The organism is Microbacterium sp. VKM Ac-2923, assembly GCF_022815605.1.
Classification (GTDB): domain Bacteria; phylum Actinomycetota; class Actinomycetes; order Actinomycetales; family Microbacteriaceae; genus Microbacterium.
In genome coordinates this window covers 1-57671 of record NZ_JALGRP010000012.1, presented here as the reverse complement: position 1 = coordinate 57671, position 57671 = coordinate 1, and the positions used below count along the sequence as shown (strand labels likewise).

Genomic DNA, 57671 nt, shown 5'->3' with positions numbered 1-57671 from the left:
ATCTTCTCGATTAAGATCCCCGCTGTCCGCGGAGCCGTGGTGATCGCCACGATCTTCTCGATCATCGGCAGCTTCCAGCTCTTCAACGAGCCCAACATCCTCAAGCCCCTGGCGCCCAACACCATCTCGACGTTCTTCACGCCGAACATGTACGCCTACAACCTCTCGTTCGCGGGCCAGCAGTACAACTACGCCGCGACGATCGCCATCATCATGGGCCTGATCACCGCGATCATCGCCTACGTCGTGCAGCTGCGCGGCTCACGTCAGGAGACGCGATGACCACCGCGACCGCACCCCGCACCGACACCGTCGCCGTGACCACCGACCGCCCGCGCGGGCGCCGCTCGTTCGCCCGTACGTCGCCCACGCACTCGCGCCGCTCGGTCGTTCTGACCATCGTCATGAGCCTGTACCTCGTGTACACGCTCCTGCCGCTGGCGTGGCTCGTCATCAACGCCACGAAGACCCAGCCCGACCTGTTCTCGTCGTTCGGACTCTGGTTCGGTGACAGCTTCGCCCTCGGCGACAACATCGTTCAGACCTTCACCTACCGCGACGGGATCTTCCTGCGCTGGCTCGGCAACACGCTGCTCTACGTGGTGGTGGGCGCCGGCGGCGCCACCTTCCTGGCCACCCTGGCTGGTTACGGTCTGGCGAAGTACAACTTCCGCGGACGCAAGGCGGTCTTCGCCGTCGTCCTCGGCGCCATCGCCGTTCCGGGAACGGCCCTCGCGGTGCCGACCTTCCTGCTGTTCAGCCAGCTGGGCCTGACGAACACCCCCTGGGCGATCATCATCCCCTCGCTCATCAGCCCGTTCGGCCTGTACCTGGTCTGGGTGTACGCGACCGACGCCATCCCCACCGAGCTGCTCGAAGCCGCGCGCATGGACGGAGCGGGCGAGTTCCGCACGTTCTTCACGATCTCGATCCGCTTGCTCACCCCCGGCATCGTCACCGTGCTGCTGTTCGCCGTGGTGGCGACGTGGAACAACTACTTCCTGCCGCTCATCATGCTGAGCAACCCCGAGTGGTACCCGCTCACCGTCGGCCTCAACCAGTGGAACGCCCAGGCCGTCGGCGTGGGCGCCCAGCCCATCTACAACCTCGTCATCACCGGCTCGCTGCTGTCGATCATCCCGATCGTCGCCGCGTTCCTCGTGCTGCAGCGCTTCTGGCAGTCCGGCCTGAGCGCGGGCAGCGTCAAGCAGTGACCACCCGAACTTCCCCCTGATCGGGGCGCCAGCCCCACACCGCAACACCCGGAGCGTCCTGCCCCGGTCTCACAACCCACCCGCACCGGAGCGTCCTGCCCCGGCATCCACAACAATGAAGTAGAGGAACCCGATGACACTCATGCGCAAGGGCACCGCCGTCCGGCGGACCGTCTTCGCCGTCGCCGCCGCCGCCCTGTCGGTCGGCGCGTTGACCGCATGCTCCGGCGGCAACACCGGCGGCACCACGGGCGCAGGCTCGGCCGCCGACATCGACGCGGCCCTCGAGGCCGGCGGCGAGCTCACGTACTGGTCCTGGACCCCCTCGGCGGAGGCCCAGGTCGCCGCGTTCCAGGAGAAGTACCCCAACGTCAAGGTCAACCTGGTCAACGCCGGTACCAACACCGAGGAGTACACCAAGCTCCAGAACGCGATCAAGGCCGGTTCGGGCGCCCCCGACGTCGTGCAGATCGAGTACTACGCGTTCCCGCAGTTCGCTCTGTCGGACTCGCTGCTCGACCTCGCGCCCTACGGCTTCGGAGACCTCGAGAGCGCCTACGCGAGCGGCCCGTGGGGCTCGGTCGACTTCGACGGCAAGATCTACGGCCTGCCGCAGGACTCCGGCCCCATGGCCCTGTTCTACAACAAGAGCGTGTTCGACCAGTACGGCATCGCCGTGCCCACCACCTGGGACGAGTACTACGCCGCGGCGCAGAAGCTGCACGCCGCCGACCCGACCAAATACATCACGGCCGACACCGGTGACTCCGGTTTCACCACCAGCATGATCTGGCAGGCCGGCGGTACCCCGTTCTCGGCTGAAGGCACCGACGTCACCATCGACCTGCAGGACGAGGGCTCGAAGAAGTTCGCCGAGAACTGGAACCGTCTGATCGAGGGCGACCTGCTCTCGACGACGCCCAGCTGGAGCGACGAGTGGTTCAAGGGCCTCGGCGACGGCTCCATCGCCTCGCTCGTCATCGGCGCCTGGATGCCCGGCGTGCTCGAGAGCTCGGTCGAAGACGGTGCCGGCAAGTGGGCCGTGGCCCCGATCCCGACCTACGACGGACAGCCCGCGACCGCGGAGAACGGCGGCGGCGGCCAGGCCGTGACCAAGCAGAGCCAGAACCCCGCCCTCGCGGCCGGCTTCCTGAAGTGGCTGAACAACGACGAGGAGAGCCTGCAGATCTTCGCCGAGTCGGGTGGCTTCCCCTCCACGACCGCGCAGCTCAGCGACCCCGCCTTCGTCGACAAGGAGTCGGAGTACTTCGGCGGCCAGCAGATCAACCAGGTGCTGACCGAGGCGTCGAGCGACGTCATCGAGGGCTTCAGCTACCTGCCGTTCCAGGTCTACGCCAACAGCATCTACGGTGACACCGTGGGTCAGGCCTACGCCAACAAGAGCGACCTCAACGCGGGCCTGACCGCGTGGCAGGACCAGCTCGTGCAGTACGGCAACGACCAGGGCTTCTCGGTCAACAAGTAATCCGGCATCACCGGGGCGGGCCGCAGCGTACGCATGCGGCCCGCCCCTCCCTTTCCCCCGCGAGGAGAGCCATGAGCACCCCCACCCGCATCACCGTCGACCGCACCGCGGCCGGCGCAGAGGTCCCGCGCCGCCTGTTCGGCTCGTTCGTCGAGCACATGGGCCGCTGCGTGTACGACGGCATCCATTCGCCGGGGCACCCGAGCGCCGACGCCGCCGGCTTCCGCGCCGACGTGCTCGATCTCGTCCGGGAGCTCGGTGCCACCGTCGTGCGCTACCCGGGAGGCAACTTCGTCTCGGGGTACCGCTGGGAAGACGGGGTCGGTCCGCGCGAGGAGCGCCCGGTGCGACTGGATGCCGCGTGGCACAGCACGGAGACCAACCAGGTGGGCCTGCACGAGTTCGCCGACTGGGCGGAGGCCGCCGGCTTCGAGGTGATGGAGGCGGTGAACCTCGGCACGCGCGGCGTCGCCGACGCCGCCGACCTGCTCGAGTACGCCAATCACCCTGGCGGTACGGCCCTGAGCGACCGCCGCCGCGAGAACGGCCGCGCGGAGCCCTTCGGCATCCGACTCTGGTGCCTGGGCAACGAGATGGACGGCCCCTGGCAGATCGGTCACAAGACCGCCGACGAGTACGGCCGCCTCGCCGCCGAGACGGCGCGCATGATGCGCTTCATCGATCCGGCCGTCGAGCTCGTGGCCGCCGGCAGCTCCAACCACGAGATGCCGACGTTCGGCGACTGGGAACGCACCGTGCTGCGTCACACCGCCGGTCTCATCGACCACATCTCGGTGCACGCCTATTACGAGGAGGACCCGTCCGACCCGGCGAGCTTCCTCGCCAGCGGCGCCGCCCTCGACCGCTACATCTCGGACGTCGTCGACATCATCGACGAGGTCGGCGCCACCACCCCCGACGGCCGGGCGATCGGCATCAGCGTCGACGAATGGAACGTCTGGAACCAGACCCGGTGGAACGAGGTCGACAAGCCGCGCGTGTTCTCCGGCGACTGGCCCGTCGCCCCGCGCCTGATCGAGGACGACTACACCGTCACCGACGCCGTCGTCGTCGGATCCCTCCTCATCACCCTGATCCGCCGCTCCGAGCACGTGTCGATGGCGAACCTCGCGCAGCTCGTGAACGTCATCGCCCCCATCCGCACCGAACCCGGCGGCGGGGCGGCCTGGCGTCAGAGCACGTTCCACCCCTTCGCCCTCACCGCGAAGGCGGCATCCGGCCGGGTGGTCCTCCCCCGGGTCGACGGCGCCTCCATCGACACCGCACGCCACGGGTCGGTCGACGCCGTCGACGCCGTCGCAACCGTCGAGGGCGCGGACGTCGCGGTCTTCCTCGCGCACCGCGACCTCGACGCCGCCACCGAGGTTGAACTCGACCTGGGCGCGGTCGAAGACGTCGAGGCCGTCGTCGTGACCGTCCCCGAGGGGGGCAGCCGCCACACCACCAACTCCGCCGACGGCGAGCCCGTGACTCCCGTGCCGCTGGTCATCGACACCGGCGCCGACGGCATCCTGCGCTTCACCCTCCCCGCCCTCTCCTGGGTGCGTATGACCGCGCGCCTCACCGACTGACCCCCCGAAAGACACCGTGACGACCTTCTCCATCGGCGAGACCGATTTCCTGCTCGACGGACGACCGCACCAGGTCATCTCGGGCACGCTCCATTACTTCCGCATCCACCCCGAGCACTGGACGGACCGGATCCGCACGGCGAAGGCGATGGGCCTGAACACCATCGAGACCTACGTCGCGTGGAACGCCCACGAACCCGTGCGGGGAGAATGGGATGCCACGGGCTGGAACGACCTCGGCCGCTTCCTCGATCTCGTCGCCGCCGAAGGCCTGCACGCGATCGTCCGCCCCGGCCCGTACATCTGCGCGGAGTGGCACAACGGCGGCCTGCCCGTGTGGCTCACCTCGACGCCGGGGATCGGCATCCGTCGCTCCGAGCCGCAGTTCGTCGAGGCGGTGTCGGAGTACCTGCACCGCGTGTACGAGATCGTCGCGCCCCGTCAGATCGACCGCGGCGGCAGCGTCGTGCTCGTGCAGATCGAGAACGAGTACGGCGCCTACGGCTCCGACAAGGAGTACCTGCACGAGCTCGTGCGGGTCACGAAGGACGCCGGCATCACCGTGCCGCTGACCACCGTCGACCAGCCCATGCCGTGGATGCTCGAGGCGGGGAGCCTGCCCGAGCTGCTCCTGACCGGTTCGTTCGGTTCCCGGTCCGAGGAGCGTCTGGCGACCCTGCGCGAGCACCAGCCCACGGGCCCTCTCATGTGCAGCGAGTTCTGGGACGGCTGGTTCGACTGGTGGGGCAGCATCCACCACACCACCGACCCCGCGGCATCCGCCCACGACCTCGACGTGCTGCTCGCCGCGGGCGCCTCGGTGAACATCTACATGGTGCACGGCGGCACCAATTTCGGCACCACCAACGGCGCGAACGACAAGGGTCGGTTCGATCCCATCGTCACCTCGTACGACTACGACGCCCCCATCGACGAGTCCGGCCACCCGACGGCGAAGTTCCACGCCTTCCGCGATGTGATCGCCAAGTATGCGCCGGTGCCCGATCTCGTGCCCCCGTCTCGACCCGCGGCCCCGTCCTTCGAGGTGGCGCTCTCGGGCGAGGGCGACTGGATGCCGGAAGCCACCGCCGCAGACGGCACCGATGCGCCCTCGACGTTCGAGGACCTCGGGCATCTCGGCGCCCTCGTGCGCTACGACGTCGACCTGCCGGCCTTCAGCGGCCAAGCCGCTCTGGTCTTCGGCGAGGTGCGCGACCTGGCGTGGATCCACATCGACGGCACGCCGGTCGGCCGCTTGTCGCGTTCGCTGCACGAACGCGCGATCACGATCCCCGCGGGCTCGCGACTCACCGTCCTGGTCGAGGATCAGGGGCGCGTGAACTACGCCGACCGCCTCGGTGAGGCGAAGGGTCTGATCGGCGCGGTGACTCTGAACGGTTCGCCGCTGACCGGGTGGACGGCGACGCCCGTCGATCCGACCTCCGCCGCCGGCACGGGCGCGGGCACTGTGGGGCGCGCGCTGCTGCGCGGCACGTTCACTCTCGAGGGCGCCGCCGACCTGTTCCTCGACACGACCGGCTTCGGCAAGGGCTATGCCTTCGTGAACGGCTTCTTCCTCGGCCGCTACTGGAACAACGTGCCGCAGAACACGCTCTACGTGCCCGGGCCGACCACCCGCACGGGAGCGAACGAGATCGTGATGCTCGAGCTCGAGCACGCGATCGAGCCGGTCGTGCGCTTCGTCGCCGAGCCGTCGCTGGGGCAGCTCGAGGAGTAGGCGTCACGAGAACAGTCGTTGCACCGAGAACAGGCCGATCCCGCGCGGATCGGCCTGTTCTCGTCACGGGCACCGGCTCCGCGGCATCCGGACCCGCCTGACTCCGGGCGGGGCGCCTCACTCGCCGACCGGCACCGGCTCCGCGGCATCCGGGGTCTTCGCCCGGAGGGACGGGCTGGTGAAACGGGCCCGGGCGATGACCACCGCGGCCGCCGCCATGAGCACGGCTCCCAGCAGGTACGGCGCCGCGTGGGCGACATGGGCGTACAGCAGCCCCGCGACCAGCGGGGCGACGGTGCCGACCGCGGCGTTCAGCGACTGCGTCGCACCGGCGATCCAGCCCTGCTCGTCATCGCCCACGGCATTGGAGAGCAGGCCGTCCATCGTTGCCTGGGCCGCCCCCTGCCCCGCGGCGAGGATCAACGCGCCGACCACGAACAGCCACGGCTGAGCGAGCAGCGAGGCGACACCGGCGAGCGCGACGAGGCCCACCGCCTGCGCGACGATGCCGCTGACCACCACGCCCCGCTCACCGATCCGCGGGAGCAGGAATCCGAGCAGCACGCCCTGGATCGCGATGTCGACGATGCCGACGCACGCCGTGAGCAGACCGATCGCGGTGGGGTTCCAGTCGATGGCGTCGAGGGCCAGCACGCTGAAGTTGTTGACGAAGAAGCCGAACGGCAGGCCCACCAGCACCAGGCCCACCATGAGACCGCGCAGCTCCGGGCGGCGGAACACCCCGCGGAACACCGCGAACGGATGCACCGCGCCGAGGTCGAGTCGGGCGATGCGCCTATCGGGCGCGAGGCTCTCGGGCAGCAGGAAGATGCTGACGATCGCGACGGTGAGGGCGAGACCGGCGGTGACGAAGACGGGCAGGTCGACGTCGATCGCAGCGAGCGAGCCACCGAGGGCGGGTCCGATCATGGTGCCGATGCCGGCCGTCGCGCCCAACACGCCGAAGCGGCGGGCGCGCCTGTCGGCCGGGGTGATGTCGGCGAGGTAGGCGAACAGCGCGGGCAGGTCGCCCGCGGTGACACCCTGCACGATGCGGCCGAGCAACAGCACCCACAGCGCGCCGCCGATGCCGAAGAGCAGGAACCCCAGGGCGGCACCGAAGCCGGCGACGATGATCACCGGTCGGCGGCCGAATCGGTCGGAGATGCGCCCGAGGAACGGTGCGACGAGGAACGCGCACAGGGCGTTGACGGTTTCGAGGATGCCGACCCACACGGCCAGGTCGGACGGGCTCGAGACGTAGCGGAGCACGACGAAGGGGAGGACGGGGAGGACCACGGTCATGCCCGCGGTCGTCAGGGTCGTGATCACGACGAGCATGATCCAGGCGCGTCGGCCATCGCGAAGCGGGGAGGAAGATTCTGAAGTCACGCCGTAACTGTACTGGTACCAGTTTTTGTGTCAATACGCTTATTGAGCGGATCCGCTAAAGTCGTCCGCATGAGCGAGACGATCGGGCGCCGCGAGCGCAAGAAGGCCGCCACTCGGAAGGCGATCTCGGACGCCGCGACCGTGCTGTTCGTCGAGCGCGGATTCGACCAGGTGAGCATTCGCGAGGTCGCCGACGCGGCCGACGTCTCGCCCACGACGGTGTTCGCGCACTTCCCGCAGAAAGAGGCTCTCGTCTTCGACGAGGACGACGAACAGCGCGAGATGCTCGTGGGCGCCGTGCGCGACCGCGCCCCGGGTACCTCGGTTTCGGATGCCCTGCGCGATCTATACCGCCGTGAGCTCATCGGCCTGGCATTCGATCCCACGGGCGATCAACGGCGCGCGTTCATGAAGCTCATCGATGACACGCCCGCGCTCCGCGAATACTCGGCGCGCATGTGGCTGCGCCATGAGGGCGCGCTGGCTGAGGCCATCGCCGCGTCCATCGGACGCGCGACTCCCGACGCCGAGATCCGCGTCTACGCGCGCATGGTGCTCCAGCTGCAGCTGCTCGCCTTCGAGCATGACGACGCGGCCTCGACGATCGAGGCCGGCTTCCGCATCCTCGACCGCGGGTGGCACGAGCCGAGCTGAGGGATGTGGGCCGCCGGCGTGACCCGAGACGCATCTGGCGGTTCGGGGCCAGTTCGGCGGTCTATGGCGCATCTGGCGGTTCGGGGCGGGTTCGGCGATCTGCGGCGCATCTGGCGGTTCGGGGCCAGTTCGGCGGTCTATGGCGCATCTGGCGGTTCGGGGCGGGTTCGGCGGTTTGGGGCGGGCCCTTTGCGCCCCGACCGGCGGAATGCGCCCCCAAATCGACGAACGCGGAGGGCACTCGCGCCGCAGCTCAGCGAGGCGAGACGCTCCCGCGCGCAGCAGCCGCCGTGGCCCGTCGGGCCGCCTCCGTGAGCGCGTCGCGCAGGGCCGCGGGCCGGGCGTCGGCGATGGGCCGGTCGAAGCGCAAGCACTCCGCGGCGAGCGCGCCCCACGACCACGATCCGAGGCTCACCCTCGTGCCTCCCGCCTCGGCCTCGCCGAGTGTGCCGTCGACGACGTACGGCTCGAGCTCGCTTCGCGATGCCTCGACGACGACCTCGCCGCGGCAGGGCCAATCGCCCGACTCCTCGCCACCGCGGAACCGCCCCTCGAGAAAGCGCACCGGGTCGCCGCCGGGCACCTCCCGACGCGCGAAGGTGCGCCCTCGGTGCGACTTCACCCGCATGCGATCGACGCGGTAGACGCGCCACTCATCATGCTCGAGGGTGAACGCGAGAAGATACCAACGGCCGCTGCGCCACAGGAGGTGGTGCGGCTCGGTCACCCGCACCGGCCCCTCCGATCCGCCGTAGTCGAAACGAATCTCCTCGCCGACGGCGATCGCGGCCTCGACCGCGCTGAGGATGCCCGGCTCGACCCCCACCGCTCCGGCGGGTGCGACCGCCTCGCCGGCGAATCGCTGCGCACGCCGACCGAGGGGTGCCGGCAACAACCGTGAGATCACGCTCAGCGCGTCCTCTGCCGCCTCGGCGAGTGCGCCACCCGATGACGCGGCGAGGCGCAGGGCGACAGCCACCGCCACGGCCTGGTCGTCGGCGAATGCCACGGGCGGGAGGTTCGCCCCGGCGCGCAGGCGGTAGCCCCCGGCTGGTCCGCGCATCGCGTCGATGTCGTAGCCGAGATCGCGGAGGCGGTCGACGTCGCGTCGGATCGTGCGCTCGCTCACGTCGAGGCGGCCGGCGAGGGCGGAGGCCGACCAGTCCCGTCGCGATTGCAGCACGGTGAGCAATGACAGCAGGCGTCGCGACGTCGACGGGGAGGAGCTCTCAGGCACGGCATCCATTGTGTCCGTAATTGCGGACGTTCCCTGTCCGCATCTCGCGAGAGAGTCATGGCATCCGGAACCTCTCGGCTTACGACAGGACAGACATGACCCTCACCACCACCCTCCACGTCAACTTCGACGGCCAGGCCGCGGCCGCCCTCGCGTTCTACGCCGAGGTGTTCGGCGGAACCGTCACCGCGGTCCCCTACGGCGACACGGCCGAGGTGCCCGAACAGCGCGAGCAGATCGTCTGGGGCGAGATGGTCGCGCCGAGCGGGGTGCACGTGATGGCCTACGACATCCAGAACTCGCTCGCCTTCGACCGTGGCACGAACCCGTTCTACCTCGCGCTGCGCGGTCGAGACGCCGACGAAGTGCGTGCCGCCTGGGAAGGATTGAGCCAGGATGCCGAGATCCTCGCGCCCTTCGGACCGTCGGCGTTCTCACCTCTCTACGGCAAGCTCATCGACCGCTTCGGCGTCGTGTGGATCATCGACGTGATCGCCCCCTGGAACGGCTGAAACGCAGCGTGGCTGCGGCGGGCGGGGGCGGGTTCGCGGTCGCGTTTGGGGCGGATTCTGCGCACTGGGGCGAACGAAACCCGCCCCAGTGCGCCAATCACGCCCCGAACCCGGGGAAGCACCCCGCGCGGGCGCCGGTCGGGCAGGGCGCGCACCCTTTCGAGCGGGCGCGGGCGCCGGCGCGTTTTGGGGCGGATTCTGCGCATCGGGGCGATGCGAAACCCGCCCCACTGCGCCAATCATGCCCCGAACCCGGGGAAGCACCCCGCACGGCCGCGGGACTTAGGCTCGCCCAGCACCTCGACACGTGCCGCGGCCCGCGGGGTACCCCGACGCGCGCCGCAGTCCCGAACCGCGCGCTCAGACCCGGGTGCTACTCGCGCGCACCATCAACGACGTCGGAACCGACTCGGCCACCGGTTCGCCGCCCTCGATCGCCGCGATCAGAGCGGCGACAGCGCGCGCGCCGAGGGCATCGAAGTCCTGGCGCACCGTGGTCAGCGGGGGGCGGTACTCCGCGGCATCCACGATGTCGTCGAACCCCACCACCGCCACGTCGCGCGGCACGTCGAACCCGGCGTCGGCGAGGGCGCGGAGCGCGCCGAGCGCCATCTGGTCGTTGGCGACGAACACCGCGGTGGCACCGACCAGGTGCGAGACGGCGGCATGGCCGGATGCCGAGGTCCAATCGCCCCGGGCGGGCTCGGGCGCGACGAGGCCGGCGTCAGAGAGTGCCTCACGCCAGCCGCGCTCGCGCTCGCGCGCGGCGTAGGAGGGGGCGGGACCGGCGAGGTGGTGAACGACGGCGTGTCCCTGCGCCAGCAGGTGGACGGTGGCCGCATGCGCACCCCCGGCGTGATCCGTCTGCACGATGGAGAAGCGCGAGTCGGGCGGGGAATCGACGACGACGACGTGCAGGTCGGCCGGAGGGTCCACGTCGCGGGCGAGTTCGGTCGCCTCGTTGAGCACGACGGCGCCGTCGACTCCCTGCGATCGCAGGCGGGCGAAAGCGTCGCGGATGCCGCGCTCCCCCACCGTCACGACCGCCAGGGCGTACTCGCGCGCGGCGGCGGCTTCGGAGATGGCCTGGAGCATTCGCGAGTTGCCGACGGAGGCGAGGGTCGACACGACCAGACCGATCGTGGAGGTCTGACCGGTGCGCAGCGCGCGCGCGGCACGGTGCATGCGATAACCGAGGTCGGCCATGGCCTTCTCGACGCGAGCTCGGGTGGCGGGATCGACGCGCGGGCTGCCATTGGCCACGCGCGACACCGTCTGCGCCGACACCCCGGCACGTTCGGCCACGTGGGCCATGGATACACGCATCACAACCTCCATGTTGACGATATCACGCCCGCGTTGTAACGTGTTATCGTGAACACGGACAGCCTCTCCGCAGAGCCCCTCGGCGCCGGCGTGGTCAAGCGCCCGACCCGCCTCGCCGACGGCCGAGAACTCATCTACTTCGACGATCCCGATACGACGCTCGGTGCCGAGCGCGCCGTCGACGCCCGCACGCTGGACCCCCGCCCGGTGACGGCGACCATGCGGCAGGACGTGCTGACCGGCGACTGGATCACGGTGGCATCCAATCGTCAGAACCGCGCGTTCCTTCCTCCCGCGCACCTCGACCCCCTGTCACCGCAGACACCCACCAACCCGTCGGAGATTCCGTCGCTGTACGACGTGGCGGTGTTCGAGAACAAGTCGCCGTCATTCGGCCCCGCGCTCGACGTCGCGACCGGCGACGCCCCCGCCGCCGTGGATCCGCCGCGCGGCGACGACGACCTCGAGCACCTCGGTCTCGGTCGCACCCGCACATCGGTGGGCCGCTGCGAGGTCGTGTGCTTCAGCCCCGCGCACGAGGGCTCCTTCGGCTCGCTCTCGCGCACCCGCGCGCGCACCGTCATCGAGGCGTGGGCCGACCGTACGGCGGCGTTGTCGGCTCTGCCCGGCATCCGCCAGGTCTTCCCCTTCGAGAACCGCGGTCAGGATATCGGCGTCACGCTCCCCCACCCCCACGGTCAGATCTACGCCTACCCGTACGTCACCCCGCGCACGCACCGCCTGCTCGACACCATCTCGCGCAGTTCCGAAGACCTGTTCGCGCGTCTGCTGGCGTTCGAATCCGCCGGCGAGCGCGTCGTGCTGCGCGGCGAGCACTGGACCGCGTTCGTCCCCTTCGCCGCGCGCTGGCCGATCGAGGTGCACGTCCTGCCGCACCGCCACGTCGCCGACCTCGCCGAGACCTCCGAGGCCGAGCGCGACGAGCTCGCCCCCTTCTACCTGCGACTACTGCGCGGCATCGATGCGCTCTACGACACTCCCACCCCGTACATCGCCGCCTGGCACCAGGCGCCGGTCGGTCGCGGACGGGATGCCGTGCGCCTCAACCTGCAGATCACCTCGCCCCGTCGCGCCGCCGACAAACTGAAGTACCTCGCCGGATCCGAGGCCGCCATGGGCGCCTGGATCGGTGACGTGACCCCCGAATCGCAGGCCGAGCGCCTGCGCGCCGCCCTCGACACCGTTCCGGAGGTGACGGCATGACCGCCGTCGACGACGCCCGTACCCTGTTGTCCAGCCTGACCGACGCCCCGGCCGTGGGCGTGTGGTCGGCACCCGGCCGAGCCAACCTCATCGGCGAGCACACCGATTACAACGAGGGCTTCGTCTTCCCGTTCGCGATCGCGCAGCGCACCGCCGCCGCCGTCGCGATCCGCTCTGACGACGTCATCCGCGTGACCTCCACCTTCTCGAGCGATTCCGTGGAGGTCTCACTTTCAGAGCTCGACGCCCGGATCGCCGCCGGCGGTCTCGACTGGGCCGGATATCCGCTCGGCGTGGCGTGGGCGCTCCTTCGCGAGGCCCCGGATGCCGACCCCCGCGGCGTCGACATCGCTTTGGCGTCCGACGTTCCCGTGGGGGCAGGGCTCTCGTCGTCGGCCGCGATCGAGGGAGCCGTGGCATCCGCCCTCAACGACGTATGGAACGCAGGCCTCGACAAGGTCGCACTCGCCCGGGTCGGGCGCATCGCCGAGAACGACGCCGTGGGCGCCCCCACGGGGATCATGGACCAGATGGCGTCGATGCTCGGCGTCGCCGACGCGGCGACCTTCCTGGACTGCCGCACGCTCGAGACACGCTCCGTCGCCCTCGGTTTCGCCGAGGCGGGCCTGTCGATTCTCGTGGTCGACACACTCGTCGAGCACGCGCATTCCACGGGCGGCTACCGGGAGCGCCGCGAGGCGTGCGAACGCGGGGCTGCGGCCTTCGGCGTCCCGTCGCTGCGCGACCTCACCGTCGACGACCTGCCGCGCGCCGAAGAGATCCTCGACGAGGTCACCTTCCGCCGCGTGCGTCACATCATCACCGAGAACCAGCGTGTGCTCGACACCGTGGCCGCCCTCGACGCCGACGGCCCCTCGGCCATCGGCGACCTGCTCGTCGCCTCGCACGTGTCGATGCGCGACGACTTCGAGATCTCGGTCCCCGAGCTCGACCTCGCCGTCGAGACGGCACTCGCCTCCGGCGCCCTGGGTGCCCGCATGACCGGCGGCGGCTTCGGCGGTGCGGCGATCGCGTTGATCTCCACCGATCTCGTGCCGGCGGCGACCGAGGCCGTTCTCTCGGCGTTCGCGGCATCCGGATTCCGCCGTCCGAACATCTTCACGGTGACGCCGTCCGAGGGGGCGCGCCGCGACGTCTGAGCCCGCGCGCCCCGCGGGTGGGACACAACGCAGGAGTTCCTCTAGGGGAACACGCCTCCTCGTCGTCGCAACGGCGGGGTACCCGCGTCGATCTCCTGCACTGTTGTCGAGCGACCGCAGGGACGGTCTGGCGCGGGCGTCTCGACCGCGGACACGGAACAGTGGGAGCGGCGCCGTCGCCCGCCGTCCCACGGCGACACATCGCAGGAAGATCGGCTCGGTCCGGGCGCCCGCCCGCGCGGCCTCGCGGGGGCCGCGGCGGATCTCCTGCGTTGTGTTCTCCGGCGGCGCCGCACCGGGTCACCGGGGGCCGCGACGGATCTCCTGCGTCGTGTTCTCCGGCAGCGCCGCACCGGGTCACCGGGGGCCGCGACGGATCTCCTGAGTCATGTTCTCGGGCGGCGCCGCACCGGGTCACCGGGGGCCGCGGCGAATCTCCTGCGTCGTGTTCTCCGGCAGCGCCGCGCCGGAACGACGACTCTGTCGCCGTGGGCCGCGCGGGCGTAGCCTGCCCGCATGAACGACGACGAGGTGCTCGCGTGGCTGCGCGACAGCGACCCGGCTCTGCGCTGGAAGGTCGAGCGCGACCTGCTCGACGCCCCGGAGGAGCAGTGGCAGACCACCCGCGCGCGCGTCTCGCACGAGGGCTTCGGGGCACAGCTCCTCGCCGCGCAGGGGGAGGACGGCCTCTGGGGCGGCGGTGCGCACTTCCCCGCCGACTTCGACGGAACCGATCCGCAACCCTGGACGGCCACGTCATGGTCGCTGATGAGCTTGCGCGAATGGGGAGTGGATGCCGATGCCCTCCGCCCCGACACCGCCGGTCTCCTGGACCGGAACGCCCGGTGGGAGTACGAAGACCTCCCCTTCTGGGGCGGCGAGGTCGACGCGTGCATCAACGCCTTCACCCTCGCCAGCGGTGCGTGGCTGGGAGCGGACGTCAGCGGCATCCGGGACTGGTTCGTCACCCACCGGCTGCCCGACGGCGGCTGGAACTGCGAGTGGGTGGAGGGGTCGACGGCGTCGTCGTTTCACTCGACGATCAACTCGGTGATCGGGATCCTCGACGACGAATGGCGCACCGGAGGCACGCCGGAGCTGCACGCCGCACGCAAGGGCGCCGAGGAGTACCTGCTCGAACGGCGGCTGCTCTACCGCCTGTCGACCGGCGAGCATCACCCGTGGGCGCACCACCTGGGCTACCCCTTCCGCTTCCGCTACAGCGCCCTGCGCGCTCTCGACCACTTCCGCGCCGCCGCACTGCACGACGGCGACGAGCCCGACCCGCGTCTCGCCGAGGCGGTCGAGGGGGTCAGGGCCTCGCGCGACGCCGACGGCACGTGGCATCAGGAGTACCGGCTCGACGGGCGCGAGTGGTTCGCCGTCGACGTGCCCGCGGGCGAGCCGTCGCGCTGGTTGACCTTTTTCGCGCTGCGGGTGCTGCGGTGGTGGGATAGCGCGCCCCGGGCCCGCGCGTAGCTCGCGTGAGGGGATGCCGGCAGGCAGCGGCGGCGCGGGTTCGGCGCGCGCGGGTCGGCGCCGCGGGGCAGCGGGGCGGAGGCGGCAGGGTCGGCGCCGCAGGGTCGCGGGGCCGGGGCCGCAGGGCAGGGCCGTACAGTCGAAGGGTCGCGGGGCCGGTGCCGCGGAGCGGGGCCGCAGGGCAGGGCCGCAGAGTCGAAGGGTCGCGGGGCCGGCGCCGCAGAGCGGTGCGGCGGGGCCGAAGGGTCGCGGGGCCGGGGCGTGGAATGTGCACCGGGGCGGCCGCAGGACGCCCCACTGCACATATCGCGCCCCGTTACACGTGCGGCGGGCGCCGCGCACGGTCAGACCGCGAACGGACCCAGGCGCTTGTGCATGACCGCGACGGCGTCGGCGTTGTCGTCGATCAGGACGCTGTGCCGGCCCAACGGGGCGGCGACGGCGCCGAGCGTGCCGCTGCCGGCGAACATGTCGAGCACGCGGTCGCCGGGGCGGCTCGAGGCCTGCACCATCCGGCGCAGCACCCCCTCGGGCTTCTGCGTCGGGTACCCGGTCTTCTCGCGCCCCGTCGTGGGCACGATCGTGTGCCACCAGACGTCGGTGGGGAGCTTGCCGCGGGCCGCCTTCTCGGCGGTCACGAGACCGGGGGCCATGTACGGCTCGCGATCGACGGCATCCGAATCGAAGAAGTACGTCGCCGGATTCTTCACGTACACGAGGATCGTCTCGTGCTTCGTGGGCCAGCGGCGCTTGGTCTTGGCGCCGTAGTCGTACGCCCAGATGAGTTCGTTGAGGAACTTGTCGCGACCGAACAGCGCGTCGCACATCACCTTGGCGTAGTGCACCTCGCGGTAGTCGAGGTGCAGGTAGAGCGTGCCGTCGTCGGCGAGCAGACGCCACGCCTCGATCAGCCGCGGCTCGAGGAACCCCCAGTAATCGTCGAAGCGGTCGTCGTAGGTGCGGAGGTCCCCGCGGAGGCGCGCGTACTCGCGTCCGTGGAAGCCGCGCTGCACCACGGGAGGCGGTGGCGGCTCCTCTTCGGGGAACGTGAGCATGTTCGGGTCTTCGGATGCCGCGGCCGAGGGCCCAGCGGCATCCGGGGTTGCGGCATCCTGGGGCTCTTCGACCGGCGGCGTCCACGTCGCCGACTCGACGGCCTTCGATCGCGTACGGCCGGTGTTGAAGGGCGGGTCGAGGTAGACGAGCGCGAACGAGCCGTCGGCGTACGCCGGGGTGACGGCGAGATTGTCGGCGTGGTGGATCTCGACGGCACCCGGTTCGAGGGCGTCGCCGGTGGTGACGGCGCTCACGGGACGCGCTGCAGCCACGCGTCGGTGGCGAACTTCGACTCCACGAGCGCCTCGGCCTCGGCGTACTCGTCGTCGGTGATGTGCCCCTCGGTCGCGCCGTACAGCGTGGTGAAGGTCTGGATGAAGCGATCGATCACCTGGTCGCGCGGCAGACCGGTCTGGCTGCGCAGCGGGTCGACGCGCTTGGCGGCCGAGACGGTGCCCTTGTCGCTGAGCTTCTCGCGGCCGATGCGCAGCACCTCGGTGAGTACCTGACCGTCCATGTCGTAGCTGAGGGTCGCGTGGTGCAGCACACCGCCGTTGGCGAGACGCTTCTGGGCAGCGCCGCCGATCTTGCCGTGGGGGCCGGCGATGTCGTTGAGCGGCTGGTACACCGCGTCGATGCCGAGCGAGCGCAGGGCCTGCAGCACCCAGTCATCGAGGAACGCGTACGAATCGGCGAACGTCATGCCGGCGACGAGGGATGCCGGAACGTACAGCGAATACGTCACGATGGAGTTCGCGGCCATCAGCATCGCGCCGCCGCCCGAGATGCGTCGCACCACGTCGAAGCCGTGCGCGTCGGCGCCCGCCGGATCGACCTCGTTGCGCAGCGACTGGAACGAGCCGATCACGACCGCGTTCTCGTTCCACTCCCAGAGGCGCAGCGTGGGCTTTCGCAGTCCTGCACCGACGCGGGTGGTCAGGACCTCGTCGAGGGCCAGGTTCATGCGCGGTGAGACGGGACGGTCGTGCACGACCTCCCACTCGAAATCGGCCCACCCGGGAGCGGTGACGAGCGCGCGGCGGATGGCCGTGGCCACCGACTCGGGCGTGAAGCCGAGCAGTTGCGCCCCCTCGGGGAGGGCCGCGCGGATCGCCGCCGCGATGGTGGGGACGTCGGATTCGACAGGGAGGCCGTTGACGGCCTGGTCGATGTCGTCGAGGGCGTCATCGGGCTCGAGGAAGAAGTCACCCGCGAGGTGGAACCCGTGGATACGGCCCTCGCGCTCCTCGAGGTCGACGACGACCAGCTTCCCGCCGGGGACCTTGTACTCGCCGTGCATGGGTCCAGCCTACGGCGGCGGGGCCTCCGGCCGGGTGCCGGGGCGGGGGACCGGGGTCAGCTCCCGCCGCGAGACGGCGTCTCGCTGACGAGGCTGTCACAGGCTGCAACCGAGATGTCAGCCAGATGCGGTCTCGCGGCGCCGCGAGGGCGCGAGCGACCCCGTGGAGAGCCCGCGGCGGTGGCGGCGCTCGATCGCCTGACCCGCGTAGGAGGCGGCGATGATGAGCGCGGCCCCGGCGAGCCCTGTGAGCCCCACGGCCTCGCCGCCGATCGCCACGCCGACGGCGAGCGCCCGGACCGGCTCGGTGCCCATGAGGATGCTCGCGCGCGTCGCCGACGTGCGCCGCACCGCCCACAGCTGTACCGCGAAGGCGAAGACCGAGCACAGCAACCCCAGGAACAGCACGTTCGCCCACCCGGATGCCGTCAGACGGCCGACCGCCACCGGGAGGTCGGCGCCCGCCACGGCCGATGACGTCGCGGCACACACGACGAGCTGCACGAGCACCACGGCGAGAGTGCTGTCGTGACGGCCGCGGGTCAGACGCGCACTAGCCGTGACGTGGAGGGCGCGCACGACCGCGGCGGCGATGACGAGCGCGTCACCGACGGCGGGTGCGCGCAACCCGCCGCCCGACACCAGGAGCGCGACCCCGACGACCGCGGCGACGGCGGCGACGAAGTACGACCGCGGGAGCCAGGAGCGGGAGGCGATGCTCTCGAGCACCGGGGTGAACACGAGTGCGAGGCTGATCAACAGACCCGCGTTGGTCGCCGAGGTCAGGTGCACACCGGCGGTCTCGAGCCCGATCACCGCCGCCTGCGAGCACCCGAGAAGGGCTGCGATCGCGAGGCCCCGGCCGCGCGGCATCCGTTCCCGTCGGATCAGGCAGACGACCCCGAGCGCCACGGCGGCGACGACGAATCGCAGGGCTACGGCGGGGGCGACACCCACCTCGCCGGTCAGTTCCTTCGCGGAGAGGAAACTCGCGCCCCACACCGCCGCCACGGCGATGAGCAGCAGGTCGACGACGATCTCGGGTGGGCGGCGGGTCATCTGTCCACCGTCGCTCGATCGAACCGGAAGATCAACGAGCTCTTTCTTCAACATCGCGTAAGTTCAAACTTATGGATGCCGCACACCTGCGCCTGCTCCGCGAGCTCGGCGACCGGGGGAGAGTCGCGGCCGTCGCCGCGGCCCTGCACATCTCGGCATCCGCCGTCTCCCAGCAGCTTGCGACCCTGCAGGCGCGCGTACCCGTGCCGCTCACGATGCGGCGCGGGCGCGTCCTGGCTCTGACCCCGGCGGGCGAGGCGCTGGCCGCGGCGGGGACCCGCGTCGACGAAGCGCTCGTCGCCGCGCGGGAGGCGGTGGGGGCCTTCCTCGAGAGCGACCATCGGCCCGTGAGGGTGTCGGCGTTCCACAGCGCGGGGCTGACGCTCTTCGGTCCCCTGCTGCGCGAGCTCGACGGCATCCCCCCGCTGCACCTGAGCGACGCCGATGTGGCCCACCGCGACTTCCCGGGGCTCACCGCCGACCACGATCTGGTCATCGCCCACCGCCTGGCGCACGACGCGCCCTGGCCGCGCGACCGCGTCGTGGCGACCCCGTTGCTCGAGGAACCGCTCGACATCGCCCTCCCCGCGGGGCATCCCCTCGCGCACCGTGAGGCGGTGCAGGCCGCCGACCTGGTCGATGAGCAGTGGGTGTCGGTGCACGAGGGGTTCCCTCTCGCGGGCGTGCTCGATCATCTCGCCGCGCACCTCGGAAGGCCCCTGCACATCGCGCATCGCATCAACGAGTTCTCGGTGACGGCCGAAGTCGTGCGCGCCGGAGCCGCGATCGCCGTCATGCCGAGGACGACCACGATCCCCCTCGCGGTCGACGGCGTCGTCCTGCGCCCGCTCGCCGACCTCGAACTCGTGCGCCACGTCGACGCCCTCGCCCGCCCCGACACCCTCGCGTACGCCGCGGTGCGGCGCGTGCTGCAGGCTCTGCGCACAGTGGCGGCGGGCGCCGCGGCGAGGTAGCTTTCGGCGCGGCGGCGGGTGGGCAGCCGCACCGCCCGGCATCGCAGACCGGCGGCAGCCGCCGGCTCGGCGCCGCGCGCATCAGGAATCGGATGGCCCAGCGTCGCGCCGGACACGCGCGTGCCCCGCCGAGGTCAGCGGCAGGCGACCTGATACCCGTCACTGTCGAAGATCCCGGTGTATGCGACACCCGGGAACAGCCTCTGCCCGACGGCGATGACGTCGCCCCATTCCCCAGGCGTGCCTCCGGCGACCGTGTCGATGACGAGGCAGTCGGGGGCGGGATTGTCGTTGCCGATCCAGAAAACGTCGTGGTCGCTCACCAGGTAGTTCATCAGCCCGATGTCGCTCACGACGCTCGCACCGTCGGGGACGGCGGTGATCGCCGCCTGGGCGCTCGCCGCACGCGGCGACGGGTCCCAGCTCGCGGCCTCGACGAGCGAGAAGAGCGGCAGGCCCGGCAACAGGACGACCGCCGCCGTCACCGCGATCGCGGGAGCCTGACGGATATAGGCCCGCATCCACGCCCAGCGCGAGGAACGCCCGCGCTCGATGGCATCCAGGAGCGCGACGAGAACGATCGGGATCAGCACCGCACTGTAGTGCCACGTGGGCGCCCAGTAGCCACTGTTGGTCGAGAGGAAGCGCCAGGCCAACGTGGGCAGCAGCAACAGCGCCACCGGCGAGCGAAGGACCAGCCCCGCGGAGCAGACCAGGATGAGCGCGAGGGTCTCTCCCTTGGCTGGTGCGAACAGGATCGCGGTGTCGGTGAGGACGCTGAGCGGATCGGCCTTGTCGGCGTAGGCCCACTCGCCTCCGGGGTTGAGCGCCGGCAGCACGATCATCGTCGCGACGACGAACCAGATCACGCCCCACACCGCCAGGCCCGCGCCCAGACCCATGCCGGACAGGAGGAACCGGCTGGGAGCCGCGCCGGAGCGCGCTTCGGTCGCAGGGGTCGTGGGGACGCCGCCCTCCCGCCAGGCGAGGAGGATGACGATCAGCCCGAGCATGACCACGGTGAGGCCGAGGTCTTCTTTCACGAAGACCAGCGGGGCACCCCAGAGGCATGCCGCGAGCCACCGACGATCCAGGACGGCGACGAGGCTGAGGGTCAACAGCGGAACAGCCAATGCGATCTCGTGGAACTGCGCGTCGGCGGCGTACTGCAGGCCCCACGCGAAACCGAACGCCAGGCCGAGCGCCACCGACGTCGCCGCTCCCAGACGTGCCCGGGCGGCCCGCGTGAAGACGGCGGCGGCGAGCGCGAAGCAGGCGGCCTGGACCACGAGAAGGGTGAACGCCGACGGGAAGACCGCGTAGACCGGCGCCAGGACTGCGAGCAGCGGGTGGAAGTGATCACCGAGCAGGTTGTAGCCGTCGCCCTTGATGGTGACGATGGGCGGCTGAAGCGCCGCGTAGCGCGAGAGAAGCTGAGTGAAGATGCCGAGATCCCACGAGCGGGCGGTGAACTGCGCCCACTGCTGTGCGGCGAAGAGCACGTAGCCCGCGAAGACGAGGGCGAAGACGGCGACGGGGGCAGCCCACGCGCGTCGACGCTCCCACACACGCGCGACCCACCTCGTTGCACGGTCCGGAACCGAGGGCCGCTCGCCCGTCGGGACCGCCGCCGCAGCAGCCGACCCCCGCGGGGCACCGGCGGGGTCACCCGGGGTGGCGGGCGCGGACGTCTGGGTCATGCGCCCCATCATCGCGCACCGCCGCGTGGTCGGTCGAAGACTCGAGGCTCGGACGGCCCGTCAGATCGCTGGGGAGGAGTCGTCCCCGGCATGGGCGGGAGCGGATGCCGTTGCCGGCGCGGGATCAATGGGGATGACCATCGCGCTCGGCGCGGGCTCGCCCGACTCAGCCGCATCCGAAGCCCCCACCACCGCCCCGTGCGCCGACACGGCGTCGGGCTCGGCGAGAAGGGCCTCCCGGATGATGCGACGCGGGTCGTACTGACGGGGGTCGAGACGCTGCCAGTCGACGTCGGCGACCTCGGGGCCGAGCTCCTCGCGCACCCGCTCCTGCGCGGTGCGAGCCATGCGCCGCACCTGCTGGACCGTGCGGCGCAACGATTCCGCGGCGGCGGGAAGACGCTCGGGGCCGATGATCATGACCGCGATGAGGCCGATCAGCAGCAGCTTCTCGATCGTCAGACCGAAGGTCACGGGACCAGCCTCCGCCTCGCCGCGGAGCCGTGGGGAGGCATCGTCGTGTCAGCGCGCCGACGGCGGATCGGCGGTGAACCCGTCGACACGTGCATCGGCGACGCCCGTGGCAGGGGTCGGCGTGCCGGCGGCATCCTCTTCCTTCATCGCCTTGATCTCGCCCCGGAAGACGCGGGCCGATTTCCCCACGCTCTGCGCGAGGGCCGGGAGTCTCGCCGCGCCGAACAGCAGCAGGATCACCGCCAGCACGATCAACAGATGCCATCCGGTCAGTCCATGGAGCATGGGGCCTCCTCGGCCGTGCCGGCGTCTCTGCCGGCGGTGAATGTCGGCGCGGGGGACGCACCGTCGGCGATGCTAGCCCGCGACGAACTCAATTCACAAGCTCCGCGTCGTGCGTACTTTTGTTGGTTGCTGATTACGCACCTTTTGATTGACCTATGGAAAAACATGGGTCAGGATGACCACGAGCAACGACGCCGACCATGCGAACGACTCACCCCCGGAGATCGCCCGAGAACCGCCCCGCAGAGGCGGTATCCGGTGACCCATCCGAACTCGAAGAAGAGCGGAGGAGCGTAGCCGCGTGTGGCCGACAGCCACCGCACGATGAGCCCGGGCCGCCACGAAACAGTCGTTGAGACCGACCGTGTGGCGACCCGGTGAAAACAACTCGCACGCATTCACAGGAGCTGTATTCACGATGAACTCTACTTCTCGGCATCCGGCCGTCAGGTCCCGGTTGACGGCGGTCCTCGCGGCCACCGCACTGGGCCTGGGCGCCCTCGCCGCGGCCCCCGCACCGGCCTTCGCCCATGAGGGTCACGACCACGGGACCGACCCCGTCGTCACCGATCCCGGCGGCGATCACGGCGATCCCACCGACCCCGGTACGCCCGATCCCGGCGACACCGGCGACGGCGCCGGCGCCCTCGACTGGAGCAACTACGAGCGCGTCCTGCTCACGAAGAACGTGGGCGAGCCGATCGACCTCGCGGTGCTCCCCGACAAGCGCGTCCTGCACACGGCCCGCAACGGCGACGTGCGCCTGACCGATCCGGCCACCGGCGTCACGCGCGTCACCAACACCCTCGACGTCTACGCCAACTCGGAAGACGGCCTGCAAACGGTCGCGATCGACCCGGACTTCGAGAACAACGGCTGGGTGTACCTCGTCTACTCGCCGCGCGACGCGGACGGCGACGGCGCGGCCGACACCCCCACCGGCAACGCCCCCAACACGCTGCCCGCCGGCGCCGACGAGTCCTACTGGGACCAGTGGGTGGGCGTGAACCGCCTCGCGCGCTTCCAGTGGACCGGCGACCAGCTCGACCTGTCCACCGAGCAGACCATCCTCGACGTCGAGGTCCAGCGCGGGCAGTGCTGCCACGTGGGCGCCGACATCGGGTTCGACGCCGACGGCAACCTCTACCTGAGCACGGGTGACAACACCCCGGCATCCACTCCGGGTGCCAACGGCTTCGCCCCCAACAACGACGCCCCCGGGTTCAACCCCGGCTTCGACTCGCGCCGCGGCGCCGGCAACACCAACGACCTGCGCGGCAAGATCCTGCGCATCCACGTCGAGGACGACGGCACGTACACGATCCCCGAGGGCAACCTGTTCGCCCCCGGAACCGACCTCACCCGCCCGGAGATCTTCGTGATGGGCGTGCGCAACCCGTTCCGCATCGAAGTCGACATCGAGACCAACTCTCTGTCGTGGGGTGACTACGGCCCCGACGCGACGAAGGCCGTCGCCCAGACCGCGGGCCGCGGCCCGATGGGCCTGGTGGAGTGGAACGCCATCAGCCTCGACGAGCCGCAGAACGCCGGCTGGCCCTACGTGCACGCCGACAACCAGGCGTACAACGACTGGGACTTCGCCACGGCGACGCCGGGCGCGTTCTTCGACCCGCAGAACCTCAAGAACGAGTCGCGCTGGAACACCGGTCTCACCGACCTGCCGCCCGCGCAGCCCGCGACCCTCTGGTACGGCGACAACCCCGGCGACCAGCCGTGGGACGAGCTGGTGAACTTCGGTGCCGGCAGCGGCCAGGGTCCGATGGGCGGACCCGTCTACCACTACGACGAAGCCAACCCCTCGACCACGAAGCTCCCCCGCCACTGGGACGGCAAGGCCTTCATGGGTGAGTTCTCACAGGACTACATCGCCGCCTTCGCGCTCGACTGGGAGGCCTTCGAGGTAACCGACATCGAGGACTTCCTGCCGAACGCCGCACTGAGCACGCTCGGTCAGCCGACGCACGACAACCCCATGGACATGGAGATCGGGCCCGACGGCTCGATGTACGTGCTCGACTACGGTGACGGCTTCTTCCGCGCGAACCCGGATGCCGGGCTCTACCGCATCGACTACGTCGCCGGTAACAAGTCGCCCCAGGCCCGCTTCACGGCCACGCCGACGTCGTCATCGCAGGCTCCCCTGACGGTGCAGTTCGACGCGACCGGCTCGACCGATCCCGACGGTGACGCGATCACCTACGAATGGGACTTCGACGGCAACGGCACCTTCGACGCCACCGGCGTCACCGCCTCGCACACCTACACGGAGCTCGGCAATTACACCGCGCGCCTGCGGGTGACCGACGCGGGCGGACGCTTCGGCCTGACCTCGCGCACCATCTCGGTGGGCAACCAGGCACCCGAGGTCACGGTGGAGTTCCCCGGTAACGGCGCGTTCTTCGACTGGGGCCAGGCCATCCCGTTCAAGGTGACGACCTCGGATGCCGAAGACGGGACCGCCACCGACTGCGCCCGCGTGACCTGGACCTACGGTCTCGGCCACGACGAGCACGCTCACCCCGAGGTCTCGGGGACCGGCTGCACCGGCGTCTTCCGCACCGACCCGAACTCGCCCGAGCACGGCCCCGGTGCCCTGCTCTACGGCGCGGTCGTGGTGACCTACGCCGACCGCGGCGCCAACGGTCTCCCGGCCGCCACGGGTGAGGCGACCGTTCGCCTGAACCCGAAGCTGCAGCAGGCCGAGCACGCCATCCGCCGTCAGGGTGTCGCCACCTACGCCGACACCGACGCCTCGGGCGGCAACGCCATCCGCGGACTCGGTCAGGGCGACTTCCTCGCCTACGACCCGGTGAACTTCGCCGGTATCGACGGGGCGATCGTGCGGGCCACCGGCGCGGGCGAGGTCCAGCTGCGCTGGGGCGCCGCCGACGCCGCTCCCTTCGCCACGGCGAAGATCCCCGGCGGCAACGGCTGGAAGGACGTGCAGGTCGCGTTCGACGCCCCCGAGGGCACCGGCGCGCTCTACGTCACCTCGGCCGACGAACTGGCCGTCGACTCGCTGACCATGGTCGGCGACGGCGTGGGCGACGTCACACCTCCCACGGTCGCGCACACCCTGGCCCCCGCCACCCCGACGGGTGTCGGCGGCGTGTTCAACGAGCCGGTCCGCTTCTCGGTGCAGGCCGCCGACAACGGCACCCTCGCCAGCGTCCAGTACTCGCGCGACAACGGCGCCACCTGGACGAACCTCGCCGCCAACCAGCAGTACGGCGTGACCTTCGACCAGAAGGGCACCTACGACATCCGCTACCGCGCCACCGACACCGGCGGCAACGTGTCGGAGCTGGGCTCGGTGTCGTTCATGATCGATCTCGACGCTCCCAACGAGCCGACGGTCGACACGCGGACGATGGTCACGCTCGCCTCCCCGCGCGTCACCTACGGCGCCCCCGGCGACGTGACGGTGGCGGTGCGCGGCGAGGGCGGCGCACCCACGGGCGAGGTCGTGCTGACGGTCGGCGAGAACGAGATCGCCCGCGGAACGCTGGATGCCGACGGCAACGCCGTCATCGCCCTGCCCGCCGACCTGCCGGTCGGAACGCACACCCTGCGTGCCACCTACGGCGCCGACGAGACCTTCAAGAGCTCGGCCGGTATCGCCCGCCTCACCGTGTCGCAAGCGCGCTCGACGACCACGGTCGCCGTCTCGCCCACGCCGGTCAAGCCCGCCGTGGCGGCCGTCGCCACGGTCCAGGTGGTCTCGTCGACGGGCATCGTCCCGACCGGGGATGCCACGGTGACCCTCCGCCGCAACAACGCGGTCGTCGCCACCCTCACCGGAACGCTCGGCGCAGACGGCACCGTCCAGGTGACGCTGCCCAAGCTCAGCACGGTGGGTGCCTACCAGGTGCAGGCCACCTATACCGGGTCGACGGGCATCGCGAAGAGCAGCGGCAGCACCAGCCTGACCGTCCAGAAGTAGTACCCCGGTGGGGGTCGCGCGCCGCGCGGCCCCCACCACCCCCTCCACCGTCCCCGGCAACGGGGCGGACCCACCTCGAAGGAGAGTCATGAGTCACCACCACGACCACGCGCACCCCACGGTGCCGGATCGGCCCATGAGCCGGCGCACGCTGCTCAAGGCCCTGGCGGCGTCATCCGTCGCCGTCGGCATCGGCGCCGCCGCCATGCCCACCGCGGCCTCCGCGTCCACCGCCTTCGGCGCCCGCGCCGCGGCAGCCGCTCCCCCGGTCAGCGCCGGCAAGCGTCTCGTGCCGGTCAACCGCATCGGCATCCAGCTGTTCACCGTCCGCGACAAGGTCAGCTCGCTGGGCTTCCGCGCGGTATTCGAAGAGCTCGCGAACATCGGCTACTCGGAGATCGAGTTCGCCGGATACACGCAGGGCCAGGTCGGCGCGATCACCCCGCAGCAGATCCGTCAGCTGCTCGACGACAATGGCCTGCGCGCGACCGGCGCCCACGTCAACCTCAACTCGAACAACATCGACCAGCAGCTCGAGATCGCGAACGTCCTCGGGATGCCGCACCTCGGCCAGGGCGGGCCCATCGCCGGCGGCTACGGCGGACCCATCGCCAAGGACGCCTGGATGCAGGCGATCGGCACGTGGAACCAGATGGGCGACAAGGGACGCGCCGCGGGCATCAAGCTCTACCTCCACAACCACGCCCAGGAGTGGGGCTACACCACCGACACCCAGGAGCGCGTCTACGACCTGTACTGGCAGCACCTGAACCCCGAGACGGTGTTCTTCGAGATGGACGTCTACTGGGCGCACGTCGGAAAGCACCTCTACCCCGGCTTCGAGCCGATCGACTACATCAAGCGCGATCCGCGACGCTTCCCGATCCTGCACCTCAAGGACGGAAAGCTGAACCCGAACAGCCCCAACGGCTACGACATCGTCGAGTTCGGCGCCGGGAACATCGACTACACGGCGTTCCTCTCACAGCTGCGCGACCGCGGCCAGCGGTTCGGCATGTTCGAGCAGGACAACGCCTCCACGGTGCCGGTCAACCCCGGCAACTCGCTGGCGAACGCCGACCGCAGCTACGACAACATCGCAGCCCTGCGCGGCTGAGCGACGAGGAAGATCACATGAACAAGATCACCAAACTCACCACCGTCGGCCTCCTCGTCATCGGGGGCAGCGTCGTCGCCGTCCCCGCGTACGCGGCCGACCTCACCTGCACCGACGACCTGGGCAGCCAGACCGTCTCGGGCAATCTGCTCGTCCCCAGCGGCGCCGACTGCGTGCTGGGCGGCGCGACCGTCGAGGGCGACATCGTCGTGGAGGAAGGCGGATGGCTGGATGCCACATCCGTCACCGTCACGGGAGACGTCATCGCCACCGACGCCTACGGCGTCTCGCTCGACGGCACCAGCGTCGAGGGAGACATCAGCGCCTACTCGGCCGACACCACAGTGGGCTTCCTCTACGTCAACGACCTGCGCGTCGGCGGATCCGTGGAAGCCGGCGGCATCGATGTCGAGATCGTCGACAGCGCGATCACGGGCTCGCTGCTCACGCAGCAGGCGAACTACGTCGACCTCGTGCGCAGCTCGGTCGGCGGCGACGTGTCGATCGACCGCTCCAACTGGGGCGTGTCGATGACGGGCGCGGTCGTCCAGGGCGACGTCACCGTGAGCGGCAGCTCGCGCGACGTGCTGATCGGCGCCACCACCGACGGCGGCAGCGACGCGTTCGCCAACTCGATCGGCGGCGGCCTGTCGCTGACGGGCAACTCGGCCAACCTGCGCGTGGCGAACACCACCGTGTACGGCGCCGTGGCGCTCGACGGGAACACCCCCGCCGCCGCGTTCGGCGCGGGCGTACGCGCCGGCTCGACCACGGGCGACTACACCGGCGAGGCGCCCACCGCGCCCCCCGCCGGTGACCAGTCCATCGCCGTGACCGTGCCCGCGCAGGGTTCAGGCGAGCTGACGTGGTCGATCGAGGGCACGTCGCGCCTCGTCGACCTCGGGGTGGCCGAGCAGGAGCTCGACCACTTCCACGCCGAGGGCGAGATCATCCCGATCCGCATCCAGGACACCCGCGCCGGCAACCCCGGGTGGTCGCTGACCGCCCAGGTGTCGGACTTCGCTGCCGGTGGCGAGCAGGTGTCGAGCAAGTACCTCGGCTGGACGCCCGAAGTGCTCGAGAACGGCGGTGACGCCGTCGCCGGTGCACCCGTTCCCTCGGGCTTCGACGAGGGCGAGGGCCTGTCGGTCGCTCGCACGCTCGCCTCGGCGAACGAGGGCCACGCACGCGGCAGCTCGCTCGTGGGCGCCGACCTCGATCTCAAGCTCCCGCTCGAGACCCCCCGCGGCACCTACACCGCAACCGTGACGCTGACCGCCCTCAGCTGATCCCCTGTGCGTCGGGGTTGCGTTCCTCTTGAGCGCGGCCCCGACGCACCCTCTCGCTGCGATCGCGCCGTCTCCCGGCGCGGCCCGGCGGACCGCCCTCCCACCGAAAGCCACGCCCATGTCCCAGGCGAAAAACTCCCCCGTCCGTCTTCTCCTCTCCCTTCTCGCGGCCTCGGCCCTTCTGCTGGGAACGCCCGTCGCCGCATCTGCGGCGGCGGCTCCGTCGGTCGTCTCGGGCGCCGCTCCCTCCGCCGCCGCGTCGACCCACGGCTTTGCCGCCGCCGCCACGACCGCCGACTTCGCCGCCTTCACAGCCGCTTCCGCCGCGGGTGCCGCTCCGTCCGCCGACACCGCGGTGACGTGGAGCGTCAAACCCGCCGACACCGCGCAAGGGCGCGACCGGCCGAACTACGCCTACGACCTGGCACCCGGGGGAACGGTCGGTGACGCGCTCTACGTCGCGAACCGCAGCCCCCAGCCGATCACGCTCTCGGTGTACGCCGCAGACGGCTTCCTCACCGAGGACGGTTCCCTCGACATCCTGGCTGGCGGCGTGGCATCCACCGATCTCGGCAGCTGGGTCTCGATCGAGTCCCCCGAGCTCACCCTCGACAGCGGCGCGAGCGCCGAGGTCCCCTTCACCGTCACCGTGCCCGCCGACGCCTCTCCGGGTGATTACGCCGCGGGCGTCGTGGCATCCATGCGCGTCACCGCCGACAACGGCACCATCACCGAGCGACGCCTCGGCTCTCGCGTGCACCTGCGCGTGCAGGGCGACCTTGCGCCGTCCCTGACCGTGGGCGACGTCGTCGTCGACTACCACGGCACCGCCAACCCGGTCGAGTCGGGCTCGGCGACCGTCACGTACTCCCTCACCAACACCGGGAACACCCGCCTGGATCCGAACGTCGAGGTCGCCCTGGGCGGCCCGTTCGGATGGGCACGCGTATCCGCCGCCGATGACGCCCCCGAGCTGCTGCCGGGGAGCACCCTGCAGCGGACCGTCGAGGTCGCGGGAGTGGTGCCCCTGCTCCTGCTGTCGGCCGATGTGACGGCGACCTCGCAGGTGGTCTCGCGCACGCTGGCCGGCGCCGAGCCCTCGGCTCTGGACCCGCTTATGTCGGAGGCATCGGCTTCCACGGCCGCGGTGCCGTGGACGGCGTTGGCTATCCTCCTCGTGCTCGCGCTGTTCGTCGCCTGGCGCATCCTCGCCGCACGCCGCCGGAAGGCCGCCCACGCCCGCGAGCTCGCCGCCGCGGTGGCCGCGGCGCGGGCGGAGTCGTCTGCCGTCGGTACTGAGCGCGAGCCTGTGCCCGCCGGGGCGGCGGCCGTCGCGGATCCGTCGGCGGACGCCGTCGACACCGAGCGGGCCGCACTCCGCTCGCCCTGAAGCCCGCTCGCGGCGCGGAGAGGGACACTCCGCGCCGCGAGCGATCTACGCCGCTCGTCGTGCTCCGGCACGACGGGCGTTTCGCGCGGCGGTTCGCGCCCGGACACAACGCAGGAGATCTGTCGCGGACGCGGCGCGTACACGCGTTCTGGCTGCCCTGCCGCACACAACTCCTGCGTCATGTCGCGGGACGCACCCCGGACCGGCATCCCACGCCCGATCTGCAGGAGCCGTGCCCACCGAACGGCGGCGAGCCCCCGCCCGGACACAACGCAGGAACACCCCGGCCGAGCGGCCGTCCCACCGCACGAATCCGCGGCAGACCACGCCGCCCCGCGCACGATTCCTGCGTTATGTCGTGGGACCCATCCCGGAGCGGCGAGCCATGCCCGATCCGCAGGAGTTCTGCCCCCACGAGCGGCCGCGAGCCCCTGTCCCGAGCGTCGAAGCGCACGACGGCGGGCACACCGGCGGGCGGTGCACGACGGCGGGGCGATTCGCGACACGCCGGGCCGGCGGCATCCCGAATCGGCGTGTCACCACAACGACCCGGCGTCGCGCACGGCCAGGCGCGCGACAACCGGCGTGTCACCACAACGACCCGACGTCGCGCACGGCCAGGCGCGCGACAACCGGCGTGTCACCACAACGACCCGGCGTCGCGCACGGCCAGGCGCGCAACGCGCCGAGCTCGTCAGGCCCGCAGGAATGCGGCGTTCAGCGACTCGGGGGCGAGGGCGTGCTCGACGGCGAGCATGCTCGCGCCGATCACGGCGGCGTTCTCGGCGGCCATGGACTGCACGATCGAGAGGTACTCGGTGGCCAGCGGCGTGGAGCGGGTGTAGACGACCTCGCGGACGCCCGCGATCAGGTGCTCTCCGACCCGCGCCATCGACCCGCCGATGGCGATGACCGACGGGTTCATCAGGCTCACGCACGTGGTGAGCACCTCGCCGATGTCGCGGCCCGCCTGGCGGACGGCCTGGATGGCGTCGATGTTGCCGCGCTTGACCAGATCGACGACGTCGGAGCCGGTGTGCGCCTCGATGCCCTGTGCGCGCAGCGCCCGGGCGATGGCGGGACCGGATGCCAGGGCCTCGAGGCATCCACGGTTGCCGCACTGGCACGGGATGTCGGCGCCACGCGCGACCTGCACGTGACCGATGTCGCCGGCGATGCCCTGGGCTCCGCGCTGCAGTCGGCCGTCGGAGATGATGCCCGTGCCGATACCTGTGGCGACCTTGACGAACATGAAGTGCTCGACGGCGGGCCAGGCGACGCTGCGCTCGCCGAGCGCCATGATGTTGACGTCGTTGTCGACGAGCACGGGGACCGGCATGTGCCGGTAGATCCAGCCGGGGATGTCGAAGCGGTCCCAGCCGGGCATGATCGGGGGATTCACCGGCTGACCGGTGGAGTGCTCGACAGGTCCGGGGACGCCGATGCCCATGGCCGCGACGTCGGTGGTCGAGCGCCCGGACTCGGCGAGCAGGACGGATGCCGTCTCGACGAGCCAGGAGAGCACCGGCTCCGGACCGAGGGCGATGTCGATCTCGCCGGTCTTCTCCGTCAGCACCTTCCCGGTGAGATCGGCGATGGCGACCGTGCCGTGCGAGGCGCCGAGGTCGACGGCGACGACGACCTTCGCGGCCGGGTTGATCGCGAACTGCGACGGCGGGCGACCGCCGGTCGAGACGGCGTCGGCAACGGGGGTGATGAGACCCATGCGCATGAGCTCGTCGACGCGCACGGCGACGGTGGAGCGCGCCAGCCCCGTCGACTTGGCCAGCTCCGCACGCGTGCGCGGGACCCCGTCTCGCAGCAGCTGGAACAACTGGCTCACACCGTTGACCGACTGCACGGAATCTGTCGTCATCCTCTTCACGCCCTCAGTACACCATTAGTTGTCATGTGTTCGATTCAGATGCCGAAGGCGGCTACGCACATAACGCAGCCGCCGACGGCAGAAGGCGGGTCAGCCCCGCCCGGGCGGCCGGGAGAAACGCTGCTGAAGCAGGACCGCGACCACGATGATGACACCTTTCGCCACCGCCTGGACCGAGGACGACAGATTGTTCTGAATGAAGACGTTGGTGAGCGTCGCGAAGATCAGCACGCCGAAGACGGTGCCGGTGATCGTTCCACGACCGCCCACGAGGAGCGTTCCTCCGACGACGACCGCCGCGATGACGTCGAGCTCGAGGAGCTGACCGTTGGTGGAGCTGCCCGCGGTGGTGCGTCCGAGGAACATCACGCCGGCGATGCCGGAGGCGAGGCCCACGAGCACGTACAACCACATCACGTGACGCTTGACGTTGATGCCCGCCAGGCGGGCGGCCTCGCGGTTGCCGCCGATGGCGATGGTGCGACGACCGAAGGTGGTGCGATTGAGCAGGACCCAGCCGAGCACGGCCACGATCAAGAAGATCCAGACGAGCATGTTCACGCCGAGGATGTCGGAGTTCATGAAGGTGATGAAGCTGCGGTCCTCGACGACGAGGGTGCGGCGCTCGGCGAGGATCTCGGCGAGACCTCGCGCCCCCACGAGCATCGCCAGGGTCGCCATGAACGCCACGACGTTGCCGTACGCGATGACGATGCCGTTGATCAGGCCCGCGAAAGCGCCCACGGCGAGCGCGAAGATCACGAAGACGATCCAGTGCATCGAATCGGCCAGATCCTGCACGACCGCGAGGGTGCCGACGACGGATGCGAGGCCCACGACCGATCCGACCGACAGGTCGATGCCGCCGGCGATGATGACGAGGGTCATGGCGATGGCCACGACGCCGGTGATCGAGGCCTGGCGGAGGATCACGAAGATGTTGTCGACCGTGAGGAAGGTGCCCGGAGCGGAGATGGCTCCGACGATCATCATCACCACGAGGGCGACGACGAGACCGATGTTGCGGCCGGCGGAACCGGAGAAGAAGGCCCGCAGCGGTGATGTCGATGACGGGGAGGCCGGCGTCGTGCCGGCCTCGGTGGGAACCGTGCGCACACGGGTCGGGGTGGTCGGCTCGCTCACGCGGCGGATCCTTTCATGACGAGGTCGAGCACACCGTGCTCGTCGATCTGGTGGGAGGGGAGCGTGCGGAGGATCTGACCGTCTGCCACGACGAGCACGACGTCGGCGAGACCCAGCACTTCTTCGATCTCGCTCGACACCACGACGACGGCGTTCCCGGCGGCGGCGAGGTCGCGGATGAGCGCGTAGATCTCGGCGCGGGCGCCGACGTCGACGCCGCGGGTGGGCTCGTCCAGCAGCAGCACGTCCGTGCCATGGATGAGCCAGCGGGCGAGGAGGATCTTCTGCTGGTTGCCGCCCGAGAGCGTGCGCGCCGCGCGATCGGGGTCGGCGGGGCGCAGCTCGAGGGCGTCGATCTGCTCCACGGCGACGCGTCGCGCGGAGCGGTCGTCGAGGAACCCGCCCTTGGCGAAGCGCGACATCGAGGCGAGCGTGGCGTTGACGTAGATGGGCGCGTCGAGCACGAGGCCCTGGCTCTTGCGCTCCTCGGGGGACAACCCGACCCCAGCACGGACCGCGGCGAACACCGATCCGCGCGGGAGGGTGCGCCCCTTGACGCTGACGCTGCCGCTCGAGGAGCGGCGGGCCCCGTAGACCGTCTCGAGGATCTCTGAGCGGCCCGACCCGACGAGACCGGCCAGGCCCACCACTTCTCCCGCTCGCACGGTGAAGGAGACGTCGGAGAAGACACCCGGGAGGGCGAGATCCTGCACCTCGAGGACGACGGGGGCGTCGACGGCGATCGGCGCGCGCTCGGGGAAGACGTTGGTGATCTCGCGACCGGTCATGAGGCGGATGAGCTCGGACGTGGGAGTATCTGCGGCGGGGAGTCCCACCGCGGTCGTGCGACCGTCCTTGAGCACGGTGATCCGGTCGCCGATCTCGCGGATCTCCTCGAGGCGGTGCGTGATGTAGACGACCGCGATGCCCTCGGAGGTCAGTTCCCGCACGACGGCGAAGAGGTTCTTCACTTCTTCGCTGTCGAGCACGGCCGAGGGCTCGTCCATGATGATGAGCTTGATGTCGTGCGACAGGGCACGCGCCATGCTCACGATCTGCTTGTTGGCGGCACTCAGCGAGCCGACCTCGGTGTGCGGCGACAGATTCGAGTGCCCGAGGCGGCGCAGCAGCTCGGTGGTCTGTCGCGCGGCGGCGGAGCGCTTCGTGAAGCCGCCGCGGGCGAGCTCGTGCCCGAGGAAGATGTTCTCGGCGATCGTCAGACCGTCGACGACGTCGAGCTCCTGGTACATCGTGGCGATGCCGAGGTCGATCGCCGCCTGCGGGTCGGCGATCTCGACGGTTTCCCCCTGCCAGGTGATCGTGCCGCCGTCGGGTCGGTGGACCCCGGCGAGCGTCTTGATGAGGGTGGACTTGCCGGCGCCGTTCTGGCCCAGCACGCAGTGCACCTCACCGGCGCGCACGTCGAGGTCGACGCCGCGCAGGGCGTGGACCCCGGCGAAGGACTTCGTCACGCCGAGGACGTTGAGTAATGACGACGCATGGTCAACTTTGATCACAGAGCGAACATAACACGCCCCTTCATCGACAGACGACACACATAAATGCGGTGAGTCTGCGATCCGAACCGATGGCCCGCCGCTCGCACGCACGAGCGAGCGGGGCGGTGTCCCGCACCTTCGTGGACTTTTATCGGTCTGTTATCAAAAGTTGACTACTAAACCAATACTTCTGCTAGCGTGAGCCGCGTCGGAGTGGACCCTTCCTTCGGGACGACCCGCGTCCGCGACGACCCCCGCTGCATCACATTCAAGGAGGAAGTACATGCGCTCACAGATGAAGTCGCGTTCCCGTCTCGTTCTCACCGGAGTCGCCGTCCTCGCGTCGGTCGGCCTGCTCGCCGGTTGCACGAGCTCCAACACCGACGCCGAGAACGTCGTCGACCAGGGCACCAGCACCGAGGAGAACGCCGCAACCGGCGACACCGTCACGATCGGCTTCTCCGGCCCCGCCGCCGACCACGGGTGGCTCGGCGCCATCAACTCTGGCGCGCTCGCCGCCGCCGAGAGCTTCCCCGACGTCGACCTGCAGGTCGCCGAGGGCACCAATGACGTCAACGCGCAGATCGCCGCCGTCGAGACCTTCATCAACAACGGCGTGGATGCCATCGTGCTGCTGCCCAGCGACGGGGCCGCCCTCACCGAGGTCGCCATCAAGGCGATGGAGGCCGGCATCCCGGTCATCAACGTCGACCGCGAGTTCTCCAGCCCCTTCGCCGCGCGCTCGACCGTGCTGGGTGACAACTACGGCATGGGCGTCAGCGCCGGCACCTACATCTGCGCGCAGCTCGAGGGCACCAGCGACGCCGTCGTCGCCGAGATCGCCGGCATCGACTCGCTGCCGCTGACCCAGGACCGCTCAGCCGGCTTCGCCGACGCCCTCTCCGACTGCGGTCTCGAGGTCGGCCCGCGCGTCGCCGCCGACTTCACCGTGCAGGGCGGGGAGTCATCCACCTCGCAGCTGCTGTCGGCCAACCCGAAGATCGACGCCATCTGGAACCACGACGACGACCAGGGCATCGGCGTGCTCGCCGCCATCACGGCCGCGGGTCGCGACGAGTTCTTCATGGTCGGCGGCGCCGGGAGCCGCAACGCCATGGAGGCCATCGAGGCCGGTGACACCCCGCTGCAGGCGACGGTGATCTACCCCTCGACGCAGGCCGCCGACGGCATCGCACTCGCACGCCTCATCGCGCAGGGCAAGACCGCGGGTGACCTCATCACCCCGAGCGTGCCCAACCGCATCGTGCTGGACGCACCGGTCGTGACGAAGGACAACGTGGCGTCCTTCATCGATCTGTCGTTCGAGTCCTGACCTGGTTCGGGGCGTCCGCACTCGTCGCGGACGCCCCGTCCTCGATCCCCCAAAGAGAGCCTTTATCGTGACTCAGCCCCTTCGCATCGCCATGATCGGTGCGGGATTCATGGGCGCCGCGCATTCCCAGGGATGGCGCGTCGCACCACGCTTCTTCGATCTCCCCCGCACGCCCGAGATGAGCATCCTCGTGGGGCGCGACACCGCCCGCACGCAACAGTGCGCCGACACCTGGGGCTGGGGCGAGAGCGCGACGGACTGGCGCGAGGTCATCGACCGACCCGACGTCGACGTGGTCGACATCGTCACCCCCGGCGACACGCACGCCGAGATCGCCATCGCCGCCCTCGAGGCCGGCAAGCACGTGCTGTGCGAGAAGCCCCTCGCCAACACCGTCGACGAGGCCCGACGCATGGCGGATGCCGCGGCCACGGCCGCCGCGAACGGCATCCGATCGATGGTGGGGTTCACCTACCGCCGCCTCCCCGCCACGACCTTCGCGCGCGATCTCATCGCCGCCGGCCGCCTGGGCGAGATCCGGCAGGTGCGTGCCGAGTACCTGCAGGATTGGCTGAGCGACGCCGAAGCCCCGCTGACGTGGCGTCTGCAGAAGGACCGCGCCGGTTCCGGCGCCCTCGGCGACATCGGCGCGCACGCCGTCGACATCACCGAGTTCATGACGGGCCAGCGCCTCACCCGCGTCGCGGGCGTCCTCGAGACGATCATCGCCGAGCGCCCCGTGCTGGCGACGTCGTCGGGCCTGTCGGGTTCGGCCGGCGCCGAGCGCGGCGCCGTGACCGTCGACGATCTGGCCCTGTTCACCGGGCGTCTGGAATCCGGCGCCCTCGCCTCGTTCGAGGCCTCGCGCTTCCGCCTCGGCCGAAAGAACGGCCTGCGCGTCGAGATCGCGGGCTCCCTCGGCTCGCTCTCGTTCGACCTCGAGAGCCCCAACGAGCTGCACTACTACGATGCGACCCTTCCGGACACCGAGCAGGGCTTCCGCCGCATCCTGGTGACCGAGCCCGGCCACCCCTACGCCGGCTCCTGGTGGCCCACGGGCCACATGCTCGGCTACGAGCACGGCTTCTCGCACCAGGCGAAGGATTTCGTCGAAGCGATCGCCGCGGGCGCCGACCCCCGCCCCTCGTTCGCCGACGGCCTGCACGTGCAGGAGGTTCTGGATGCCGTGGTGCGCAGCTCCGACGCCGACGGCGTGTGGACGGGCGTCGAGTCGGCGACGTCTGTCGCTTCCGTCGACCGCGTGCTCGCGGCATCCTGAATCGCAACCCCCCGATTCCCCCCGATGAGAGGAATACCGCGATGACGCGACCGATCACGCTGTTCACCGGCCAGTGGGCCGACCTGCCCTTCGACGAGGTCGCCCGCCTCGCCGGGGAGTGGGGCTACGACGGCCTCGAGATCGCCTGCTGGGGCGACCACCTCGATCCCTGGCGCTGGGACGACGACGCCTACGTGCAGGGCAAGCTCGACGTGCTCGCGCGCAACGGACTTTCGGTGTGGACGATCTCGAACCACCTCAAGGGCCAGGTCGTCTGCGACGACCCCATCGACCAGCGTCACCGCGACATCGTGTCCGACCGGGTGTGGGGCGACGGCGATCCGGAGGGCGTGCGTCAGCGCGCCGCCGAGGAACTGAAGAACACGGCGCGGCTGGCATCCAAGCTGGGGGTGAAGACCGTCACGGGCTTCACCGGGTCGAGCATCTGGAAGTACGTCGCGATGTTCCCGCCCGCCACCGAGGCGATGGTGGATGCCGGGTACCAGGACTTCGCGGATCGATGGAACCCGATCCTCGACGTGTTCGACGAGGTCGGCGTGCGCTTCGCCCACGAGGTGCACCCCTCGGAGATCGCCTACGACTACTGGACGACGAAGCGGGCGCTGGAAGCCATCGGCCACCGCGACGCGTTCGGGCTGAACTGGGACCCCTCGCACATGGTGTGGCAGGACATCGACCCGGTCGCGTTCCTCTGGGACTTCCAGGACAAGATCTTCCACGTGCACTGCAAAGACACCAAGAAGCGCCTGACCAACGGACGCAACGGCCGGCTGTCGTCGCACCTGCCGTGGGCGGACCCGCGGCGCGGCTGGGACTTCATCTCCACCGGTCACGGCGACGTGCCGTGGGAGGACGCGTTCCGCATGCTCAACGCCATCGGCTACGACGGTCCGCTGTCGGTCGAGTGGGAGGATGCGGGAATGGACCGCCTGGTCGGAGCGCCCGAGGCGCTCGGATTCGTGAGGAAGCTGTCGTCGTACGAGCCTTCGGGTGAGGCGTTCGACGCGGCGTTCAGCCAGCGCTGAACGGGGGGCTGCGGAAGCGAGCCGCGGAAGGGCCGGGTTGCGGAGGGCACCCGGCCCTTCTGTCTGTCCGGTTGCGCGTCGCGGAGGTGGCTTCGCCGGTCGAAGCCACCGGGACCGCCCTCGACGGGCGCCGCGGACACAACGCAGGAGATCCGGCCCCGCGACCCCGACCTGGCCGCACGGTGAGCGGACGTGAGTCGGAAACTCCTGCGTCGTGTTCGAAGCGACGTTGCCGGAGCGCTGCGGCAGGGACGCGGGTGAACCCCCGGGACCGCCCTCGACGGGCGCCGCGGACACAACGCAGGAAATTTCCGCCGCCAACGCCGTTCTCGGCGGTGCGCAGACGTGTAACGGCCGCCCTTTCCTGCGTTGTGCCCGGCGGCGCGCGTCAGACGCCGAGCCCACGCAGCACGAGATCGCGGACGCCGGCGGCGGGCAGTGCCTCGACGTCGGGCAGCAGCCCCGCATCGCTCGTCAGAACCACCGGTGCATCCTGGCGCGACGAGGGCAGGCGGCCGTGGGTGCCCCGTACGCACGTGGGGTCGAGCGGAACGGTGCTCATGGCGTAGCGCAGGCCCAGCTTCTTCTTCACCAAGTTCACCCCGGCCTTCGCTTTGGCGAGGCGGTCGGCGGGGTCGAAGAACAGCTCGGCGGGGTCGTACCCGGGCTTCCGGTGGATATCGACCCCTCGGGCGTACTCGGGCGCGCGGTCGTCGTCGAGCCAGAAGTAGTACGTGAACCAGGCACCCGGCTCCGCCACGACGACCAGCTCTCCGGAACGCTCGTGGTCCAGGCCGTATCGCGCCTGCGCCTCGCGGTCGAGCACCTCGTCGACGCCCTCGAGCCCGCGCAGCAGCGCCGCGACGCGCGGGAGGTCCGCGGCATCCGGGACGTAGACGTGGGCCACCTGATGGTCGGCCACCGCGAAGGCGCGCGAGGTCCACGGGTCGAGCTGCTCGCGGCCGTCCTGCACGTAGACCGCGAGCAGCCCCTCGCGCCGGAGCGCCCGGTTGACGTCGACGGGACGCGTGGCCTGCTCGATGCCGTACTCCGACACCGCGACGACGGTGTACCCCCGGTCGGCGGCGTCGTCGAGCAGCGGCGCGACGGTGTCGTCGAGCTCACGGGCGGCCCGGTCGGCCTCGGCGCCGTTCGGTCCGAACCGCTGCAGGTCGTAGTCCAGGTGCGGGAGATACGCCATCGCGAGATCGGGCGCGGGCCCCCACCGCTCGGTGATGATGCCGCGTGTCGCCTCGGCGAGCCAGGCGCTACTGCGGATGGTCGCTGTCGGACCCCAGTACTGGAAGAGGGGGAACTCCCCCAGCGCACCGACGAGCTGGTCGTGAAGAGCCGCGGGCCGGACGTACGCGTCGGGGCTCTTGCGCCCGTCGGCGTGGTAGATCGGCCGCGGGGTGACCGTGACGTCGGTGGTGGCGCCCATCGCGAACCACCAGCCGAGGTTGGCGGTGCGCAGCTCGGGGCGGGAACGGCGCGCGCTCTCCCACACCTTCTCGCCGGCGACGAGCTTGTTGTGCTGGCGCCACAGCAGCGGGTCGCCGAGTCCGCGGAAATACCAGCCGTTTCCGACGATGCCGTGCTCGCGCGGCGCGAGGCCGGTGAGCATGGTCGACTGCACGCTGCACGTGACGGCGGGCAGGATCGTGTCGAGTCCCGTCTGACCGCCCGAGCGGCCGAGGGCGGTGAGCCGCGGCATCGCGGCGAGCGCGCGGGGGGTGAGCCCCACGATGTCGAGCAGAAGGACCTTGCTCACACCAGACTCCTTCCGTCTTCGGCCGGGAGGTCGGCCGTCAGCCCTGCCGACATCACACGATCGTGTCGAGACCCCACGTGGGTGGCGAGCACGAACGCGTGGTCTCGCGCGGAACGTGTGTTCTCGGGCGCCGGGGTGGGAGCGCGATCGACCCCGGATGCCACGGCGCCGCCCGGCGCGGCATCCGGGTCCGTGCCGGTCAGGGCGTGCGGCAGGTGTTCGCGCACCCAGCGCAGCTCGGCGGCGATGCCGTCGACGAGGGTCGCGGGCTGGAGCGAGGCCGGCAGCACCGACCAGGTGTAGGTCTCGACGTCGAGGTGCGCCTCGTCGCCGCCCGGCGCCGCCAGGACGGCGTCGACGGCGGCAAGGAGCACCTCGGTCGTGGCGCGCAGCGGTGCCGCCGGCCGGGCGTGCAGGGGGATGTGCACGTGCACCCGCCATGGCTGATCCGCCGGCCAGGGCTCGTGCGCATCGAGCACCTCGGGCAGGTCGTCGGCGGCGTGCGTGCCGTGGGCACTGCGCACCTGGTGCACGTACCGCTCCTCGGCGAAGGGCTGCAGCGCGGCGATCGTGCGCGGGTTGGAGGGGGTGGGCACCTCGAGGGCGACGGATGCCTGCACCTTCACGATGCGCACGCCCGCGGCGGTCGCAGCGGCGACCACGGCGCCCGGGTCCGCGAACGACACGGCGAGGTGGCAGGTGTCGAGACACAGTCCCAGCAGGCCGTCGGCGATGAGCGCGGGTCGCGCACCGAGCCACGCCACGACGTCGGCGACGTCGTCGAGGATGCAGCCCGGTTCGGGCTCGATGCCCACGCGCACGGTGCGGCCGGTCTCGCGCTCGAGGGCGCCGAGACCCGCGACCAGGCGAGCGAGGTTCTCTTCCGCAGCGCGGGAGGCGGTGGCATCCCACCCCTCCCTCCAGCCCAGCGGCAGGGTCGAGATGCTGCCCTCGGCGCCGTCGGGCAGCAACGCCGCCAGCGCCCGGGCGCAGTCGAGGGTGTAGCTGAGGCGCTCGGGCGTGGTCCAGTCGGGGCGGTAGACCGCGAGCTTGACGACGTCGTCGTGGAATCCGCGGTAGGGGAAGGCGTTCACGGTGCGCAGTTCGAGGCCGTTGCGCTCCAGGGCGGCGGCCAGCGTCTCACGGGCTCCCGCGTCGCCGGCGAGCACGGATGCCACGCCCACCGGCATCCACAGTCCGACGCCGAGCCGGTCGAGACCTGCTTCGCGGCGCACGGGGCCCGCGTGCTCGTCGAGCTGTCCGACGATGCCGGCGAGGTCCTCGGCGGGATGGACGTTGGTGCAATAGGAAAGGTGCATCAGGCTCCCTGCCGCGAGGCGACGCCGCGCAGCACCGAGTTGCCCTCGAACAGGTCGGGGCCCTGACTCGCAGGAGCGAAGCCCTCGATCGGGTCGGTGTCGACGCGGCCGCTCTGGGCGTAGAACGCGACCGGATTGCGCCAGAGGATGCGGTCGACGTCGTCGTCGCTGAAGCCCGCGTCGAGCATCGCCAGGCCCGTCTTCGCCGTCTTGAGCGGATCGGAGCGTCCCCAGTCGGCGGCCGAGTTGACGATCACGCGGTCGAGCCCGATGCGCTGCATGATCGCGACCACGCGCTGCTCGTCCATCTTGGTGTCGGGGTAGATCGAGAAGCCCATCCACGCGCCGCTGTCGGCGACGGTGTCGACGCAGGTCTCGTTGAGGTGGTCGACGAGCACGTACTCCATCGGGATGCCGGACTCGGCGACCACGTCGAGCGTGCGCTGCGTGCCGACGGCCTTGTCGCGGTGCGGGGTGTGCACAAGAACGGGGAGGTCGAACTCGATCCCCAGCGCGAGATGCTGACGCAGGATCTCGTCCTCCTCGGGGGTCATCGAGTCGTAGCCGGTCTCGCCGACCGCGACGACGCCGTCCTTCGCCAGGTAGTGGGGCAGTTCCGACATCACCTCGCGGCAGCGGGGGTCGTTCGCCTCCTTCGGGTTCAGGGCGATCGTGCAGTGATGACGGATGCCGAACTGCGCCGCGCGGAACCTCGCCCACCCGATCAGGGCGTCGAAGTAGTCCAGGAACGACCCGACGCTCGTGCGCGGCTGCCCGAGCCAGAACGCCGGCTCCACCAGGGCACGCACCCCGGCGTCGTACATGGCCTCGTAGTCGTCGGTGGTGCGCGCGGACATGTGGATGTGGGGATCGAAGATGCGCATGTCAGGCCCTTTCACGAGCGAGCAGGAGAGTGAGGTCATCGGGCACGGTGCGGCCGGCGGCGCGGCGCTCCTCGGCGAAACGCGCGCTCATCGCGGCGAGCTCGTCATCGGCGCGGGCCTCCAGCTCCGCGACCACGGAGAGGGGGATGCCGAGGAACACGCACTTCAGCACGCCGTGGCGCCATGCGTGGTCGTCGAGGTGGGCCGCCGCGAAAGGCCCGAGGGCGGCGGCGACGAGACGGGTGTCGTTGGCGCGGAGCGCGTCGTGCACGAGTTCGAGGCCCGCGTCGCGCCAGGGCGGGGTGGGCGCCTCGATCGCGTTGAAACCGCGCAGCACCCCGCGGCGTTCGGCGTCGTCGCCGCGGCGGTACAGGGCGGTCACCACGGCGGGGTCGGCACCGCCGTCGGCGAGGGCCGCGACGATCGCGGCGCGCGCGGCGTCGTCGGCGGTCGGCGCGAAGGGGTGCGCGGAGAGCGGTTCGCGGCCCACCTCGCGGCCGGCCGCCGCGAACAGGCGCGCGGCGCGGGTGGCATCCGTTCGCACGTCTTCGGCGGCGCGGGCCGTCCACGGGTGCGTGAACCGCGGGGTGGGCGCGTGACCGGCGGAGGGCGAGAGAGCGGCGGAGGATGCCGCGGCCGCCGCGGGTCCTCCCCCGCTCCCCGGTCCTCCGCTCGTCGCAGGGGCCGCGCCGCGGGAGGAGATACCTGGAGCGGAGGATGCCACATCCTCGCCCGGTCCTCCCGTCACCGAATCCCCTCCCCGCGCCGGCCCAGCAGCCGCCGGGGCCGCGAACGACGCCGCCGCAGTGGGGGCCCCGCCAAGGGAGGACATTCCCGGAGCGGAGGATGCCACGGCCCCGGCCGGTCCTCCCGTCACCGAATACCCTCCCCGCGCCGACGCAGGGGTCGCACCCTCCAGCGGCACAGACGCCGCGGAAGACGCGATTCCCGCGCGCGGGGCGTGAGGAGCGGAGGGGGAGGGAGGAGGGAAGGCCTCGACCGGAGCGGTCGACCCTCCCCCGGTCCCCGGCCCTCCCGTCGTCACGGGCGGCGCGTCGCGGGAGGACATTCCGGCAGCGGAGGATGCCACGGCCCCGGCCGGTCCTCCTGTCACCGAATCCCCTCCCCGCGCCGACGTAGCGGTCACACCCTCCAGCGGCACAGCCGCAGCGGAAGACGCGATTCCCGCGCGCGGGGCGTGAGGAGCGGAGGGGGAGGGAGGAGGGAAGGCCTCGACCGGAGCGGTCGACCCTCCCCCGGTCCCCGGCCCTCCCGTCGTCACGGGCGGCGCGTCGCGGGAGGACATTCCGGGAGCGGAGGATGCCACGACCCCGGCCGATCCTCCCGTCACCGAATCCCCTCCCCCGGACGGGGCAGCAACCGCCGAAGCCGCACCGGCCGCGCCGGAGCGCTCCGCCGCCGCGACCAGGGCCGCCATGCTCGAGCGGGCGAGCGCGGGCGCCGCGTGCGCGTGCCGGGGCAGCTCCACGGCGACGACGCCGCGATAGTCGATCTCGCGAAGGGTGGCGAGAGCGGCATCCAGATCCAGCTCCCCCTCGCCGAACGGAAGGTGCTCGTGGGCGCGGGCGCGCATGTCGTCCGCCTGCACGTTGCGCAGCACGCCGCGCGCCGCCCGCAGGGCCGCGACGACGCCGCCGGGCTCGACGACGACGCAGTGTCCGAGGTCGACGGTGAGGCCCAGGATCGCCGGATGCCCGATGCGGGCGCGGACGGCCAGGGCGTCGGCGACGGTCTCGACCACCATGCCGGGCTCGGGCTCGAGCGCGAGCGGCACGCCCGCCTTCGCGGCGAAACCGCAGATCTCGAGCAGACGTTCGTCGAGCAGCACGCGCGCGGCGTCGATCGTGACGTCGTCGGGGAGGACGCCGCTCCACAGCGACACGCAGTCCGCCCCGAGGATCGCGGCGATCTCGATGGCGCGGCGCAGGAACACCATGCGCGGCTCGGCGTTGCGGTCGACGAGGGTCGGACGGTGCTTGCGCACGGGATCGAGCAGGTAGCGCGCACCGGTCTCCACGACCACGCGCAGGCCGCGGCGACGGAGGTCGGCGGCCAGGCTCTCGGCCTGCGCGCGCCAGTCGACGGCGAACGGGTCGAGGTGCGGGTGACCGAGGGTGAGGGCGACGGCGGTGTAGCCCTCGCCCTGCACCACGTCGAGCGCCACCGGCAGCGGGTGGTCGGTGAAACCGTTGGTGCCGTATCCCCAGCTCCAGGCCACGTCGTTCATGTGATGTCTCCTCTCGAGCGTCGACGTCCGAGCACGCGGCCGACGACCTCGACGCCGAGCAGAGCGAGCGCGGCGACCGCGGAACCCGCGCGTCCGGCGAGGGCGGACTGCAGCGGCACCACGGCACGGATCCCGGCCCGCGTGGCATCCCGCGCCTGAGAGGCGCCCGGATCGCGGGCGACCGCAAGGTGCCCCGGCAAGACCGCGGCGAGGTAACGGGCGCCACCGAGCGCGGCGGCCGCCCGGTCGCCTCCGCCCGCGAGACCGGATGCCGCAACGGCGACGCTCGCGACCACCGCGGCGCGTCCGGTGGCCCGTGTCGAGCCCTCGACCTCCCCGCGCGAGACGGCGGTGACGGCCACGGTGTGGACGGCGACCGCTCCCGCGGGGAGAAGCGCTCGGCGCCAGGACGGGCCGGCAGCGCCGAGCATCACGTCGAGTCCGCGGCAGAGCGCCATGACCACCGGACCCGCCGCGGTGGGCTTGAACACCAGGTCGTAGGCCCACAGCGCCCCCGCGAGCGCGAGCGACACCAGGCCCGAGGAGCGACCGGCGGCGAAGGCCGACCCGACGCCGACGGCGGTGAGTCCCGCGCCGACGGCGAGGGCGCGCGCCCGCGAGATCCGCCCCGAGGGGATGGGGCGCTCCGGTCGCTCGACGGCGTCGAGATCGGCATCCGCCCAGTCGTTCAGGGCCATTCCGGCGCTGTACAGGCACACCGACGAGGCGGCGAGCGCACCGGCGCGCATCGCGCCGTCACCGCCCGGGCCACGCGCGCTGAGCGCGCCGACGAGGGCGTCGCCGAGGACTGTCAGCGAGGCCGGAGCACGGACGAGGTCGAGGTAGTCGCCGGCCCGCGTCACGGTGCGGCGACCCGCGCCGCCGCCACCGCCGTCGCCGTCTCGTGCACCCACGAGACGAACTGCGCGGTCTGCTCGCCGAAGCCGTGCACGTCGCTGCCCCACGGGTCCTTGAAGAAGCAGCCGAGGGCGGGGACGACGCCGGCGTGCCCGGCGCGGGTGGCCAGCGACAGCGATCGGACGAGGTCGATCACCAGGGGTGCCGCGAGAGCGGAGTCGTACGCACTCCACGTGGTCTGGAGCGTCACCCGGCTGCCGAGGAATCCGGTCGCGCTCACGTGGTCCCACGCCGTTTTGACGTCGCCGAGGTCGGGCACGTTGTCGATGTGCAGGGGGGTGACGACGTCGTCGCCGACGAGGGCGTGCAGCCCCCGGTTCTTCGACACGAGCTTCGAGCGCACGGCCTCGGGGTCTGCCAGGGTGGCGCCGTCGCCGCCGCCGAGCAGGTTGGTCCCCGCCCAGGACTGCACGCGGAACCCGCGGGCGGTGAACATGGGTGCCAGGACGGTGCGCAGCAGCGTCTCGCCCGTCTTCCCGTCTTGACCGGCGTACGCGATGCCCGCGCGCTCGGCGCGCGCGCGCAGGACGGGGAGGTTGAGGGATGCCGAGGGGGTGAACGCGGCGTAGGCGGCACCGGCCGCGATGGCGGCGAGGGCGGCGCGGGAGCTCGGCGGGAGCACCCGCACGCCCGGGGTGGTGAGGGCGGTCTGCAGCACCTCGTCGTCCTCGAACCCGGGGTGGTAGGGCGGGAGGGGTTCGGTGGACGAGACGTCGATCACGACGACCTCCCGCAGACCGTGACGATCACGGAAGTCCACGATGTCGGCGGCGAGCAGGTCGATCTCCTCCTGCTGCGTGGGGGCGAACGTGGGCACCGTACGGAGGTTCTCCTCGGTGGCGCGCAGCCGCTCGCGGACGGCCTCGACGAGCGCTGCGGGGAACATGCCTCCGGCTGCGAGGTGCTCGGCACGCTCCTCGAGCGGGGTCGTGGAGATGTCGTGTCCGCCGACGACGATGTCGGTGATCTTCGGGAACTCTGCGACGCGCACGGCGTCGGTCTCGGTCGTGAGCCCGACCGTCGAGGTGACGCCGAGGGCAAGGGCGTGGATGCCGATCGTCGCCGTGGTGGCGAGCGATCCTCGCGCGCCGATGAACCAGGCTCCGACGTCGGGGGTGGTCGAGGGGTCCGAAGTGTTCACGCGGGGATCCGTTCTTCATTGAGGGACGTGACGATCCGGGCGCGCGCGATCGACCGGTCTCGGGACCGGATGAGGAGCGCGCTCCAGGGGGATGGCGGGCGGTTCGGGGATGCGGGGGGCCTCGGCGTCGAGGTCCCCCGGCCCTCCCGACAGTACTCAGGCTTTTGCGGGATAGCAACCAAAAGGTGTAGCCGGTACGCGCAATATCTGCGCGTGTATCGGACGCGTCCTAGGCCGGACTCTCCCCGCGGGCCGGCACGCGCGCGCCGAGCCAGGCGAGCAGATCAGCGCGCACCTCGGCCTGCTGCACCTCGGCGAAGATCTCGTGGCGGGCGCCCGGGTAGACCCTCGTCGTCACGTCGGTCAGGCCGGCACGCTCGCGGTAGGCATCCGCCAGCTTGTGCACGCTGCGGGGGCCGCCGACGGTGTCGTCGCGCCCCACCATCAACAGCACCGGCACGTCCCGACCGAGGTTCCGCCGCGGCCGACCGAACAGCTTCGCCGCCTCGATCGGACCGAACAGGCGCAGTAGCGGGGTCGACGTGGTGAGGGGGTCGTCGACGAAGTCGCGACCGACCTGCTCGTCGCTCGACAGCCACTCCATCCCCGAGCCGTGCAGGTGCTTCCACGGGGCGTTCAGATCGCCCGCGTTCAACGAGCCCGGCCAGCGCAGGGCCGACCCGCTCAGCACGACGGCGTCGAAGGCGCCCGGATGCCGATCCAGCAGCATCTGCGCCAGGAACGACCCCCACGAGTGGCCGAGCAGCACGAGGGGCAGGTCGGGGTGCGCGTCGCGGATGCGCTGCGTCAGCGTCCAGACGGCGTCGCGCGCGGCATCCATCCTGCCCGGGCCGAGTCGACCGAGCTTGCCGTGGTCACCGCCCCACTGCCGAAGTCCGGTGCGCCCGTGCCCCCGGTGATCGTCGGCGTACACGGTGTAGCCGTTCGCGGCGAGCGCCTCGATGAGGGCCGCGTAGCGACCCGCGTGCTCGCCGACGCCGTGCAGCAGCTGGACCACCGCGCGCGGCTCGGCGGCCTCGTGCACGTCGTAGACGATCGGGATGCCGTAGGCATCGACGAACTCGGGCATGGGGCGAGTGTACGACGGCGACGCGCCAGCGCCGCCGGCCCCTCGCGGGACGCAGGGGGCTGAGCCCGTCCAAGCCCCCGACCCCCGCAGGACGCGGGCAGCTGAGCCCGTCGATACCCCGGACCGCCCACGGGACGGCCGGGAGCACGGCATCCATTCCGTTAGCACGACTAATGAGCTATGCTAACGATCAGGAACATGAACGACCGCGTCGACGAATCCCCCCTCACCGACAACAGTCATGACCACAGCGCCGCAGCGTCCGAGCTGCGGATGGCGACGTTCCGACTGGCTCGCCGCCTCCGGGCTCAGCGGGCCGTCGACACCATGAGCGACGGGCAGTTCGCCGTCCTCGCCGCCCTCACGGTGCACGGTGCGCACACGCTCGGCCAACTGGCCGATCGTGAGCGCGTCACCGCGCCGTCGATGAACCGCACGGTCTCGCTCCTCGAAGAAGCCGGGTACGTCACCCGCCTCCCGGATGCCGTGGATAGACGCCGAGTGAACATCGACCTGACCGCGTACGGCCGCACGATCGTGGACGAGACCGTGCGGCAGCGCGACGCCTTCCTCGAGGAGGTCCTTGCCGGACTGACGCCCGACGAACGCGAAATCCTGGCCCGCGCGGCCCCGATCATGAAGAAGGTGGCCGACAGGTGAGCACATCGATGTTCCGGTCGCTGTCGATCTTCAACTACCGCGTCTGGTTCGTCGGAGCGCTCGTGTCCAACGTCGGCGCCTGGATGCAGGCCACCGCCCAGAACTGGGTCGTGCTCACGCAGCTCACCGACAACGACGCCGCCGCCATGGGCATCACCATGGCCCTGCAGTTCGCTCCCCCGCTCCTCCTGGTCAGCGTCACGGGATGGGTGGCCGACCGCTTCGACCGGCGCAGGCTCATCATGTGCACGCAGGGGGCGCTCCTCGGGTTGGCCGTGGCCCTCGGCATCCTGCTGCTGAGCGGGGCGATGACGCTCCCCCTCATGTACGGCTTCGCGCTGGCCCTCGGGGTGGTGACGGCGTTCGACAACCCCGCGCGGCAGGCGTTCGTGTCCGACCTGGTGTCGCAGGAGAACGCCTCCAACGCCGTGGCGCTGAACGCCGCCTCGTTCAACACCGCCCGGCTCATCGGTCCCGCGGTCGCCGGGGTGATGATCGTGCTGGTCGGCACCGGGTGGGTCTTCCTCGTCAATGCCGTGACGTTCCTGGCGATGCTGGGCGCACTGCTCGTCATCCGGCCGCACGAACTGGTCGCCCGCGCCAAGCGGAACGGACCCGCACGCCTGGCCGACGGGTTCCGCTACGTCGCGCACCGACCCGACCTCGTCGTCATCTTCGTCATGGTGTTCCTGTTGGGCGCCTTCGGCATGAATTTCCCGATCTTCGCTTCGACGATGGCCCTCGAATTCGGACGGGGGGCCGACGGCTTCGGCCTGCTCAGTTCGTTCGTCGCGATCGGCTCCCTCGCGGGAGCCCTTCTCGCCGCGCGTCGCGAACGGGCGCAGATGCGCGTGGTGGTGGTCGGCACCGGCGGCTTCGCCGTGGCATCCGCCCTGTCGGTGGTCGCCCCCAGCTACGCCACCTACGCCGTGACCCTCGTGCTGACCGGCTTCTGCGTCGTCACGACCCTCACCACCGCCAACGGCTACGTGCAGACCACCACCGATCCGGCGCTGCGCGGCCGGGTGATCGCGCTGTACATGGCGATCCTGCTCGGCGGCACCCCCGTCGGCGCCCCCGTGGTCGGCGCCGTCGCCGCGGAGTTCGGTCCGCGCACGGCGATCGGACTCGCCGCCGTCGTCGCGCTCCTCGCGTGCGGGATCGGCGTCACCTGGACAGTGGCGTCGGGTCGTGTGCACCGCCATGAGACCAAACGCTTCCGGCTCACGGTGGACGAGACGCGCCCCATCCGGACCATCCCGCCGGAGCCCGAAGACTTCAGCGACGAGATCGCCGGCACGACACCGATCCCGCTGCCGCCGAGCGAGCACGTCCCGCGCCCCGCGCACCTCCCCCGCCACGGCACCTGACCGACTCCCGGCCGTGCGCCGTGCGTCCGCGTCCGGCGGGGTTCCCCCTCTCAGGTGTGGGGCGCATTCCGCTCACGGGGGCGAGAACTTTGCGCCCCGAAGCGCCGATTGCGCCCGAACAGCGTGCGAGATCAGAGTGGACGAGCGGTCGCGCAACCCCTCGCGCCGGCGCAGATAGCTAGATAAGCTAGCTACATGTCCAGGAACAACGCCGCACGCCGCTGGGCGGGGCTCGTCTTCATCAGCATCGCCGTCTCGCTGATCATCGTCGACTCGACGATCGTCAACGTCGCCGTGCCCTCGATCGTCGAAGAGCTGGCCATCTCGTCGACCGAGGTGCAGTGGGTCCAGGAGGCCTACACCCTCGTCTTCGCGTCGTTCCTGCTCGTGTTCGGCAGCCTCGCCGACCGCTTCGGTCGACGACGGCTCCTGCTGCTGGGTGTCGTGATCTTCGCCGCCGCCTCGATCGCCGCATCGCTCGCGCCGACGGGTGGGCTGCTCATCCTGTCGCGACTCGTGCAGGGCGTCGGCGGAGCGATGATCCTGCCCACGACGCTGTCGATCATCAACGCCACCTTCCGCGGGCGCGAGCGCGGCATCGCCTTCGCCGTCTGGGGCTCGACGATCGGCGGAATGGCGGCCGTCGGCCCCCTGCTCGGAGGCTGGCTGACCACGGCCTTCTCGTGGCGGTGGGCGTTCGGCATCAACATCCCCCTCGGCGTGATCATCGTGATCGGGGTCGTCCTGACCGTCGCCGAGTCGCGCAGCGAGCGCGCCGAACGCATCGACGGCGTCGGCGCCCTGCTGTCGGTCCTCACGATGGCGCCCCTCGTCTTCGGACTCATCGAGGGTCGCACCTACGGGTGGTGGACGGTCGACACCGTTCCGACCCTCGGCGGCTGGACCTGGCCCCTCGACCTCTCCCCAGTGCCCCTGGCGTTCGCCGTGGCGCTGATCGCTCTCGTCGCGTTCATCGCGTGGGGCCTGCACCGCCAGCGCCTCGGCCGCTCCACGCTCCTCGCCTTCGATCTGTTCCGCATCACGTCGTTCCGCAACGGCAACATCGCCGCCGCGGTGGTCTCGCTCGGCGAGTTCGGCATCATCCTGACCCTCCCGCTGTGGCTGCAGTTCGTGGTCGGCTTCGACGCCCTGCAGACGGGTCTGCTGCTGCTCTCGCTCGCCGTCGGCTCTTTCGTCGCGAGCGGCGTCGCGGGCGCCCTGAGCGGCAAGGTCGCCCCGGTCTGGGTCGTCCGCGGTGGCCTGCTCGCCGAGATCGTGGGTGTCGCCGGCGTCGCGTTGACCATCGGACCGGATGCCGCGTGGGGACCCCTCGTCCCGTTCCTGTTCGTCTACGGGCTCGGCGTGGGTCTCGCCACCGCCCAGCTGACGGGTGTCGTGCTGGCCGAGGTGCCCCCCGCCGCGAGCGGGCAGGCCTCCGGCACGCAGTCGACCTCGCGCCAACTGGGGGCGGCGCTGGGCGTGGCGATCCTCGGAACGGTGCTGTTCTCGACGACCGCGGGGGTGCTGGCATCCGCTCTCGACGATCGCGGGGTGTCGGCGGCCGAGCGCGATCAGGTCGTCTCGCAGGTCGTCGACAGCGCCGGGGCCGCGATCGCGGGCTTGGAGCAGTCACCCGAGACCCAGGACGTGGCGAGCGACGCGCGCGCCGCGTTCAGCGACGGCACCCGGGCCGCCGCCTTCACCGCCGCGGCCTTCCTGACTCTGGGTCTCGCCTCGACGCTCACCCTCGGTGCGGGCGCGTCACGTCGCGAAGAGGGAGAGGATGCCGACGCACCCTCCTCCGACAACCCGGCGGAGGGGCGTCGGGCCGGGGCGACCGACCCTCAGACGTAGAAGCCGTACGCCTCGAGCGAGGACACCGCATCCGCGCGCGACGAGACCCCGAGCTTGCCGTAGATCGAGCGGAGCTGCGTCTTGACGGTGTTGATCGACACGCGCAGCTCTTCGGAGAGCTGCGTGGCCGTGCGCGGGCTCCGCAGCAACGCCGCCAGCCGTTCTTCGCGCGGCGTCAGGGCGAGCGGGGGCGTATCGTTCGTCGGCATCCGGTACAGACGATCGCGGATGTCTCGGGCGGCATCCGCCCACTCCGGATGGTGCGTGATCACATCGGCCAGGAGCGTGCCGAGTTCTTCCCGCGGGAGCGTGAGGTAGGGCGTGAGCGACCTGCCGAGACTCTCGCCCAGGCGGAAGGCCTCCTCGAACGAGCTGCGCGCCGCGGTGAGGTTGCTCACCCGCAGGTACGCGATGGCCCGCCGGACGTGCAGCGGGGTGAGGGTACGCAGGCAGTGCTCCTGGCTCATCGCGATGCACGCGTCGGTCGCCTCGAGCACCTCACGGTGGCGTCCCAGCGCCAGATACGCGGAAGAACGCTGCATGTCGAAGCAGAGCGCGTGCTCGTCCGGAGAGGGCACGCCGTCGAGCAGGGCGAGCGCCCGACGGGACTCCCCGCGCGCGAGCAGGGTGTCGGCGAGCACCCCCAGAGCCATCCCGCGCACCATCGCGTGGCTGTACAGCGAATCCGCGCCGCCGACCAGGGTCGACAGAAGCGCGAGCCCTTCCACGTACTGACGCGCGCCGAGCGCGGCCATCGCTTCGGCGCAGCGCGCCGTGTAGATCCAGTGCGGGTCGCTCCGCGCGTGATCGTAGAGATTGCCCGCCACCCTGCGCAGCCGCACCGCGTCGAGATCGGCGGATGCCACGAGGATCTCGGCCAGCAGCAGCACATAGCACGGGTGCTCCGGCGTCGGCGGAGTGCCGGCGATCCCGGCGCACCGGTCGATGGCCTCCCGCGCGGCGGCCACCTCGCCGTTCAGGGCATAGGCAAGCGCACGCACGGCCTCGGCGCGGTAGCGGACGGCGGGCGAGTCGGCGTAGGCCAGCGCGGCCGTGGCGTACAGCCCTGCGCGCCGAGGGCATCCGGCGGCGGCGTAGGCCTCGGCGACGGCCGACAGAAGGGTGGAGCGCGTGCCCGTCGCGATGGCGGCTCTCACGCGGAGGCGGCCGCCGACGAAGTGGGCGTCGATCAGCTCGAGCGCGCCGTCGATGTCGTCGAGCCGCGTCCGCGCGATCACCAACGACTCGAGGGCTCTCGCGCTGGCGTCGACCCACAGGCGCGGCGCCGGGCCCGCCTCGACCTCGAGGAGCGCCTGCAACTCGGTCATCGTCGGGGCCGGGTGGGTGAGGAGAACGCCGCGCACCACGGTGTCCGAGATGCCACGGACACCGTGTTCGGACACCGCGGTGTCGGGTGACGAATTGCGCATTCGGGCGGATCTACCCCAGGCTTCAGGCGACAGGAGCGCTGATTTTAGACGCGCTCAGCGCTCATCATTTCGGAGCTCTTTATCAGCAGCCCCCGCATCCACACGTTTTCACCCTGCGTTTCACCCTCGCTGCGCGCAGCGTCCGGGCATCCCGCCCGCGTTCACACGCGCGCGTCGGCCGCCTGCGGATCCACCGGCACCAGGCGCGCGAGCTGCGTGACGTGCCGCGGCTCGAGTTCGGCGAGCGACGACACGCCGAGCAGCGTCATCGTGCGTTCGATCTCGCTGCGCAGGATCGCGATCGTCCGGTCGACACCCTGACGCCCTCCGGCCATCAGGCCGTACAGGTAGGCGCGTCCGATGAGGGTGAACTTCGCCCCCAGAGCGATGGATGCCACGATGTCGGCGCCGTTCATGATGCCGGTGTCGACCATGACCGTGGCGTCCTTCCCGACCTCGCGCACGACCTTCGGCAGAAGGTGGAACGGGATGGGCGCGCGGTCGAGCTGACGACCGCCGTGGTTCGACAGCACGATCCCGTCCACACCGAGATCGACCAGGCGCGCGGCGTCCGCGACGTTCTGCACGCCTTTCACCACGATCTTGCCCGGCCACATGCCCCGGATGACGTCGAGATCGTCGTAGCCGATGGTGGGATCCATGGCCGCGTTCAGCAGCTCGCCGACGGTGCCGCCGGTGGTGCTGAGCGAGGCGAACTCGAGCTTGGGCGTGGTGAGGAAGTCGATCCACCACCACGGGCGCGGGATGGCGTTCACGATCGTGCCGACGGTCAGCTGCGGCGGGATCGAGAAGCCGTTGCGCTTGTCGCGCAGGCGCGCTCCGGCGATCGGGGTGTCGACGGTGAACTGCAGCGTGTCGAACCCGGCCGCAGCCGCCCGCTCGACCAGACCGTACGAGATGGCGCGGTCCTTCATCACGTATAGCTGGAACCAGTTCCGCCCGGCCGGGTTGGCGGCCTTCACGCCCTCGATCGAGGTGGTGCCGAGGGTCGAGAGGGTGAACGGGATGCCGGCGGCGGCCGCCGCGGATGCCCCCGCGGTCTCGCCCTCGGTCTGCATCAGGCGCGTGAAGCCGGTGGGTGCGATACCGAAGGGCAGGGCGGAGGGGCCGCCGAGGATCTCGCACGAGGTGTCGACGTCGGCGGCCGGACGCAGGATGTCGGGGTGGAACTCGACGTCTTCGAACGCCCGGCGGGCGCGATCGAGCGACAGTTCTCCCTCGGCCGCGCCGTCGGTGTAGTCGAAGGCCGCTTTGGGCGTGCGACGCTTCGCGATCGTGCGCAGGTCGGCGATGGTCAGCGCGGAATCGAGGCGGCGCTTTCGCGCGTCGAGCTCGGGCTTCTTGAACTGCATGAGCTCGAGGAGCTCACCGACTTTGGGGAGCTGACGCTGAACCATGGAGGTACTCGCTTTCGTGTGGTCTGACCACATAATACGCACACCCGCCCGGCGACGGGAAGGGCTCACGCGCGCGGGTCGAACCGCCGCGGCGGGAAAGCCTCGACCACCCGGGCTCGGAGGTCCTCGAGCGTGGCCTCCGGGCCGAGGGCCCCGAGAGCGCGCGCCTGCACCAGCACGTTGCCGAGCGCCGTCGCCTCCACCGGACCCGCGAGCACGGGCAGCCCGCAGCGATCGGCGGTGGCCTGGCACAGCAGGCCGTTCAGCGCCCCGCCACCCACGAGGTGGACGACGTCGATCTCGCGTGCGGCCAGCTCACCGGCCGTCCGCACCGCCCGCGCGAACGCCTCGGCGATGCTCTCGACGATGACCCGCGCGAACGCCGGACGCTCGTCGGGCGGGGGGTGCGGCATCCCGAGCAGCGCGGCGATGCGGGCGGGCATGTCGCCCGGGGCGGACAGCGAGGCGTCGTCGGCGTCGAACAGCCGCACGGGCGCGGGCTGCGTCGCGGCGGCGCCGAGCAGGGCCGGCAGATCCACGGCGGCGCCGTCGCCCTCGCTCCAGGCCCGCACGGTCTCGCTCAGCAGCCACAGGCCCGTGACGTTGCGCAGGAACCGGATCCGCCCGTCGACCCCGCCCTCGTTGGTGAAGTTCGCCGCGCGGGCCGCGTCGGTCACGATCGGCTCGGGGAGCTCCAGGCCGACCAGCCCCCACGTGCCGCACGAGATGTATGCGGCGCTCGGCGTCGACAGGGGCACCGCGACGACCGCGGAGGCGGTGTCGTGCGACCCCACGGCGATCACGGGCAGACCGCCCAGATCTCGGCCCGTGGTGCCGATCGTCTCACCCGGGTCGACCAGGCCCGGCAACATCGTGGCAGGGATGCCGAGCGCCTCCGCGAGCGCGTGGTTCCACTCCCCCGTTCGCACGTCGAGCAGTCCGGTCGTGGAGGCGTTCGTGCGCTCCGCGACGCGGCGACCCGTCAGGCGCTCGGCGAGCAGGTCGGGGATGAGCAGGCTCGTCTCCGCGTCGGTGAGCCGCTCGTCGGCGGCGTACTGGTACACGGTGGTGAACGGGAGGAACTGCAGACCGTTGTGCCGATAGAGCTCCTCGAACGGCACGACCGCGTGCACGGCATCCACTCCCCGGAGCGTTCGCCGGTCGCGGTAATGGAACGGTTCGGCGAGCAACCCCCCGTCGCCCAGGAGGCCGTAGTCGACCGCCCAGGAGTCGATCCCGATGCTCTCGATCGTCGGCTCGCGGCGATGCGCCTCGGCGAGGCCCTCCCGCACGTGCGTCCAGAGGGCGTCGATGTCCCAGTGCCACCCGTCTGGGCGCTCGACCGGGCCGTTGGGGAACCGGGCGACCTGTTCGAGTTCGAACACCCCGTCGCCGACGCGGCCGATCATCACGCGACCGCTCGTGGCGCCGAGGTCGACGGCGGCGACGGCGCGGACGGCGCTCCGCGCCGCCTCACCCGAGGCGTGCGCGCTCATCGCAGGAAGGCCGCGGCGACGCCGGAGTCGACGGGGATGTGCAGCCCTGTCGTGCGCGTGAGCTCGGGACCGGTGAGCACGTACACGGCGTCGGCGACGTTCTCGGGCACGACCTCGCGCTTGAGGATGGTGCGGTCGGCGTAGAACTGCCCGAGGTCCTTCTCGTCGACGCCGTAGGTGGCGGCGCGGTTGGCGCCCCATCCCGCGGCGAAGATGCCGGAGCCGCGCACGACGCCGTCGGGGTTGATGCCGTTCACGCGGATGCCGTGGACGCCGAGCTCGACCGCGAGCAGGCGCACCTGATGCGCCTGGTCGGCCTTGGTCGCCGAGTACGCGATGTTGTTCGGACCGGCGAAGACGCTGTTCTTCGACGAGATGTAGACGACGTCCCCGCCCATCCCCTGCGCGATGAGCGCCTGCGCCGCGGCCTTCGACACCAGGAACGAGCCCTTGGCCATGACGTCGTGCTGCAGGTCCCAGTCCCTCTCGGTGGTCTCCAGCAGCGGCTTCGACAGCGACAGGCCCGCGTTGTTGACGACGAGGTCGATACCGCCGAACGCCAGGACGGTCGCATCGATCGCGGCCTGGACGGCGTCGGCATCCGCCACGTTCGCCGCCACCCCGATCGCGACGTCCGCGCCGCCCAGCTCCGCCGCGGCTGCCTGCGCCTTCTCGAGGTCCAGGTCGGCGACGACCACGCACGCGCCCTCCGCCGCGAGACGCGTGGCGATGGCCTTGCCGATCCCGGATGCCGCACCCGTGACGAACGCGATACGGCCCTGGTGGGTCTTCGGTTTCGGCATCCGCTGGAGCTTGGCCTCTTCGAGCGCCCAGTACTCGATGCGGAACTTCTCGGCATCCGAGATCGGGGAGTACGTCGACAGGGCCTCCGCTCCGCGCATGACGTTGATGGCGTTGACGTAGAACTCCCCCGCCACCCGCGCGGTCTGCTTGTTCGCGCCGTACGAGAACATCCCCACGCCCGGCACCAGCACGATGAGCGGGTCGGCGCCGCGGATCGCGGGGCTCTCGGCCACGGCGTGCGCGTCGTAGTAGGCCTGGTAGTCGGCGCGGTACAGCTCGTGCAGCTCCCGCAGACGGGCAATCGACTCCTCGACCGAGGCCTCGGCCGGCAGGTCGAGGATCAGCGGCTTGACCTTGGTGCGGAGGAAGTGGTCGGGGCAGCTCGTGCCGAGCGCGGCCAGGGCCGGGGCCTTCTCGGATGCCAGGTAGTCGAGCACGTCGTCGGCATCGGTGAAGTGGCCGACCATCGGCTTGTCGGTCGAGGCCAGACCGCGGATGGTGGGGGCGAGGGCGGCGGCCTTGGCGCGACGCTCCGCCTCGGGCAGCGCCGCGAAGCCCGGGCGCACCCCGCCGAACGGCGCGGCCGCACCGTGCTCGTCGATGTACGCCTGCGCGGTGTCGATGATCCATAGGCTGTTGCGCTCGGCCTCTTCGGAGGTGTCGCCCCACGCCGTGATCCCGTGGCCGCCGAGGATCGTGCCGATCGCCCGCGGGTTCTGCGCCTTGAGGGCGGCGATGTCGAGACCCAGCTGGAAGCCGGGGCGACGCCACGGCACCCACGCGACCTTGTCGCCGAAGATCTTCTGCGTGAGTTCCTCACCGTCGGCCGCGGTCGCGATCGCGATCCCGGCGTCGGGGTGGAGGTGGTCGACGTGCGCGGCATCCACCAGGCCGTGCATGGCGGTGTCGATCGAGGGAGCGGCCCCGCCCTTGCCGTGCAGACAGTAGTCGAACGCGGCGACCATCTCGTCCTCGCGCTCGATGCCGGGGTAGACGTCGACGAGGGCGCGCAGGCGGTCGAGCCGCAGCACCGCCAGGCCCTTCTCGGTGAGGGTGCCCAGATCGCCGCCCGAGCCCTTCACCCACAGCAGCTCGACCGGCTCGCCGGTGACGGGGTCGATGTCCGTGCCCTTGGCGGAGGTGTTGCCGCCGGCGTAGTTGGTGACCTTCGGGTCGGAGCCGAGCCGGTTGCTACGCGCGACGAGATCGCGCGCGGTGGGGGTGGTCATGTCGTCGTCCCTCGTCATGGTGTCGGTGCCTGTGGTGTCGGTGCCTGTGGTGTCAGCGTGTGCGGTGTCGGTGCCGTGGCGTCGGTGCCTGTGGTGTCGGTGCCGCCCCGCCGGCGCTTCTCGGTCGAGTGTCCAGAACACCCGGACGTCTTTCGGGTGGTCTCCAGTTGCTAGCGCAACACCCTCATGGTGTGGAGGGTGTGGATGCCGAGGAAGTTGGCGTTTGAGAAGC

44 protein-coding genes (1 of these 44 running past the window's edge) are annotated in these 57671 nt (G+C 71.0%); 21 read left to right on the top strand and 23 right to left on the bottom strand.

Annotated elements, in window-relative coordinates; translation table 11 throughout:
- From MT347_RS15835 to MT347_RS15815, 5 genes are all read left to right on the top strand, one after another.
- A protein-coding gene (locus tag MT347_RS15835) for a carbohydrate ABC transporter permease (RefSeq protein ID WP_243502290.1) crosses the window boundary here: on the top strand, window positions 1-282 show its 3' end. 642 nt of this gene lie to the left of the window's left edge; only the last 282 of its 924 coding nucleotides appear in the window; its start codon lies off the left edge, out of view; the stop codon is at window positions 280-282.
- Complete coding sequence (locus MT347_RS15830) at window positions 279-1214, top strand: carbohydrate ABC transporter permease (protein ID WP_374206548.1); 936 nt, start codon at window positions 279-281, stop codon at window positions 1212-1214. Before MT347_RS15835 ends, MT347_RS15830 begins: the two co-directional genes overlap by 4 nt.
- Before the next feature lie 133 nt (window positions 1215-1347).
- Window positions 1348-2700 (top strand): sugar ABC transporter substrate-binding protein, encoded by a 1353-nt coding sequence (locus MT347_RS15825; protein ID WP_243502288.1) that lies wholly within the window; start codon window positions 1348-1350, stop codon window positions 2698-2700.
- A gap of 71 nt (window positions 2701-2771) precedes the next feature.
- The gene (locus MT347_RS15820) at window positions 2772-4292 is read left to right on the top strand and encodes an alpha-N-arabinofuranosidase (protein ID WP_243502287.1); all 1521 of its coding nucleotides are present in this window, start codon (window positions 2772-2774) and stop codon (window positions 4290-4292) included.
- 16 nt (window positions 4293-4308) lie between these two features.
- Window positions 4309-6030: a glycoside hydrolase family 35 protein gene (locus MT347_RS15815; RefSeq protein WP_243502285.1), complete on the top strand. Its 1722-nt coding sequence runs from the start codon at window positions 4309-4311 to the stop codon at window positions 6028-6030.
- 117 nt (window positions 6031-6147) lie between these two features.
- On the opposite strand, the gene MT347_RS15810 is transcribed toward MT347_RS15815, so the two are convergent.
- Entirely contained in the window at window positions 6148-7422 is a 1275-nt protein-coding gene (locus MT347_RS15810) for an MFS transporter (RefSeq protein ID WP_243502284.1), read from the bottom strand.
- Window positions 7423-7491: 69 nt separating this feature from the next.
- On the opposite strand from MT347_RS15810, the gene MT347_RS15805 reads away from it, so the two are divergent.
- Window positions 7492-8076, top strand: a complete 585-nt coding sequence (locus MT347_RS15805) for a TetR/AcrR family transcriptional regulator (RefSeq protein WP_243502282.1) — start codon at window positions 7492-7494, stop codon at window positions 8074-8076.
- A 253-nt stretch (window positions 8077-8329) separates the two neighbouring features.
- Here MT347_RS15805 and MT347_RS15800 read toward each other — a convergent pair whose 3' ends face one another.
- Window positions 8330-9313 carry a YafY family protein gene (locus MT347_RS15800; protein WP_243502280.1) on the bottom strand — a complete coding sequence of 328 codons (984 nt, stop codon included), beginning with the start codon at window positions 9311-9313 and terminating at the stop codon, window positions 8330-8332.
- Window positions 9314-9408: 95 nt separating this feature from the next.
- On the opposite strand from MT347_RS15800, the gene MT347_RS15795 reads away from it, so the two are divergent.
- Window positions 9409-9825 (top strand): VOC family protein, encoded by a 417-nt coding sequence (locus tag MT347_RS15795; RefSeq protein WP_243502278.1) that lies wholly within the window; start codon window positions 9409-9411, stop codon window positions 9823-9825.
- 360 nt (window positions 9826-10185) lie between these two features.
- Here the strand turns inward: MT347_RS15795 and MT347_RS15790 are convergent, their stop codons facing one another.
- Window positions 10186-11151 carry a LacI family DNA-binding transcriptional regulator gene (locus MT347_RS15790; RefSeq protein ID WP_243502276.1) on the bottom strand — a complete coding sequence of 322 codons (966 nt, stop codon included), beginning with the start codon at window positions 11149-11151 and terminating at the stop codon, window positions 10186-10188.
- Window positions 11152-11199: 48 nt separating this feature from the next.
- On the opposite strand from MT347_RS15790, the gene galT reads away from it, so the two are divergent.
- The 3 genes from galT to MT347_RS15775 all read left to right on the top strand — a co-directional run bounded on the left by galT (window position 11200) and on the right by MT347_RS15775 (window position 15014).
- Window positions 11200-12375, top strand: a complete 1176-nt coding sequence (gene galT, locus MT347_RS15785) for a galactose-1-phosphate uridylyltransferase (RefSeq protein WP_243502275.1) — start codon at window positions 11200-11202, stop codon at window positions 12373-12375.
- The gene (gene galK / locus MT347_RS15780) at window positions 12372-13535 is read left to right on the top strand and encodes a galactokinase (RefSeq protein WP_243502273.1); all 1164 of its coding nucleotides are present in this window, start codon (window positions 12372-12374) and stop codon (window positions 13533-13535) included. Before galT ends, galK begins: the two co-directional genes overlap by 4 nt.
- A gap of 516 nt (window positions 13536-14051) precedes the next feature.
- Window positions 14052-15014, top strand: coding sequence for a squalene cyclase (locus tag MT347_RS15775; protein ID WP_243502271.1), 963 nt, complete (start codon window positions 14052-14054; stop codon window positions 15012-15014).
- Window positions 15015-15358: 344 nt separating this feature from the next.
- On the opposite strand, the gene MT347_RS15770 is transcribed toward MT347_RS15775, so the two are convergent.
- The 3 genes from MT347_RS15770 to MT347_RS15760 all read right to left on the bottom strand — a co-directional run bounded on the left by MT347_RS15770 (window position 15359) and on the right by MT347_RS15760 (window position 18429).
- Entirely contained in the window at window positions 15359-16324 is a 966-nt protein-coding gene (locus MT347_RS15770) for a site-specific DNA-methyltransferase (protein ID WP_243502269.1), read from the bottom strand.
- The gene (locus MT347_RS15765; RefSeq protein WP_243224273.1) at window positions 16321-17370 is read right to left on the bottom strand and encodes a biotin/lipoate A/B protein ligase family protein; all 1050 of its coding nucleotides are present in this window, start codon (window positions 17368-17370) and stop codon (window positions 16321-16323) included. The genes MT347_RS15770 and MT347_RS15765 overlap by 4 nt, the downstream gene beginning before the upstream one ends.
- 117 nt (window positions 17371-17487) lie before the next feature.
- Window positions 17488-18429 (bottom strand): DMT family transporter, encoded by a 942-nt coding sequence (locus MT347_RS15760; RefSeq protein ID WP_243502267.1) that lies wholly within the window; start codon window positions 18427-18429, stop codon window positions 17488-17490.
- 71 nt (window positions 18430-18500) lie between these two features.
- On the opposite strand from MT347_RS15760, the gene MT347_RS15755 reads away from it, so the two are divergent.
- Window positions 18501-19403, top strand: coding sequence for a LysR family transcriptional regulator (locus MT347_RS15755; protein WP_243502265.1), 903 nt, complete (start codon window positions 18501-18503; stop codon window positions 19401-19403).
- Between the two features lie 134 nt (window positions 19404-19537).
- Here the strand turns inward: MT347_RS15755 and MT347_RS15750 are convergent, their stop codons facing one another.
- From MT347_RS15750 to MT347_RS15740, 3 genes are read right to left on the bottom strand one after another with little or no spacing between them, the layout of a single operon-like run.
- Window positions 19538-21103: a DUF2079 domain-containing protein gene (locus MT347_RS15750; protein WP_243502263.1), complete on the bottom strand. Its 1566-nt coding sequence runs from the start codon at window positions 21101-21103 to the stop codon at window positions 19538-19540.
- A gap of 60 nt (window positions 21104-21163) precedes the next feature.
- The gene (locus MT347_RS15745) at window positions 21164-21577 is read right to left on the bottom strand and encodes a twin-arginine translocase TatA/TatE family subunit (RefSeq protein ID WP_243502261.1); all 414 of its coding nucleotides are present in this window, start codon (window positions 21575-21577) and stop codon (window positions 21164-21166) included.
- 48 nt (window positions 21578-21625) lie between these two features.
- A complete protein-coding gene (locus MT347_RS15740; protein WP_243502259.1) occupies window positions 21626-21862 on the bottom strand; it encodes a twin-arginine translocase TatA/TatE family subunit in 237 nt (78 codons plus the stop codon).
- A 418-nt stretch (window positions 21863-22280) separates the two neighbouring features.
- On the opposite strand from MT347_RS15740, the gene MT347_RS15735 reads away from it, so the two are divergent.
- The 4 genes from MT347_RS15735 (at window position 22281) to MT347_RS15720 (ending at window position 29622) form a co-directional block, all read left to right on the top strand.
- Window positions 22281-25826: a PQQ-dependent sugar dehydrogenase gene (locus tag MT347_RS15735; RefSeq protein ID WP_243502257.1), complete on the top strand. Its 3546-nt coding sequence runs from the start codon at window positions 22281-22283 to the stop codon at window positions 25824-25826.
- 88 nt (window positions 25827-25914) lie between these two features.
- Window positions 25915-26943, top strand: a complete 1029-nt coding sequence (locus MT347_RS15730) for a sugar phosphate isomerase/epimerase (RefSeq protein ID WP_243502255.1) — start codon at window positions 25915-25917, stop codon at window positions 26941-26943.
- A 17-nt stretch (window positions 26944-26960) separates the two neighbouring features.
- A complete protein-coding gene (locus MT347_RS15725) occupies window positions 26961-28232 on the top strand; it encodes a hypothetical protein (protein WP_243502253.1) in 1272 nt (423 codons plus the stop codon).
- Window positions 28233-28350: 118 nt separating this feature from the next.
- Window positions 28351-29622, top strand: coding sequence for a DUF916 domain-containing protein (locus MT347_RS15720; RefSeq protein WP_243502251.1), 1272 nt, complete (start codon window positions 28351-28353; stop codon window positions 29620-29622).
- Between the two features lie 694 nt (window positions 29623-30316).
- Here MT347_RS15720 and MT347_RS15715 read toward each other — a convergent pair.
- The 3 genes from MT347_RS15715 to MT347_RS15705 form a co-directional block, all read right to left on the bottom strand.
- On the bottom strand, window positions 30317-31498 hold the full coding sequence (locus MT347_RS15715; protein WP_243502249.1) for an ROK family transcriptional regulator: 1182 nt from the start codon (window positions 31496-31498) through the stop codon (window positions 30317-30319).
- 99 nt (window positions 31499-31597) lie between these two features.
- Window positions 31598-32650: an ABC transporter permease gene (locus MT347_RS15710; protein ID WP_374206547.1), complete on the bottom strand. Its 1053-nt coding sequence runs from the start codon at window positions 32648-32650 to the stop codon at window positions 31598-31600.
- Window positions 32647-34122, bottom strand: coding sequence for a sugar ABC transporter ATP-binding protein (locus MT347_RS15705; RefSeq protein ID WP_243502319.1), 1476 nt, complete (start codon window positions 34120-34122; stop codon window positions 32647-32649). Before MT347_RS15705 ends, MT347_RS15710 begins: the two co-directional genes overlap by 4 nt.
- Window positions 34123-34432: 310 nt before the next feature.
- Between MT347_RS15705 and MT347_RS15700 the strand changes: the two genes are divergently transcribed.
- From MT347_RS15700 to MT347_RS15690, 3 genes are all read left to right on the top strand, one after another.
- Entirely contained in the window at window positions 34433-35482 is a 1050-nt protein-coding gene (locus MT347_RS15700) for a substrate-binding domain-containing protein (protein ID WP_243502247.1), read from the top strand.
- A gap of 91 nt (window positions 35483-35573) precedes the next feature.
- Window positions 35574-36761 carry a Gfo/Idh/MocA family protein gene (locus MT347_RS15695; protein ID WP_243502317.1) on the top strand — a complete coding sequence of 396 codons (1188 nt, stop codon included), beginning with the start codon at window positions 35574-35576 and terminating at the stop codon, window positions 36759-36761.
- Between the two features lie 41 nt (window positions 36762-36802).
- A complete protein-coding gene (locus MT347_RS15690) occupies window positions 36803-37807 on the top strand; it encodes a sugar phosphate isomerase/epimerase (RefSeq protein WP_243502245.1) in 1005 nt (334 codons plus the stop codon).
- A 388-nt stretch (window positions 37808-38195) separates the two neighbouring features.
- On the opposite strand, the gene MT347_RS15685 is transcribed toward MT347_RS15690, so the two are convergent.
- From MT347_RS15685 to MT347_RS15655, 7 genes are all read right to left on the bottom strand, one after another.
- Complete coding sequence (locus MT347_RS15685) at window positions 38196-39578, bottom strand: nucleotide pyrophosphatase/phosphodiesterase family protein (RefSeq protein ID WP_243502243.1); 1383 nt, start codon at window positions 39576-39578, stop codon at window positions 38196-38198.
- A complete protein-coding gene (gene eboE / locus MT347_RS15680) occupies window positions 39575-40897 on the bottom strand; it encodes a metabolite traffic protein EboE (protein WP_243502241.1) in 1323 nt (440 codons plus the stop codon). Before eboE ends, MT347_RS15685 begins: the two co-directional genes overlap by 4 nt.
- Window positions 40897-41781 carry a TatD family hydrolase gene (locus tag MT347_RS15675; protein WP_243502239.1) on the bottom strand — a complete coding sequence of 295 codons (885 nt, stop codon included), beginning with the start codon at window positions 41779-41781 and terminating at the stop codon, window positions 40897-40899. Before MT347_RS15675 ends, eboE begins: the two co-directional genes overlap by 1 nt.
- A 1-nt stretch (window position 41782) precedes the next feature.
- Window positions 41783-44029 carry an EboA domain-containing protein gene (locus tag MT347_RS15670; protein ID WP_243502237.1) on the bottom strand — a complete coding sequence of 749 codons (2247 nt, stop codon included), beginning with the start codon at window positions 44027-44029 and terminating at the stop codon, window positions 41783-41785.
- On the bottom strand, window positions 44026-44943 hold the full coding sequence (locus MT347_RS15665) for an SCO3242 family prenyltransferase (RefSeq protein WP_243502235.1): 918 nt from the start codon (window positions 44941-44943) through the stop codon (window positions 44026-44028). The genes MT347_RS15670 and MT347_RS15665 overlap by 4 nt, the downstream gene beginning before the upstream one ends.
- Complete coding sequence (locus MT347_RS15660; protein WP_243502234.1) at window positions 44889-46088, bottom strand: inositol-3-phosphate synthase; 1200 nt, start codon at window positions 46086-46088, stop codon at window positions 44889-44891. The genes MT347_RS15665 and MT347_RS15660 overlap by 55 nt, the downstream gene beginning before the upstream one ends.
- A 229-nt stretch (window positions 46089-46317) precedes the next feature.
- A complete protein-coding gene (locus MT347_RS15655) occupies window positions 46318-47178 on the bottom strand; it encodes an alpha/beta fold hydrolase (RefSeq protein ID WP_243502233.1) in 861 nt (286 codons plus the stop codon).
- A gap of 198 nt (window positions 47179-47376) precedes the next feature.
- Here MT347_RS15655 and MT347_RS15650 point away from each other — a divergent pair, with 198 nt between their 5' ends.
- The 3 genes from MT347_RS15650 to MT347_RS15640 all read left to right on the top strand — a co-directional run bounded on the left by MT347_RS15650 (window position 47377) and on the right by MT347_RS15640 (window position 51062).
- Window positions 47377-47838: a MarR family winged helix-turn-helix transcriptional regulator gene (locus MT347_RS15650; protein WP_243502232.1), complete on the top strand. Its 462-nt coding sequence runs from the start codon at window positions 47377-47379 to the stop codon at window positions 47836-47838.
- A gap of 8 nt (window positions 47839-47846) precedes the next feature.
- The gene (locus tag MT347_RS15645) at window positions 47847-49208 is read left to right on the top strand and encodes an MFS transporter (RefSeq protein WP_243502315.1); all 1362 of its coding nucleotides are present in this window, start codon (window positions 47847-47849) and stop codon (window positions 49206-49208) included.
- Between the two features lie 195 nt (window positions 49209-49403).
- Window positions 49404-51062, top strand: coding sequence for a DHA2 family efflux MFS transporter permease subunit (locus tag MT347_RS15640; protein WP_243502231.1), 1659 nt, complete (start codon window positions 49404-49406; stop codon window positions 51060-51062).
- Here the strand turns inward: MT347_RS15640 and MT347_RS15635 are convergent.
- From MT347_RS15635 to MT347_RS15620, 4 genes are all read right to left on the bottom strand, one after another.
- Window positions 51053-52492, bottom strand: a complete 1440-nt coding sequence (locus MT347_RS15635; RefSeq protein ID WP_243502230.1) for a LuxR C-terminal-related transcriptional regulator — start codon at window positions 52490-52492, stop codon at window positions 51053-51055. The two genes, MT347_RS15640 and MT347_RS15635, sit on opposite strands and share 10 nt — an antisense overlap.
- 161 nt (window positions 52493-52653) lie before the next feature.
- Window positions 52654-53910 (bottom strand): alpha-hydroxy acid oxidase, encoded by a 1257-nt coding sequence (locus MT347_RS15630; protein ID WP_243502229.1) that lies wholly within the window; start codon window positions 53908-53910, stop codon window positions 52654-52656.
- 65 nt (window positions 53911-53975) lie between these two features.
- Window positions 53976-55406, bottom strand: a complete 1431-nt coding sequence (locus MT347_RS15625) for a rhamnulokinase family protein (protein WP_243502228.1) — start codon at window positions 55404-55406, stop codon at window positions 53976-53978.
- Window positions 55403-57439 (bottom strand): bifunctional aldolase/short-chain dehydrogenase, encoded by a 2037-nt coding sequence (locus tag MT347_RS15620; RefSeq protein ID WP_243502227.1) that lies wholly within the window; start codon window positions 57437-57439, stop codon window positions 55403-55405. The genes MT347_RS15625 and MT347_RS15620 overlap by 4 nt, the downstream gene beginning before the upstream one ends.
- Between the last annotated feature and the right edge of the window lie 232 nt (window positions 57440-57671).

What these genes read in the sequence shown, in the direction of transcription:
- MT347_RS15750 (WP_243502263.1), bottom strand. Translation starts at nt 21,103, where the DNA reads ATGACCCAGACGTCCGCGCCCGCCACCCCGGGTGACCCCGCCGGTGCC.
- MT347_RS15725 (WP_243502253.1), top strand. Translation starts at nt 26,961, where the DNA reads ATGAACAAGATCACCAAACTCACCACCGTCGGCCTCCTCGTCATCGGG.
- MT347_RS15775 (WP_243502271.1), top strand. Translation starts at nt 14,052, where the DNA reads ATGAACGACGACGAGGTGCTCGCGTGGCTGCGCGACAGCGACCCGGCT.
- MT347_RS15760 (WP_243502267.1), bottom strand. Translation starts at nt 18,429, where the DNA reads ATGACCCGCCGCCCACCCGAGATCGTCGTCGACCTGCTGCTCATCGCC.
- MT347_RS15730 (WP_243502255.1), top strand. Translation starts at nt 25,915, where the DNA reads ATGAGTCACCACCACGACCACGCGCACCCCACGGTGCCGGATCGGCCC.
- MT347_RS15670 (WP_243502237.1), bottom strand. Translation starts at nt 44,029, where the DNA reads ATGAACGACGTGGCCTGGAGCTGGGGATACGGCACCAACGGTTTCACC.
- MT347_RS15650 (WP_243502232.1), top strand. Translation starts at nt 47,377, where the DNA reads ATGAACGACCGCGTCGACGAATCCCCCCTCACCGACAACAGTCATGAC.
- MT347_RS15690 (WP_243502245.1), top strand. Translation starts at nt 36,803, where the DNA reads ATGACGCGACCGATCACGCTGTTCACCGGCCAGTGGGCCGACCTGCCC.
- MT347_RS15825 (WP_243502288.1), top strand. Translation starts at nt 1,348, where the DNA reads ATGACACTCATGCGCAAGGGCACCGCCGTCCGGCGGACCGTCTTCGCC.
- MT347_RS15715 (WP_243502249.1), bottom strand. Translation starts at nt 31,498, where the DNA reads ATGACGACAGATTCCGTGCAGTCGGTCAACGGTGTGAGCCAGTTGTTC.
- MT347_RS15805 (WP_243502282.1), top strand. Translation starts at nt 7,492, where the DNA reads ATGAGCGAGACGATCGGGCGCCGCGAGCGCAAGAAGGCCGCCACTCGG.
- MT347_RS15765 (WP_243224273.1), bottom strand. Translation starts at nt 17,370, where the DNA reads ATGCACGGCGAGTACAAGGTCCCCGGCGGGAAGCTGGTCGTCGTCGAC.
- MT347_RS15695 (WP_243502317.1), top strand. Translation starts at nt 35,574, where the DNA reads ATGATCGGTGCGGGATTCATGGGCGCCGCGCATTCCCAGGGATGGCGC.
- MT347_RS15675 (WP_243502239.1), bottom strand. Translation starts at nt 41,781, where the DNA reads ATGCGCATCTTCGATCCCCACATCCACATGTCCGCGCGCACCACCGAC.
- MT347_RS15795 (WP_243502278.1), top strand. Translation starts at nt 9,409, where the DNA reads ATGACCCTCACCACCACCCTCCACGTCAACTTCGACGGCCAGGCCGCG.
- MT347_RS15640 (WP_243502231.1), top strand. Translation starts at nt 49,404, where the DNA reads ATGTCCAGGAACAACGCCGCACGCCGCTGGGCGGGGCTCGTCTTCATC.
- MT347_RS15645 (WP_243502315.1), top strand. Translation starts at nt 47,847, where the DNA reads ATGTTCCGGTCGCTGTCGATCTTCAACTACCGCGTCTGGTTCGTCGGA.
- MT347_RS15790 (WP_243502276.1), bottom strand. Translation starts at nt 11,151, where the DNA reads ATGCGTGTATCCATGGCCCACGTGGCCGAACGTGCCGGGGTGTCGGCG.
- MT347_RS15735 (WP_243502257.1), top strand. Translation starts at nt 22,281, where the DNA reads ATGAACTCTACTTCTCGGCATCCGGCCGTCAGGTCCCGGTTGACGGCG.
- MT347_RS15830 (WP_374206548.1), top strand. Translation starts at nt 279, where the DNA reads ATGACCACCGCGACCGCACCCCGCACCGACACCGTCGCCGTGACCACC.
- MT347_RS15625 (WP_243502228.1), bottom strand. Translation starts at nt 55,406, where the DNA reads ATGAGCGCGCACGCCTCGGGTGAGGCGGCGCGGAGCGCCGTCCGCGCC.
- MT347_RS15700 (WP_243502247.1), top strand. Translation starts at nt 34,433, where the DNA reads ATGCGCTCACAGATGAAGTCGCGTTCCCGTCTCGTTCTCACCGGAGTC.
- MT347_RS15720 (WP_243502251.1), top strand. Translation starts at nt 28,351, where the DNA reads ATGTCCCAGGCGAAAAACTCCCCCGTCCGTCTTCTCCTCTCCCTTCTC.
- MT347_RS15740 (WP_243502259.1), bottom strand. Translation starts at nt 21,862, where the DNA reads ATGCTCCATGGACTGACCGGATGGCATCTGTTGATCGTGCTGGCGGTG.
- MT347_RS15820 (WP_243502287.1), top strand. Translation starts at nt 2,772, where the DNA reads ATGAGCACCCCCACCCGCATCACCGTCGACCGCACCGCGGCCGGCGCA.
- galK (WP_243502273.1), top strand. Translation starts at nt 12,372, where the DNA reads ATGACCGCCGTCGACGACGCCCGTACCCTGTTGTCCAGCCTGACCGAC.
- MT347_RS15655 (WP_243502233.1), bottom strand. Translation starts at nt 47,178, where the DNA reads ATGCCCGAGTTCGTCGATGCCTACGGCATCCCGATCGTCTACGACGTG.
- MT347_RS15620 (WP_243502227.1), bottom strand. Translation starts at nt 57,439, where the DNA reads ATGACCACCCCCACCGCGCGCGATCTCGTCGCGCGTAGCAACCGGCTC.
- eboE (WP_243502241.1), bottom strand. Translation starts at nt 40,897, where the DNA reads ATGCACCTTTCCTATTGCACCAACGTCCATCCCGCCGAGGACCTCGCC.
- MT347_RS15635 (WP_243502230.1), bottom strand. Translation starts at nt 52,492, where the DNA reads ATGCGCAATTCGTCACCCGACACCGCGGTGTCCGAACACGGTGTCCGT.
- MT347_RS15630 (WP_243502229.1), bottom strand. Translation starts at nt 53,910, where the DNA reads ATGGTTCAGCGTCAGCTCCCCAAAGTCGGTGAGCTCCTCGAGCTCATG.
- MT347_RS15755 (WP_243502265.1), top strand. Translation starts at nt 18,501, where the DNA reads ATGGATGCCGCACACCTGCGCCTGCTCCGCGAGCTCGGCGACCGGGGG.